This window comes from Kitasatospora sp. NPDC054939, assembly GCF_053610105.1.
Window position 1 is genome coordinate 1 of record NZ_JBSGXP010000071.1, and the last position, 40,508, is coordinate 40,508.

Annotated in this window: 42 protein-coding genes and 1 pseudogene; 22 read left to right on the top strand and 21 right to left on the bottom strand. The window is 71.6% G+C overall.

Translation table 11 applies throughout. From position 1 onward, the window contains the following. A pseudogene (locus tag ACWGB8_RS20815) lies at nucleotides 1-119 on the top strand (glyoxalase); the annotation flags it as partial. Between the two features lie 122 nt (nucleotides 120-241). Then, the gene (locus ACWGB8_RS20820) at nucleotides 242-676 is read left to right on the top strand and encodes a YdeI/OmpD-associated family protein (protein WP_452215011.1); all 435 of its coding nucleotides are present in this window, start codon (nucleotides 242-244) and stop codon (nucleotides 674-676) included. A gap of 570 nt (nucleotides 677-1,246) precedes the next feature. On the opposite strand, the gene ACWGB8_RS20825 is transcribed toward ACWGB8_RS20820, so the two are convergent. Further along, on the bottom strand, nucleotides 1,247-1,738 hold the full coding sequence (locus ACWGB8_RS20825) for a MarR family winged helix-turn-helix transcriptional regulator (protein WP_452215012.1): 492 nt from the start codon (nucleotides 1,736-1,738) through the stop codon (nucleotides 1,247-1,249). A gap of 62 nt (nucleotides 1,739-1,800) precedes the next feature. On the opposite strand from ACWGB8_RS20825, the gene ACWGB8_RS20830 reads away from it, so the two are divergent. After that, nucleotides 1,801-2,928: a questin oxidase family protein gene (locus ACWGB8_RS20830; protein WP_452215013.1), complete on the top strand. Its 1,128-nt coding sequence runs from the start codon at nucleotides 1,801-1,803 to the stop codon at nucleotides 2,926-2,928. A gap of 89 nt (nucleotides 2,929-3,017) precedes the next feature. Here ACWGB8_RS20830 and ACWGB8_RS20835 read toward each other — a convergent pair whose 3' ends face one another. Both ACWGB8_RS20835 and ACWGB8_RS20840 read right to left on the bottom strand, forming a co-directional pair. Then, nucleotides 3,018-3,362 (bottom strand): hypothetical protein, encoded by a 345-nt coding sequence (locus ACWGB8_RS20835; RefSeq protein WP_452215014.1) that lies wholly within the window; start codon nucleotides 3,360-3,362, stop codon nucleotides 3,018-3,020. Between the two features lie 84 nt (nucleotides 3,363-3,446). After that, nucleotides 3,447-3,620, bottom strand: coding sequence for a hypothetical protein (locus ACWGB8_RS20840; protein ID WP_452215015.1), 174 nt, complete (start codon nucleotides 3,618-3,620; stop codon nucleotides 3,447-3,449). A 537-nt stretch (nucleotides 3,621-4,157) separates the two neighbouring features. Between ACWGB8_RS20840 and ACWGB8_RS20845 the strand changes: the two genes are divergently transcribed. Beyond that, complete coding sequence (locus ACWGB8_RS20845) at nucleotides 4,158-4,919, top strand: YncE family protein (protein WP_452215016.1); 762 nt, start codon at nucleotides 4,158-4,160, stop codon at nucleotides 4,917-4,919. Between the two features lie 216 nt (nucleotides 4,920-5,135). On the opposite strand, the gene ACWGB8_RS20850 is transcribed toward ACWGB8_RS20845, so the two are convergent. Then, nucleotides 5,136-5,987, bottom strand: coding sequence for an NAD(P)H-binding protein (locus ACWGB8_RS20850; protein WP_452215017.1), 852 nt, complete (start codon nucleotides 5,985-5,987; stop codon nucleotides 5,136-5,138). Nucleotides 5,988-6,173: 186 nt separating this feature from the next. On the opposite strand from ACWGB8_RS20850, the gene ACWGB8_RS20855 reads away from it, so the two are divergent. Continuing rightward, nucleotides 6,174-7,040, top strand: a complete 867-nt coding sequence (locus ACWGB8_RS20855) for a GNAT family N-acetyltransferase (RefSeq protein ID WP_452215018.1) — start codon at nucleotides 6,174-6,176, stop codon at nucleotides 7,038-7,040. Between the two features lie 186 nt (nucleotides 7,041-7,226). Here the strand turns inward: ACWGB8_RS20855 and ACWGB8_RS20860 are convergent, their stop codons facing one another. Together ACWGB8_RS20860 and ACWGB8_RS20865 are read right to left on the bottom strand one after the other, a co-directional pair. After that, nucleotides 7,227-8,165 carry a MerR family transcriptional regulator gene (locus ACWGB8_RS20860; protein ID WP_452215019.1) on the bottom strand — a complete coding sequence of 313 codons (939 nt, stop codon included), beginning with the start codon at nucleotides 8,163-8,165 and terminating at the stop codon, nucleotides 7,227-7,229. A 187-nt stretch (nucleotides 8,166-8,352) separates the two neighbouring features. Further along, nucleotides 8,353-9,159 carry an EamA family transporter gene (locus tag ACWGB8_RS20865; RefSeq protein ID WP_452215020.1) on the bottom strand — a complete coding sequence of 269 codons (807 nt, stop codon included), beginning with the start codon at nucleotides 9,157-9,159 and terminating at the stop codon, nucleotides 8,353-8,355. A 200-nt stretch (nucleotides 9,160-9,359) separates the two neighbouring features. On the opposite strand from ACWGB8_RS20865, the gene ACWGB8_RS20870 reads away from it, so the two are divergent. The 3 genes from ACWGB8_RS20870 to ACWGB8_RS20880 all read left to right on the top strand — a co-directional run bounded on the left by ACWGB8_RS20870 (nucleotide 9,360) and on the right by ACWGB8_RS20880 (nucleotide 11,025). Then, nucleotides 9,360-10,271, top strand: a complete 912-nt coding sequence (locus ACWGB8_RS20870; protein ID WP_452215021.1) for a LysR family transcriptional regulator — start codon at nucleotides 9,360-9,362, stop codon at nucleotides 10,269-10,271. Nucleotides 10,272-10,544: 273 nt separating this feature from the next. Continuing rightward, nucleotides 10,545-10,778 carry a hypothetical protein gene (locus tag ACWGB8_RS20875; RefSeq protein ID WP_452215022.1) on the top strand — a complete coding sequence of 78 codons (234 nt, stop codon included), beginning with the start codon at nucleotides 10,545-10,547 and terminating at the stop codon, nucleotides 10,776-10,778. Continuing rightward, nucleotides 10,768-11,025 (top strand): hypothetical protein, encoded by a 258-nt coding sequence (locus ACWGB8_RS20880; protein ID WP_452215023.1) that lies wholly within the window; start codon nucleotides 10,768-10,770, stop codon nucleotides 11,023-11,025. The genes ACWGB8_RS20875 and ACWGB8_RS20880 overlap by 11 nt, the downstream gene beginning before the upstream one ends. A 139-nt stretch (nucleotides 11,026-11,164) precedes the next feature. Here ACWGB8_RS20880 and ACWGB8_RS20885 read toward each other — a convergent pair whose 3' ends face one another. After that, nucleotides 11,165-11,923 carry a DeoR/GlpR family DNA-binding transcription regulator gene (locus tag ACWGB8_RS20885; protein WP_452215024.1) on the bottom strand — a complete coding sequence of 253 codons (759 nt, stop codon included), beginning with the start codon at nucleotides 11,921-11,923 and terminating at the stop codon, nucleotides 11,165-11,167. A gap of 48 nt (nucleotides 11,924-11,971) precedes the next feature. Here ACWGB8_RS20885 and ACWGB8_RS20890 point away from each other — a divergent pair, with 48 nt between their 5' ends. Both ACWGB8_RS20890 and ACWGB8_RS20895 read left to right on the top strand, forming a co-directional pair. Beyond that, the gene (locus ACWGB8_RS20890; RefSeq protein ID WP_452215025.1) at nucleotides 11,972-12,355 is read left to right on the top strand and encodes a DUF4406 domain-containing protein; all 384 of its coding nucleotides are present in this window, start codon (nucleotides 11,972-11,974) and stop codon (nucleotides 12,353-12,355) included. Further along, complete coding sequence (locus ACWGB8_RS20895; RefSeq protein WP_452215026.1) at nucleotides 12,352-13,026, top strand: NUDIX domain-containing protein; 675 nt, start codon at nucleotides 12,352-12,354, stop codon at nucleotides 13,024-13,026. The genes ACWGB8_RS20890 and ACWGB8_RS20895 overlap by 4 nt, the downstream gene beginning before the upstream one ends. A 223-nt stretch (nucleotides 13,027-13,249) precedes the next feature. Here the strand turns inward: ACWGB8_RS20895 and ACWGB8_RS20900 are convergent, their stop codons facing one another. Together ACWGB8_RS20900 and ACWGB8_RS20905 are read right to left on the bottom strand one after the other, a co-directional pair. Then, nucleotides 13,250-13,870: a LysR substrate-binding domain-containing protein gene (locus tag ACWGB8_RS20900; protein WP_452215052.1), complete on the bottom strand. Its 621-nt coding sequence runs from the start codon at nucleotides 13,868-13,870 to the stop codon at nucleotides 13,250-13,252. Then, entirely contained in the window at nucleotides 13,840-14,004 is a 165-nt protein-coding gene (locus tag ACWGB8_RS20905; RefSeq protein ID WP_452215027.1) for a LysR substrate-binding domain-containing protein, read from the bottom strand. The genes ACWGB8_RS20900 and ACWGB8_RS20905 overlap by 31 nt, the downstream gene beginning before the upstream one ends. Between ACWGB8_RS20905 and ACWGB8_RS20910 the strand changes: the two genes are divergently transcribed. From ACWGB8_RS20910 to ACWGB8_RS20925, 4 genes are all read left to right on the top strand, one after another. Continuing rightward, nucleotides 13,951-15,360: a nitrilase family protein gene (locus ACWGB8_RS20910; protein ID WP_452215028.1), complete on the top strand. Its 1,410-nt coding sequence runs from the start codon at nucleotides 13,951-13,953 to the stop codon at nucleotides 15,358-15,360. The genes ACWGB8_RS20905 and ACWGB8_RS20910 overlap by 54 nt on opposite strands. A 244-nt stretch (nucleotides 15,361-15,604) precedes the next feature. After that, nucleotides 15,605-16,312, top strand: a complete 708-nt coding sequence (locus ACWGB8_RS20915; RefSeq protein ID WP_452215029.1) for a LysE family translocator — start codon at nucleotides 15,605-15,607, stop codon at nucleotides 16,310-16,312. Nucleotides 16,313-16,634: 322 nt separating this feature from the next. Then, a complete protein-coding gene (locus ACWGB8_RS20920) occupies nucleotides 16,635-17,306 on the top strand; it encodes a hypothetical protein (RefSeq protein ID WP_452215030.1) in 672 nt (223 codons plus the stop codon). A gap of 222 nt (nucleotides 17,307-17,528) precedes the next feature. Beyond that, nucleotides 17,529-18,176 (top strand): LysE family translocator, encoded by a 648-nt coding sequence (locus tag ACWGB8_RS20925; protein WP_452215031.1) that lies wholly within the window; start codon nucleotides 17,529-17,531, stop codon nucleotides 18,174-18,176. A gap of 776 nt (nucleotides 18,177-18,952) precedes the next feature. On the opposite strand, the gene ACWGB8_RS20930 is transcribed toward ACWGB8_RS20925, so the two are convergent. Further along, nucleotides 18,953-19,372 carry a hypothetical protein gene (locus ACWGB8_RS20930; RefSeq protein ID WP_452215032.1) on the bottom strand — a complete coding sequence of 140 codons (420 nt, stop codon included), beginning with the start codon at nucleotides 19,370-19,372 and terminating at the stop codon, nucleotides 18,953-18,955. Between the two features lie 619 nt (nucleotides 19,373-19,991). Here ACWGB8_RS20930 and ACWGB8_RS20935 point away from each other — a divergent pair. After that, on the top strand, nucleotides 19,992-21,398 hold the full coding sequence (locus ACWGB8_RS20935; protein WP_452215033.1) for a serine/threonine-protein kinase: 1,407 nt from the start codon (nucleotides 19,992-19,994) through the stop codon (nucleotides 21,396-21,398). Between the two features lie 172 nt (nucleotides 21,399-21,570). Here the strand turns inward: ACWGB8_RS20935 and ACWGB8_RS20940 are convergent, their stop codons facing one another. After that, complete coding sequence (locus tag ACWGB8_RS20940) at nucleotides 21,571-23,667, bottom strand: serine/threonine protein kinase (RefSeq protein ID WP_452215034.1); 2,097 nt, start codon at nucleotides 23,665-23,667, stop codon at nucleotides 21,571-21,573. A 1,494-nt stretch (nucleotides 23,668-25,161) separates the two neighbouring features. On the opposite strand from ACWGB8_RS20940, the gene ACWGB8_RS20945 reads away from it, so the two are divergent. The 3 genes from ACWGB8_RS20945 (at nucleotide 25,162) to ACWGB8_RS20955 (ending at nucleotide 28,421) form a co-directional block, all read left to right on the top strand. Next, nucleotides 25,162-25,701: a hypothetical protein gene (locus tag ACWGB8_RS20945; RefSeq protein WP_452215035.1), complete on the top strand. Its 540-nt coding sequence runs from the start codon at nucleotides 25,162-25,164 to the stop codon at nucleotides 25,699-25,701. Nucleotides 25,702-25,911: 210 nt separating this feature from the next. Beyond that, the gene (locus ACWGB8_RS20950) at nucleotides 25,912-26,463 is read left to right on the top strand and encodes an SMI1/KNR4 family protein (protein ID WP_452215036.1); all 552 of its coding nucleotides are present in this window, start codon (nucleotides 25,912-25,914) and stop codon (nucleotides 26,461-26,463) included. 791 nt (nucleotides 26,464-27,254) lie between these two features. Further along, nucleotides 27,255-28,421, top strand: coding sequence for a glycosyltransferase (locus ACWGB8_RS20955; protein WP_452215037.1), 1,167 nt, complete (start codon nucleotides 27,255-27,257; stop codon nucleotides 28,419-28,421). 482 nt (nucleotides 28,422-28,903) lie between these two features. Here the strand turns inward: ACWGB8_RS20955 and ACWGB8_RS20960 are convergent, their stop codons facing one another. Then, entirely contained in the window at nucleotides 28,904-29,083 is a 180-nt protein-coding gene (locus tag ACWGB8_RS20960; protein ID WP_452215038.1) for a hypothetical protein, read from the bottom strand. Nucleotides 29,084-29,812: 729 nt separating this feature from the next. Here ACWGB8_RS20960 and ACWGB8_RS20965 point away from each other — a divergent pair. Continuing rightward, nucleotides 29,813-30,964 (top strand): helix-turn-helix domain-containing protein, encoded by a 1,152-nt coding sequence (locus tag ACWGB8_RS20965; RefSeq protein WP_452215039.1) that lies wholly within the window; start codon nucleotides 29,813-29,815, stop codon nucleotides 30,962-30,964. Between the two features lie 23 nt (nucleotides 30,965-30,987). Here the strand turns inward: ACWGB8_RS20965 and ACWGB8_RS20970 are convergent, their stop codons facing one another. Then, a complete protein-coding gene (locus ACWGB8_RS20970) occupies nucleotides 30,988-31,440 on the bottom strand; it encodes a peptidoglycan-binding protein (RefSeq protein ID WP_452215040.1) in 453 nt (150 codons plus the stop codon). A gap of 342 nt (nucleotides 31,441-31,782) precedes the next feature. Further along, nucleotides 31,783-31,974: a hypothetical protein gene (locus ACWGB8_RS20975; protein WP_452215041.1), complete on the bottom strand. Its 192-nt coding sequence runs from the start codon at nucleotides 31,972-31,974 to the stop codon at nucleotides 31,783-31,785. A 1,276-nt stretch (nucleotides 31,975-33,250) separates the two neighbouring features. Between ACWGB8_RS20975 and ACWGB8_RS20980 the strand changes: the two genes are divergently transcribed. Further along, complete coding sequence (locus tag ACWGB8_RS20980; protein ID WP_452215042.1) at nucleotides 33,251-33,502, top strand: hypothetical protein; 252 nt, start codon at nucleotides 33,251-33,253, stop codon at nucleotides 33,500-33,502. Nucleotides 33,503-33,573: 71 nt separating this feature from the next. On the opposite strand, the gene ppk2 is transcribed toward ACWGB8_RS20980, so the two are convergent. Together ppk2 and ACWGB8_RS20990 are read right to left on the bottom strand one after the other, a co-directional pair. Then, entirely contained in the window at nucleotides 33,574-34,593 is a 1,020-nt protein-coding gene (gene ppk2 / locus ACWGB8_RS20985) for a polyphosphate kinase 2 (RefSeq protein WP_452215043.1), read from the bottom strand. 170 nt (nucleotides 34,594-34,763) lie between these two features. Next, nucleotides 34,764-35,192: a helix-turn-helix transcriptional regulator gene (locus ACWGB8_RS20990; RefSeq protein ID WP_452215044.1), complete on the bottom strand. Its 429-nt coding sequence runs from the start codon at nucleotides 35,190-35,192 to the stop codon at nucleotides 34,764-34,766. Nucleotides 35,193-35,318: 126 nt separating this feature from the next. Between ACWGB8_RS20990 and ACWGB8_RS20995 the strand changes: the two genes are divergently transcribed. Then, nucleotides 35,319-35,732: an STAS domain-containing protein gene (locus ACWGB8_RS20995; RefSeq protein ID WP_452215045.1), complete on the top strand. Its 414-nt coding sequence runs from the start codon at nucleotides 35,319-35,321 to the stop codon at nucleotides 35,730-35,732. Nucleotides 35,733-36,599: 867 nt separating this feature from the next. Then, nucleotides 36,600-37,493, top strand: coding sequence for an SDR family oxidoreductase (locus ACWGB8_RS21000; RefSeq protein ID WP_452215046.1), 894 nt, complete (start codon nucleotides 36,600-36,602; stop codon nucleotides 37,491-37,493). A gap of 230 nt (nucleotides 37,494-37,723) precedes the next feature. Here ACWGB8_RS21000 and ACWGB8_RS21005 read toward each other — a convergent pair whose 3' ends face one another. The 5 genes from ACWGB8_RS21005 to ACWGB8_RS21025 all read right to left on the bottom strand — a co-directional run bounded on the left by ACWGB8_RS21005 (nucleotide 37,724) and on the right by ACWGB8_RS21025 (nucleotide 40,105). Then, the gene (locus ACWGB8_RS21005) at nucleotides 37,724-38,008 is read right to left on the bottom strand and encodes a hypothetical protein (RefSeq protein WP_452215047.1); all 285 of its coding nucleotides are present in this window, start codon (nucleotides 38,006-38,008) and stop codon (nucleotides 37,724-37,726) included. A gap of 10 nt (nucleotides 38,009-38,018) precedes the next feature. After that, on the bottom strand, nucleotides 38,019-38,294 hold the full coding sequence (locus ACWGB8_RS21010) for a hypothetical protein (RefSeq protein ID WP_452215048.1): 276 nt from the start codon (nucleotides 38,292-38,294) through the stop codon (nucleotides 38,019-38,021). After that, nucleotides 38,287-38,703 carry a DUF6313 family protein gene (locus tag ACWGB8_RS21015; RefSeq protein ID WP_452215049.1) on the bottom strand — a complete coding sequence of 139 codons (417 nt, stop codon included), beginning with the start codon at nucleotides 38,701-38,703 and terminating at the stop codon, nucleotides 38,287-38,289. Before ACWGB8_RS21015 ends, ACWGB8_RS21010 begins: the two co-directional genes overlap by 8 nt. A 357-nt stretch (nucleotides 38,704-39,060) precedes the next feature. Beyond that, the gene (locus tag ACWGB8_RS21020) at nucleotides 39,061-39,276 is read right to left on the bottom strand and encodes a hypothetical protein (RefSeq protein ID WP_452215050.1); all 216 of its coding nucleotides are present in this window, start codon (nucleotides 39,274-39,276) and stop codon (nucleotides 39,061-39,063) included. A 322-nt stretch (nucleotides 39,277-39,598) separates the two neighbouring features. Continuing rightward, nucleotides 39,599-40,105 carry a hypothetical protein gene (locus ACWGB8_RS21025; RefSeq protein WP_452215051.1) on the bottom strand — a complete coding sequence of 169 codons (507 nt, stop codon included), beginning with the start codon at nucleotides 40,103-40,105 and terminating at the stop codon, nucleotides 39,599-39,601. Nucleotides 40,106-40,508 lie beyond the last annotated feature (403 nt).

Sequence of the window (40,508 nt, forward strand, 5' to 3'; positions counted from 1 at the left end):
TCCCCGCCGACGGCACCGGCTCGCACCGCATCGTCCTCACCGGCACCGCCGACACCTTCACCGACCCCGACGGCTACACCTGGGAGAGCGCCGCACAGCTCGCCCCCGCGCTGTCCTGACACCCGGCCCGGTCCTACCGGTCGCCCGGTGAACACTCGCCGATGTGGCAGCCCCTGGCCCGGATGTCCGGCCCGTACGTCGTCCGTAGTGAGGCGCCGACACAGCAAACAGGAGAAAGATCATGAAGTTCTGGACCCACGTCGAGCCACCCGAGCCCATGCGGGGTCTGGAGGTTCCGTCCGAGGTGATGGCAGCGCTCGGCGGGGGCGCCCGCCCGCCGGTGACGATCACGGTCAACGGGCATTCCTGGAAGAGCCGGGTCGCCATCATGCGAGGACGCCACTTGCTCGGCCTCAGCAACGCCAATCGGCAGGCCGCGGGTGTCGCGATCGGCGAGGAGGTCGAGGTCGAGCTGGTGCTCGACACCGAGCCGCGCGTCGTCGTCGAGCCCGCGGACTTCGTCCGAGCCCTGGACGAGGACCCCGTGGCCCGCGCCGCGTACGACGGTCTCACCCAGAGCCGCAAGCACGAGCACGTGCGCGCCATCGAGAGCGCGAAGAAGCCCGAGACGCGCCGGCGGCGCATCGAGAAGGCCATCGCCGCCCTGCGGGGCTGACCTCGAAGCCCAGTACTCCGGCGGCACGGCAATCGTCGTAGGGAGGTCTGGCCCTGTTCCCGGCCCGGCGAACCCCGGTCGGCTCAGCCCGGCCGGAGCTCCCCGTCCTGCCCTGCCCTCGGCGCCCAGGAGCACCACCCGGGCCGCGCCGGCCCGCGACATCCTGTGCCTGCCGGCGACGTCCTACACCTGCGCCGGATCGTGTCCCACTGTGCGAGCGGACGAGTCACGCAACCGGTGGTCAACGATCTTCCGCGCCCCATCGGGGACCGATTCCGACCGACCTCGTCCCGCGGGCACATCGGCCGCCCATTCCCCGTTGGTGGGGTGCCGCGTGCTGCCCGCGGCCGCCTCGGCCAGCACGGGCTCCCCGGTGACCGTCGGCCACCAGAGGATCAACCTCAACGTCGCCGTGGCCGCACCGGTGAGAGTGCCCAGGGCCGGGGGATCGGTCGGCGGGCACGGGAAGGCACCGCGCGGACCATGGCCATGTCCAGGTCGACGGAGCTGCGGATCTCGGCCTGTCCATGAGCGGCGGGCGATCGCGAGGTCCGATCGGGCAGGGCCCTACTACTCCTGGACCTCGTGGACCCAGGCAGTCAGGCCTGCCAGGAAGCCGGCGCGTTGGTCGGTGGTGAGCCCGTCCAGGGCGCGCAGCAGGGGTTCGGTGCGGCGGACGATGAAGGTTTCGAGGTGGGGGCGGTACTCGGCGGAGAGCGAGATCAGGACGCGGCGCCGGTTGGCCGGGTCCTGGGCCCGTTCGACGATCCCGGCCCGGTTGAGTGCGCCCACGAGTTCGCTGGCGGTGGGCAGGGAGACGTGCAGCCGCCGGGCGATCTCGCCGACGGCCAGTGGCGGTCCTGCCAGCAGTTGCGGCAGGACGGCGCCGTGGCGCGGCGTCAGTCCGTGGGCCTCCATGGCCGCGCGCAGCGGCTCGGGCATCAGGCCGCGCACCTCCGCGCCCCGGAAGTACGGCTCCAGCAGCGGCACGAGAGCGGCGACTTCGACCTCGGCGGGGGTGGGCTTCCGCGGCTGGGTTCCGGTGTTCTGGCTGTGCGGCATGCGGCGAGTGTATATGGTTCGGATATCCAAACTGTTTGGACATCAGAAGGGTTGGTTCCCGCATGCCCGCAACCAGCTACCGCGATGCACTCAACGACGCCCTGGAACGCCTGGACGACCTCGGCTACGAACGCGGCGAAGGCGTCGACCTCGCCAACCACGGGCCGATGGGCGCCGAAGCCCTCGCCCTGCTCGGCCAGGAGGATGAGGTCGCCCGGTGGGTCGGCCGCTACCGCCGGGCGATGGAGCACCACGAGCCCCCGGCCGCGCGGTTCGCCCTCGACCCGGCCGACGAATCGTCCTGGCGACCCGCCCTCGGCTCCTTCCACCGCGCCGGGGACTGGGAACGCCTCTTCACCCGCCAACTGGCCGAGGCCCACTGGCGGGAGGTGCTGGTCCGTTGGTGGCCACGGCTGCTCCCGGGCCTGTTCGCCGGCCTCACCCACGGCCTCATCCGCACCGCCCACGCCGTACGCGGCCTGGACGCCGCAGGCGCGAACCCGACCGCCCTCCAGCTGAACGAACTGGCCCGCGGCCTCGCCTACTGGGCCGCCCGCTACACCGAACTACCCGGGCGGCCCCGGCTGCACGGCCCGTACAGCCTGCGCGCCGCGGTCGCCGCCCTCCCCCGCACACCCCTGGACGGCCCGGCCGGGCCCCAGGCCGCCCGCCACCGCCTCGACACCCTCGCCGAACTGCCCGGCTACACCACATCGTTGCACTGGCTGACCCCGCACGACGCCCCCCGCCTGCTCAGCGACATGACGGCCCAGTTCGCGGACGTCTACCTCGGCCACCCCGAGGTCTACCCCGTCCCACTCATCCACGGCCTCACCGCACCCGCCGCCGCCCGCCTCCTCCTCCCGCACCTCCCGTACGAGCAGTACGAGCCCACGCTCGCCCGGCTCTGGCAGATCCACACGGCCTTCCTGCTCGCCTTCACCACCGACCGCCGAGACGAGGACACCGACGCCTGGCACCACGAACTGCCCGAACTACCCCCGCTCAACGAACTCGGCGCCCGCGCCGCCGAACACGGCGACGAACACGTCATCAAGTTCACCGAGGCATGCCTGCGCGAGTACGCACTGCGCCCCGACCCCCGCTACCCCGCCGCCGCATTCGCCGCGCAACGGCGGATCACCCGGCTGGACGACGGCGGCGGGGTGTCCGGAGCCTCCGGACGCTGAGTCCGGCACCGGCCCGCCCGCGTCGGCTGGAGCCCCGGACGGCGAGCCCGCGATCGTGACGCCCGGGAGGCCGTGTGGTCGCTCGCAGGTCAGCCCCGGGGTGTCAGGGCTGCGTCAGCCGGGGCGGGTGCCTGCGTCTTGACGCAGTACTCCTGCTTGCCCCAGATGCCGTCGCAGTACTGCCAGCGCTGCTGGTGCCACCCGGGTCCCAGAATCTGGCACCAGTCGTTGAAGCCGTGCGGGTGGCAGGCGAGCCACTGGCCCTCCTCGTCCTGGGCCGTGTCGGTGCGATGCGTGTCGGTGCGGCGCGGTGCGTGGCGGAGCGGGTCTGGGCCTGGGCGGGTGCCGTGAACAGGCCGGCCGCGAAGATCGCGGTGAGCAGAGTCGCGGTCGCGCGTCGTACGGTCATGGGTGGTCGTCTCCTGGTCGTTCATTGCCGCCGGTGGGGGCGGGACTCGCCCCGGCGCCGGGCGTGGCTCGCGTCCCGCCCGGCACCGGGGCGTTCATCCCTCGGTCTGTCACTCCGGCAGGGGCTTGACGATCGTGTGGGTGATGACCTGCCCCTGGATGGTCTTGAGTTCGAGCTTCTGTTGTCCGGCCGGCTGGGTGGCCTTGACGGTTGTCGGCTCGGTGGTGGTCTCGGCGGCTTCGGGCTCGTCCGCGCTGGTCTCGTCGGGCTGGTCGTCGGCCATGGACGGTCTCCTTCTGTCGTGTCCGGGTCGGGCTCAGTCGATCTTCCCAGCGGCGGCGTGGAGTAGTCGGTCGACTACCGGCCAGCGGGGGCGCGCGGTAGTGGCCGGGATGATTCGTCGAACAAGCATGGGCGGACGCCGTCCGGGTGCACGGTGTTTCAGCAGGGCCTGCCGGGACCAGGAGTCATCCGACCCGAGGAAGGCCGATGCCGGGAGGCCCTGGTTTGTCCACCATCGAAGCTCGTGCGAAGAAGAGCAGGACGTCGTCGACACCGTCACCGCCATCCTGCAGACCTGACCCGCAGCCGGCCGTCCGTGACATGACGCGCGGACCCGCGGCATACCGGTGGCGCTCGTCCTGACGGCCCACCACCAGCCCGGGGGCGGCCGCGGCCGCCGACGGACGCCGTCCTGCCCACCCCACGAACGACTCACGAGAGGGACAGCAGTGTGACTGGCTCTGCCACGTACCATTTCTATGCGGTTCAGGACGGTCCGGCCTCGTTCCGGGACGACGGGGATACGTTCGCACTGTCGGTGATCGACCCGGTGGCCGGTGAGCTGGTCGGTACCGTGCGGGTGCCGGGCCGGCGTCCCGGGAGGATGGTTGCGCATCCCGACGGCAGCCGCCTCTACATCCCGGTCGAGAGCGGCTACGGCGGCTTCGTGGTCCTCGACCCCCTCACCCTCGCTGTCACGGCCCGCTACGACGGCGGGGACCGGCCCCAGGACATCGCCCTGTCCACCGACGGCCAGCACCTGTACGTTGCCTTCGCCGAAGGCGAGGGCAGGGTCCTGCAGCCCGCAACTCTCAAGGAAACGGGGCGGTTCCCCGCCGGCGGGGGCAGGGTGAGTACGGCAGCCGACGGCACGCTCTGCGTCCTCGAAGACCCGATGACGTGTGTGCTGCTCCGTCCCGGAACAGACCCGAAGGAACGGCGGGAGATCAGGCTTCCCCACACCACGGGGAACGTGGTGGCGGGGGCGCCGACCGCCTGGCGGCCGCCGCACCCGCCGCCGGTGCGCTCCTATCCCGCCCGCTTCAAGCGGGGCGGCTTCGCCTACTGGTACAGGTCCGGGTACTTCATGCCCGGCAACTATCACCAGGCCGGCGCGGGCGTGCCGATCCCTGCCGCACCGGATGTCGTCAAGGGTCGCTACTGCAGGGACCGCAGCGGCACCCCGTGGAACCCCGTCATCTGGCCGGTTGGATCGTACAAGCACTTCTACAAGGTTCCCGAGTGGTCGCACGGCTCTGACGAGACCTATGTCGACGAGGACGACATCGAGTCCACCTAACCAGGGCCTGCCCCTCCGATCAGGTGACTGCTTGGCGGATCCTTCGGAGTGACGGCACGCCATATCCACGAGATGGCCTCCTGACCTGCACGGTTCAACCGCTCGGGGCTTCCCTGAGCAGGGGGCTCGGCCTCGGTGTCATGCGCGTGGACGACGGGGCCGAGATCCCGTGCTTCGGTCGGCTATGTCAACGTGCAACGTGCATGGACGTCCCGCTCAGCGGAAGTCCGCCGCGTGGTCCACCGCCCACTCCTGGAAGGATCGGGCCGGGGTGCCCGTGATGCGCTCCACTTCGTTGTTGACCGGCTCCGGGTTGTCGATCATCTCCGCCTGGGCCGGCAGCACGGCCTCCACCAGCTCGGCCGGGTAGCCTGCGGCCTTCATCTGCTCGGCGGCCTCGTCCAGCCCGATCTCCTCGAACCGCACCGGCCGCCCGATCGCCTCGCCGATCAGGGCCACCTGCTGGTCCTGGGTGATCAGTTCGGGGCCGGTGAGCAGGGGGCGGGCGCCGAGCAGGGCGTCGGTCGTCAGCGCCCGGACGGCGACCGCGGCAATGTCCGCCTCGTGGATCAGCGGACGGGCCAGCCGTGCCAGCGGTGCCCGTACCGCACCGGTGGTGCGGACCTCCTCCGCCCAGCCCAGCGTGTTGCTCGCGAACCCGGTGGGCCGCAGCGCCGTCCACTCCAGTCCCGATGCCTCGACCAGCCGCTCCAGCTCCGTGTGGAACATGGTGATCGCCTCGCCCGGCTTCTCCTTCCCGCTCCCGACCCCGGCGGACGACAGGTACACCACCCGTCGAGCGTGCTTCCCGATCGCGTCGATCACGTCCGACGCGCCCTCAGCGCCCAGGAACGGCCATACCAGGAAGACCGAATCGACGCCTTCCAGAGCCGCGCCCAGCGACGCGGGATCACCGAGATCGCCGCGCACCGCCTGCACACCCTCCGGGAGGTCCGACTCCCCTCGCACCAGCGCCCGCACGGTCACGCCTGCCGCGTGCAGTTGGGTCACCACCGCGCCGCCGACCTTGCCAGTCGCGCCGGTCACCAGAATCACGGGCTGTGTCATCGGAATCTCCTCGTCTCGCCGTTCGATGACACGACTCTCGTACATCAACCATGGTTCAAGTCAAGCGCCGGCCGGTGGGGGTGGCTGGAGTGACGAAGTTCGATCGGGCCGCACCAGGAGGGCTACCTGCGAGCCGAGCCGGTTAATGGGTTGCAGGCCTCCGTGATGGAGTGTCAGATCCTGGCTATGACGATTGTGCTGGGAACGCCGGCTGCAGGCGGGGTGCGCGAGGCCATGGGCGCACTGCGGGAGTGGCAGTACGACGGAGCGCCGATGCAGCTGCATCCGGGGGACATCGGCTGGAACTGTCGGTTCGGAACGGCTGAGACGGCCGCGGTGGTTCGGACCTGGAGCCGGGGCGGACGGATCCTCGCCGTCGGGATGCTGGACTCGCCGACGGTGCTGCGGATGACGGTCGCTCCCGACGCCTTCCAGGACGAGGACTTGGCGCGGCGGCTTGTTGAGGACATCTCGCTGCCTGAGCGCGGCGTGCTGCCGGAAGGCGCGGTGTCCGTCGAGGCACCGCTGGGCCTGCCGCTTCACGACCTGCTGGCCGAGGAGGGCTGGGGCGTCGACGAGCCGTGGACGCCGCTCTTCCGCGACCTCGCGGAAGCGGTGGAGGACCCCGGGGTGCGGATCAGGGCGATCGGCCCGGAGCAGGCGCAGGACTTCGCCGATGTTCTGCGGTCGGCGTTCAACACCTCGCGGCCTACGCGCGAGTACTGGCATGCGATGTCGGCCGGGCCGTTCCATGCCGACGCCCGCTGCCTGGGCGCCTACGACGACCAGGGCAACCCGGCGGCGGTGGTGACGGTCTGGTCGGCCGGCCCGGGCAAGCCGGGACTGGTCGAGCCGATGGGCGTCCACGAGGACCACCGCGGTCGCGGATACGGCCGGGCGATCACCGTCGCCGGGGCGGCCGCGCTGCGGGAGATGGGCTCGTCGAGCGTTCGGGTGTGCACGCCGAGCTCCAACGTCGGCGGCGTCGCCACGTACAAGGCGGCCGGGTTCGAGGCGAGGCCGGAGATCGGCGACCGGATCCGCAAGGCCTGACGCTGATACAGTCCGGGCCCTTCGTCCGGGGGGCCGCCGGGCGGAGCTGCCGGCAGCTTCGTTGCGGTGCAGGTGATTTGTCGCCGGTCGTGGCAGATGCGGGCGCGGTGTTGACGGTGGCAGCGCCATCGTGACCAGCCCAACGGTGTTCGCGGGCTGGTCACGGCCGAGGAGCAGAGTGGCCCGCTACCCCGGTATCCGGGCTCGCAGGGCCTGGACGAACCAGCCGAGCGCCCCTGCCAGGCTTTCCGGGGGAGACCAGCCGTTGATCACTGCGAGCAACCGAAGGTACCGCTCCCGGCGAGGGTCGTTCGCGGTCTCCAGCCGTGTCAACAGCCGACGCCGAAGATCAACGTCGTCGGCGCTGCCCAAAGCGTGCGCGTACTCGGCCATGACCGCCGCGACGACCGGATCGGCGTGGTGCGAGGCAGGGTCGATGCCGGCTGCCAGGGCGGGGCCGACGTGGTCGCGGACCGCTGCGGCAGGCCCGCGGTGCAGGCCCGCGGTGCCAGCCTGGGCACGATCGGCCACGTAGTGGTCGGCCAGGCGCCGCATGCCGGCGCGAAAGTCCGGATCCTGGGACAGCTCGGCCAACTCCACCCACGCCTCGACCTGCTCGGTCTCGGGGCTGTCGGGCAACTCGGGGGTCATCGACCGCATGATCCCCAGGAATTCGGGATGGGCGTCCAGGCCGCCGAAGGCGGTGTCGAGGAAATCGTCGATCAGACGTCGGCGTTCGTCTTCGGAGAGCTTGGCCAGCTTGTGCATGAGATCCATCTCCTCAGGGGTGGACCCGCGCCTGGCCACCGCCGTCAGCACCGCGCGCCGCAGGCGCAGGGTGCTGATCTGCACGGCCAGCGCTTCGGCGTGCGCTGCGGCGACCTCGGGAAGCGAGATCTCCCGGTCCACGACCTTCCGGATCGTGGACAGGTCCAGTCCCAGGTCGCGCAGCGTCCGCACGAGGTCCAAGCGTGCGACGGCTTCGATGCCGTAGAGGCGGTAGCCGGCCGGGCTGCGGTCGGTCGGCGGCACGATCCCGCAATCGGAGTAGAACCGAATGGCCTTGACCGTCAGTCCGGTCCGCCGGGCCAGATCACCGATCGAGTAGAGCGTGTCGCCGTCCATGCCCTCACCCTCTCGCCTCCCCCTACTGGAGACTCAAGCCGATGGATCCTGAGGGCCATCGCAAGGGAGTGATTCGAGTCACGTCAATGCCCTCGGAACGCAACACCCCGTGATTCAAGGGCAGCGAACGCGTTCTCTGCGTCCGTCTGTAGTGACTGCGGCGTGGGCGGGTCCGGCTGTCCGCCCTTCAGCTGCATTGCTCCCGGCGCGCCGCGCCGATGCCGGCGGCGACCACCAGCGCGGTGCCGCCGGCCTGGACGGCGGTCGGGGTCTGGGAGATGAGGATGAGCCCGGCAAGCAGGCTGACGGCCGGTTCGAGGCCGACCAGGGTGCCGTAGGTGGTCTTGCTGATCCGTTGAAGGGCCGTCATCTCCAGCAGGAAGGGCAGCAGCGGCATCAGGGCCGCGATGCCTGCCGCTGCGGCGACGACACCCCATTCGAGGTTGGCGACGGCCGAGGGTGCGCCGAACGGTGCGCTGACCGCAGCGGCGACGGTGAGCGAGACGGCCAGGCCGTGCTGGGCGGTGAAGCGGCTGCCAACGTGTGCCGTACCTATCACGTACAGCGCCCAGCAGGCGGCCGAGGCCAGCCCGAACAGGACACCGGAGCCGCTGATCGCGCCGGTCCACGGCGAGGTGAGCAGCAGGACGCCGATCGCGGCGAGCGCGAGCCAGCCGAGTTCGGAGCGGCGCTTGGAGGCTGCGACGGCGACGGTGAGCGGGCCGAGGAATTCGAGCGCGGTGGCGGTACCGAGCGGCACTCGTGCGGCCGCCTCGGAGAACGACAGCATCAGTGCGGCGCTCACGGCGCCGAGCAGCGCGGTGGCGACCAGGTCGCGCCGCGACGCGGCGCGCAGCGCGGGCCCGAGCGAGCGGCCGGTGCAGGCGAGCAGGATGACGGCGGCGAACGCGATCCGCAGCCAGGTGGTGCCGGCCGGGCCGATGGAGTCGAAGAGTTCGGTGGCGAGCGCGCTGCCGGTGTGCAGGAGGACCATGGCGGCGAGCACGAGTACGGGGCCGGGAACCCGCCGCCGGGTACCCGTCCGGAAAGACTTCACAGCTGTCCGGCGCCCGGCGTCGGCAGCGGTGGAGGTGGTGGTTGATACGGTCACACAGTCATCTGATCGCCCGCGGGCTGTTTCCGTCCACGGTCTATTGGTGGAGTGATCAGCCACCATCAGTGGACAATGTCGCCATGGAACCCTTCGGTCGGCTGCCCGACCTCACCCGGTTGCGCCTGCTGGTCGAGCTGGACCGGCTCGGCACGATGGCGGCCGTGGCCGACCGCACGGGGTACGGCACCTCGGCGATCTCCAAGCACCTGGCGGTGCTGGAGCAGGAAGTCGGCGTGCCGCTGCTGCGGCCGGTCGGCCGCCGGGTGCGGCTGACGCCCGCGGGTGCGCGGCTGGTGGAGCACGCGGCGGGGATCCTGGCGGCGGTGGCGGAAGCGACGGCCGAGCTGCGCGGCGGCACGGAGCCGGCCGGCCGGGTGCGACTGGCCAGCTTCTACACGGCGGTGGAGCCGGTGGTCCTGCCGGTGGTGGCTCGGATGAGTCGGCTCCATCCACAGGTGGAAATGGAGGTGTCCGAGCAGGAGCCGGAGCGGACCGTGGAGCTGCTGCGGTCCGGCGAGGCCGATCTCGGGGTGGTGTACGACTACAGTCTCGTGCCGCATCCGTGGCCGTCGGAGCTGAGCGCCCGGAAGTTCGAGGAGCAGCCGCTGTACCTGGTTGTACCGAGCAGCCACCCGGACTCGCAGCGGCCGGTCGCGCTGTCGGAGCTCGCCGCCTTCGCCGAAAGCGGCTGGATCGCCAACTCCCGCGGCACGGACGACGACGAGCTGGTGCACCGGGTGTGCGCGATGGCCGGTTTCGTCCCCCGGATTCCGCATCGGATCGACAGCCTGCACCTCGTGAACAGCCTGGTCGGTGCGGGCCTGGGGGTGGCGGTGCTGGCCGAGTCCTGCATCGAGCGCGACCGTACGGATGTGGCCTTCCGCCGCCTCGACCCGCTGACCGGCACCCGCCGCAGCTTCCTGATCACCCGCGCCGGCCAGTGGACCTGGCCCCCGATCGCCGCCGTCGCCGCCCTGATCCGCACCCGCTGACCGCAGCCCGCCCGGCGCAGCGGATGACTTCCGCCTTCACCCTTCCACTCGCGCGCACCCACCCACCTGCCCCGGGCCGCCCGGGCCGCCGGCCTCGGCCCGGCCCTCCCGTCCGCCGCCGGCATGGCGAGATTGCGAACTTCACCGGCTACGGTTTGCCTTCACCGCTACCGTGGAGCCACGGCCACGCCAAGGCCGTGCACCCCCGGGACGTTCGGTACCGCCCCGGGTCGTCACCGCGGTGCCCCCGTCAGGCACCCGAAGGAGCAGCCAATGAGCCACGACAGTGCGGCAACCGACCGCGAACCCGTCCCCGACCGGTCCGCCGAAGCCCTGCGCTCCTGGGCCCAGGCCGAGCGCACCCAGGCCGACGAGCTCGCCGGGCTCCTGGAGGACATCGCCGCCAACGGCCTGCCCCGCCCCGAGAACTGCCTGCCGTGGACCGACCTGCGCGACCAGCACCTCGCCGAGCTCGCCGACGGGCAGACTGCGCAGCGTGTCGCCTAGCCACGCCCCCCGACGGGCCGAAGTCCTCCTTCACCCGCCGGCCACCCGCCAGCTTGAGAAACTGACCGCCGCCGAGACGCACCGCCTCGACCGCGCTCTGGTCGCCATCTCGGTACGCCCCGACCTCGGCACGCTGCGCCCGGAAGCGCCGCTGCGCGACTACCGCGACGAGGTGGAGGGCGTGCGCGTGGTCTACTTCGCCACCGCCCTGCACACGATGGTGATCGCGGTCTACGTCGAAGCCTGACCGCCCTGCGGTCGTCCGTCCGGCCGCCGGTGGGTAGCGGCCGCCGGGCGGGCGGGGTGACGGCTGCGCCATGGTGGCGGCGGGATGGTGCTCCGGACTCGTGCCGGTCGGTCCGCGATGCCGTGTCGGCTCGTGGCTGTCAGTCGGCCGGCAGGACTTCCAGGCCGAGTGCTTTGAGTTGCTCGACGACTGCGTCGTGGGGGTCGGCGTCGGTGATCAGTCCGCTGACCTTCTCCCAGGGCAGGACGCGGAACCGTGAAGCGGTGCCGATCTTCTCGGAGGAGGCGAGGATGTAGGTGTCCGCGGCCCGTGCGGCCAGGGCGCGCTTCATCGCGGCCTCCTCCGCGTCAGCGGTGGTCAGTCCCGCTTCGGGGTGCACGCCGGTGACGCCGAGCAGGCAGAGGTCGGCGGAGATGTTCTGCGCGGCCTCGACCGCGGCGGCGCCGCAGGCGACCGCCGAATGCTTGAAGATCCGGCCTCCGAGCAGGAAGAGCTCCGCCTGCGGATGGTCGAGCAGGGCCGCGGCGATCGTCGGGCTGTGGGTGATGACGGTGCAGGCCAGGTCCTGGGGGAGTGCGTGGGCGACGGCGAGGGCGGTGGTGCCGCCGTCGAGGATCAGGGTGCCGCCGGGCCGTACCAGTGCGGCGGCCGCAGTGGCGACTTTCCGCTTGCCGTCCGGGGCCACGCTCTGGCGGGCGGCGTAGTCCACGACTGCCGGGGAGACGGGCAGCGCGCCGCCGTAGACCCGTTGGCAGAGTCCTTCGGCGGCAAGGTCGCGCAGGTCGCGTCGCACGCTGTCCTCGGAGATTCCCAGGTCGGCGGCGACGTCCTTGGCGACGATCTTGCCCTCGCGGGCCAGTAGGCCGAGGAGGTGGTCGCGCCGTTCGGCAGCCAGCATCCGTATTCTCTCCTGTTCTTTCACGTTTCTGCATGTATCGTAGCGCACATGCCCGACAAGCCCATGCTCATCCTCATCGCCGGCCCCTACCGCTCCGGCACCGACGGCGACCCGCAGGCCATGGCCGCCAACCTCGCCCGCCTCGAAACCGCCGCCTGGCCCGTCTTCGCCACCGGTCACCTGCCCGTGATCGGGGAGTGGATCGCCCTGCCCGTCCTGCGCTCGGCCGGCGCGGGCCCCACCGACCCGCTCGCCGACCAGGTCCTCTACCCGACCGCCGAGCGCCTGCTCGCGCACTGCGACGCCGTACTGCGCCTGCCCGGCGACTCCGCCGGAGCCGACCAGGACGTCGCCATCGCCCGGCGCCTCGGCCTGCCCGTCTACCACGACGTGGCCGAGATCCCCCGCCGCACCCCGCGGGAGGCGGCGTGAGCGGCCGCCCGGGCACCGACACCCCCGACCACCGCGGCCGCACCGGCCTCGACAGGGCCGGACGCGGCCTGGACCGCAACCCCGGAATCCGGGTCCGCGACGTCGAGCTCACCTCCCAGGGCTGGTACGTGCTGCGGCGCACCACCTTCGACTACCGCCGCCGCGACGGACGCTGGGAGACCCAGCAGCGCGAGACCTACGACCGCGGCAACGGCGCCGTGGTCCTGCCCTACGACACCGAACGCGGCTGCGTCCTGCTCACCCGCCAGTTCCGTTACCCGGCCTACGTCAACGACCACCCCGACGGCATGCTCGTCGAAGCCGCCGCAGGCCTGCTCGACGCGGACGACCCGCCCGCCGCCATCCGACGCGAGAGCGCCGAAGAGCTCGGCGTCACCCTCGGCCCGCTCACCCATGTCCTCGACGCCTACATGAGCCCCGGCTCCGTCACCGAACGCCTCCACTTCTTCGCCGCCCCCTACACGCCGGCCGACCGGACCGGGACCGGCGGCGGAGTTGAGGAGGACGGCGAGGACATCGAGGTCCTCGAACTGCCCTTCGCCCAGGCCCTCGCCATGATTCGCGACGGACGCATCGCCGACGGGAAGACCATCCTGCTCCTGCAATGGGCGGCCCTGGAGGGGCCGTTCGCCCCAGCGAGCGACCGCTGACAACGCCCCCACCCGCGGTGTTGCCCCGGCCGATCTGCAGCGCCGCATTGATCGGCCGAACGCCGGGGTGGGGGCCCGTCATGCCGCCCCGCCCGCACGCCGGTCGATTCTGACGGGCTGTCACATGCGCTGCCCAGGGAAAGGGCGTCTTCCGAGCCTCTGTCGTCCGACGACGCCGAACGCCCGGCAGCTGTGTTGCCGGGCGTGAAACCGAAGGGCGCAGTCAAGTAGGCGGCGACGGACTGGGCCGAGGAGCACCCGGCGGAGACATCAGCCGGGGCCCAGTTCTGATCCCCGGCCGGCGGCCCGCCCCTGCGACGCCGACTCCGTTGCGCTGACCGTCCGCGTGGACCAGGCCGAAGTCGTTGAGGTGGACCAGTAGCGCGTCAACCCAGGATGGACGTGCCGAGTCGGTCTTCCTCCGTTCCGAGCGCGCCGGCGGCGGACGATGGGGATCCCACACCACTCCGACCTGCCAGCGCGCGGCCGGGTGGTCGATCGGGGTGATCGCGACTTGGGCGGGTGCGATGCTGCGCACCCTTTCAGGCACCAACGCGGCCCCCACCCCGGCTGCCACCAGGGCAAGGACCGTCTGCAGGTCATTGGCGTGCTGGATCACCTCCGGACGAAGCTCGCACGCGGCCAGGTAGGCGTCCACCTGCCCGGCGAGGCCCGGTCCTTTCACCCGCGCCAGCTGAACCAGCCCGTACTCCTCCATTGCCGCGCCGACGTCCCTGGGATCGGTCGACGGTCGTCGACTCCTGTCAGGCGGGGATGCCAAGGCCAGGGTGTCACTGCTGAGTTCGAGCACCTTCAGGCCGTCCCGGCCGGCAGCCGGATGTATCCCGCGTCCAGTTCGCCTCGGCGTACCCGCTCCTCCTGCACGCTGGACGGCATGTCGTCCAGCGTGACTCCGATCCCGGGGTGGCGGCGGCGGAACTCAGCCACGTCACGTGGCGCGAGATCGATGCTGGACATTCCGAAGCCGATCGACAGGTGGCCGGTGTCACCATCGGCGATCCGGCGGGCCCGCAGCACCAGGGCGTCGACGCGGTCAACGATCTCTCGGGCGTCGGGGAGGAGAGCCCGGCCCAGCTCGGTCGGTTCGGCGCCGTGCCTGCCACGCGTGAACAACAGGCCACCGACCTGCGCCTCCAGGACCTGGATCTGCTTGGTCCAGGTTGGGTTATCGACAACACCTCGGCGGCGACACCGAAGGTCCGATGGCCGGCGAGGGTGACGAAGGCACGCAGCAAACGTACTTCCATTCCTGCAGTGTATGGCACGGCTCCAAGGATTCATTGGACGAATGGGATGGGAGGCGGTGTACTGAAATCCCACCGACCTTCGAAGGAGTTCGATGTCGCAATCCACTGTTGTGCGCACCGCGACCGTGCAGTTCGAGTCCCGGCCGGGCGACAAGGCGTTCAACTCTCGCGGGTGGAGCACTATGCGAGGGCCGCGGCTGCTGACCAGGTGCGGCTGGTTGCGCTGCCCGAGATGTGCCTCCTCGGCTACTGGCACCTGACCAAGCGCCCTGCGGCCTACCTGGAAGAGGTGGCCGAGGCGTGGGACGGTCCGTCGGTGAGCGCGGTCGCCCGGCTCGCGTGCGATCTGGGGTTGGGAATCGGCGTCGGCTTCCTGGAGCGCGCGGAGGACGGTCAGCTATTCAATTCGTATACGATCTGCCTGCCTGACGGGGCCATTCATGTCCATCGAAAGCTGCACGCATTCGAGCACGAGGCGATCGCCAGCGGGGACCGCTACACGGTATTCGACACTCCGTGGGGCGTGCGGGTCGGTGTGCTGATCTGCTGGGACAACAATCTCGTCGAGAATGTACGGGCCACTGCCCTGCTGGGCGCGCAGGTACTGGTCGCGCCGCACCAGACCGGCGGGACCGACTCCCGCAGCCCGCACGGCATGAAGCCGATCCCGATGGAGCTGTGGGAGAACCGGCAGCAGGATCCGGAGTCGATCGAGGCCGCGTTCCGCGGGCCGCACGGTCGCGGATGGCTCATGAGGTGGTTGCCGGCGCGGGCCCACGACAACGGAGTGTTCGTGGTGTTCAGCAACGGTGTAGGGCGCGACGACAACGAGGTCCGGACCGGCAACGCGATGATCATCGACCCGTACGGCCGCGTGCTGAGCGAAACCTGGGCGGCGGCTGACGCCATGGTCACCGCCGACCTCGACCTCGGTCTGCTGCCGATGTCCACAGGACAGCGCTGGCTCCGCGGGCGGAGGCCGGAGCTCTACGGCGTGCTCCTCGAACGGCGCGGCGACGAGCGGGACCCCCGCACTGTCCGCTTCTCCACGTCCGTCGGCGAGTAGGGCCCACAGCGGCCCAGGAGTGGTTCAGTGCCGGGCACTTGCCGCAACAGCGGGGTGGGCCGCGCGCCGGACAAGGACAGCCGGGGCGAGTTCCTGGACACCGCGCCGGGGCGAGATCAGTCACGATCAGTCATGCGACCGACCCGCATCGCTGCGTACCTGCTCGCGGGCTTCGGTTGCGCTGCTGGAGCGTGGTAATTCGGCGTGCGCGGTCACGACGGCTTGCGGTACGGCCTCGGAGGGTATGACGCGCTGGAGCGCGGTTGCCAGGAAGCGCCTACACCCACTGCCCGGGTCTTCGGGAACGGAAGTCGATTCGGTCGGCCGCGGCGCGAAGTTCGGCCCGGACACGTTCGGCGTCCCGGTCGCGGACACCTGCGGTGCCGATCTGAGAGGCGCGCGGGCTGGTTTGACGTCGGTGATTGCGCAGGTGCTTCCTGGTCCAGACACCCTGCTCGTGGTGCGCAGCGGCTTGCGCGGGAGGCGGCAGGCGATTGCCGTGGGCCTGGGGACCGCAGTTGCAGCGTTCGGGTGGGGGCTCGCAGCGGCCGTCGGGGTCGCAGCCCTTCTGCAACACTCTGCCGCCGCCTTTACCGCGGTCAAGCTTGCAGGCGCCGCCTATCTGATATTCCTGGGAGTGCGAACGTTCTGGCGGACCCGGCAAGGGCAAGTCTCTACTACGCCTACAGGCACGCAGGGTCACGACAGCGCCTGGCGCGCGGCACGAACCGGACTGGTGGCAGGCCTTCTCAACCCGAAGACGGGCCGCTTCTACGTCGCCGTCCTGCCGCAGATCATTCCCGGAAACGAGACTGTCCTCGCTTCCACCCTGCTGTTCGCCACAGTCGATGCGTTGGTCGTAGCCTCTACTTCGTCCTCCTCGCCTGGTTCGCCGCCCTGCTCGCCAACTGGCTGCGCCGCCCCCGCACCCTTCGGTTCATGGAACGCATAACGGCGACGGCGTTGGTGGGGCTCGGGGTCCGCACCGCCTTGGAGCCATAGCGTCTCCGCGGCTCGGGAGGCTGTGGAGCGCCCCCGCGGAACCCGAACCTGATGAGCAGCGGTCTCCTCGCGCCCGCTCCACCCCGTGCCAGGCGGGCTGCGCGAGCTGCCCGGCCATCAGCTGCGTCGGCGCTGCCCTACCGAACTCCGCACGCCGGCCCCGTCGCCCCCAACAGCCGATTCTGACGGACCGAACGGCGGTCGGGCGCCGTGGACTGTCAGTCCCGGTCGGCAGGATGCGGGTGACACCGCAGCCCGCACCGAGGAGTACCGTGACCGCCGCCACCGAGCCGACCCACCACCCCGTCTTCCCCTCCCTCTGGTGCGCCACCGACCTCGGTCCGCACCGTCCGTGTGATGGCACCTACGAGTGGTACGACCCCGACACGCTGCCACCGCTGGACCCGGCCCGTTTCGACGGCAGGTTCGGGTGGCTCGGCGGCACGGGTCCGGCGGTACCGGAGCTCGCCGGGCACCTCGACGCCGTGGCCGCCGAGCTGGCGGGTGCCGGGATCGCGCTGCCCGCCGCCTTCACCGCCTTCCAGACCGGTGCCGCCAGCCACCGGGCCCTGGACGCGGTGTCGGCCACGGCCTGCTGGACGGACGTCTCCTCGCCGATAGCGAGCCCGGGGGAGCCCGACGCCTTCCTGGTCCGCTTCCTGCGCGACCAGCAGGACTGCGTGCACTGGTACCTCTACCTCCGCCCCAGCGGCGAGGCCTTCGTGGTGGCCTCCCCGCTGGACCTCGCGCCCGAGCCCGAGCGGGACGAACCGGGCATGCCGCTGGACTGGTTGGGGGTCATCGCCCGGTGCGCTTCCTCGTTCGAGGAGTTCGCGTACCGCTTCTGGGTGGAGAACCGCCTCTGGTACGTGCTGAACGGCTACGGCGAGGAGAGTATGGACGATGAGCTCGCGGGGTACCTCGCGCACTACGAGCGGGCCTGACCCCGACGGCAACGAGCCCGACGACCGGGAGCAAGGCCTACTCGGCGAGGTACGTCGCCAGGTGCGCAGCCGGACGGCGGGGCTGACCCGGAGAACATCGAGCAGGCCCTGCACCGGGCCCGGGACGACGAGCGCCCCCGTCGATGCCGGGGACGAGACCGCCTCCGCCACCGAGGCTGGGCTCTAGCGGCCCGCGTATCGCCTGAGCTACCGTGACCGGGCATGGGAGCCGCTACCGCGTTCTGGTCCTTCGCCGTGGTTGTGGGCGTGCTGATCCTGACTCCCGGTCTTGATACCGCGCTGATCCTCCGTACGGCCGCCCTGGGAGGGCGACGTGAGGCGTGGGGCGTCGTGCTCGGCATCCAGACGGGAACACTGTTCTGGGGAACGGCGAGCGCCCTCGGCATCACGGCCCTGCTCACCGCCTCCCGCGCCGCCTACGACGTTCTGCGCCTGGCAGGCGCCGCCTACCTGCTGTGGTTGGGCGCGCTGATGCTGTGGAGGAGCCTGCGCAGGCACCGCGGTGCGGTGGAGCCCCGCCCCGCCGCCGACGAGCGGACGACCGCGGTCGCCGGGCTGGCTGCGGGCTGGCGGCGGGGGGTGCTGGCAAACGTGCTCAATCCGAAGATGGGCGTGTTCTACATCGCCGTCCTGCCGCAGTTCATTCCGGCCGGCGCACCGCACCTGGCCATGGGCGTGGCCCTGACCTGCCTGCACATCGCAGAATGCCTGGTCTGGTCGGTAGTCCTGGTGGCCTTCGCCCACGTCCTACGCGCCTGGCTGCGTCGACCCGTGACGCAGCGGGTGCTCGACAGGATCACCGGAACGGTCGTCATCGGCTTCGGGGTGAAGCTCGCCACCGGGGACTGATCCCGCCGAGCGGGGGGCGACTTCCTCGGCGACGGCCTGTGGCCTGCCCATCCTGGCGTCCAGGAACTTCAGCGCGACGGCCGTCCCGTCGGCGGGACCGAGGAGTACGACGTCCAGCGCGGTACCTGGACCGCCCTGATCGACGGCAGCATCGTCGCCGCCGCCACCGGCGAACCCCTGTGCCGCCCCGGCCCCGACACCGCCCTCGCCCTGTTGAGCCGGGCCGTGGGGGAGCCCCTCACCCGCAGGTGGGGAGGGCGGGTCGCGGTGCTTCGGGCGGTGGGGCCCGGTGCTGCCGTGGTGTTGACTGCGGGTCGGTCGGGTCAGCCCTGGTAGCCGGCCGGCCGGAAGTGCCAGACCTGGTTGTTTCCGGCGACACCCCCTGCGCCGGCCCGGACCTGCCACCACGCCCGGAGGGCTGGATCCGGCCGTGCACAGCAGCCGTCCCGCGCCCGCCGACCGGGGCGTGGGCCGCCCGATCCCCGACCTCCCGCCGGTGCGCGGCGCGCTGTGGCTGCGCTGGTCCGGCCGCGACGGCATCCGCACCCTCCACCACGGCGCCGGCCTCGTCAGAGGCTGGACGCCCCCGCCGTGCCGGACCAGCCAGGCAAGGGCGGCCGCCAGTTCCCGCTCCCGACTGCCGGAGGCACCGCGCGATCCCGTCAGCGCGGCTCCCGCCTCAGGCTGCGGTGCCATCGGTCGTACGGTTCACAAGCATGACCCGTCGCATGCGGTGGCGGTTCACGAGACGATCGCCGCGTTCGTCCTCGCTCGGACTACGAGCCCTTGGGGACGCCCGGGTACCACTCGCTCCAGCCGCCCCACGGGGTGAGGGTCCGGGACCAGGTCACGTTGTTGCTGTCGAGGGAACTGATGGTGAAGTTGAAGTCGCCCTGGTGGTTGAGGACCTTCACCTGCCGGACGAAGGGGCCGCCGCCCAGGGAGCCCCATGCTCCGTTGTCGTCGTTGATCCACACCGCGTGGTCCAGGCCGATTACGAAGCGGACCTCGCCCTTCGACGTCTTCATGATGGTCTCGCCCGAGCCGTAGGCGAACCCGCAGTAGAAGAGCCCGCCACGGTTGGAGCAGGTCTTCCCGACGACGACCGGCTTGTCCGAGGCCCCAGCGGCGGGGGCGGCGACCAGTACGGCGGTTAGTGCCGATGCGACTGCGACCGCACTGCGGATCTTGTTCATGGTTCTCTCTCCTGGCAGGGCTGTGCGCCGGAATTGGTGATCCGGCCGCGAACCACCCTGTCGCCCGTGTTGACGCCGGGTCAATATATTGCCGCAACAACGGCGCGAGCCTGGGGCATGCACTGCCCGATCGTGCAGGCCGGCCTTGTTCACGCGATCTCGTGCACGAAGCCACGGCTTTGACCCCGAGTGCCCGGGTGTCGTGGGAGGTGGAGGCGCTGGAGCCGGCCGAGTTGCGCCGGCGGTTGAAGGGCGCGGCCAGGCCGGACGCGGCCGCGTCGGTGCGGGATGGTCCGCTCGGCGATGGCCGGCACGGCCCGGGACGGGACGCTACGGTGCCCGGCACGCGATGGCGGTGAACGGGACCGTGCTCGCCTTCGGCCTGGTCGTCACCGACGCCGGACCGCGCGGCTCCGCGCTGCTCGCGCTCCGCATGCTCAGCGGGCAGTCGGCGGGCACGGGTGACGGAGCGTGCCGGGCCGGCTGGGGGTGTGGCGGTGTGGGCCCCGCGCCTCGGGCCGGTCGGCGCCGGGGTGCGACGGGCCGGCCGGGGCGATGGGGGTCCGTCTCCTGCGCAAACCGGTGAACTCGTGGGCCGTTCAGTCCTATTCTTCTGGTCGTGGCAGCGATCCCGGGTGAAGTGGTGGGCGGCCGGTACCGGCTGGTTGAAGCGGTCGGTCAAGGGGGCATGGGGCGTGTATGGCGCGGTGACGATCAGGTACTGGAACGCATGGTCGCCATCAAGGAGGTCGTGTTGCCCCAGGGCGTGGTCGGAGAGGAACGGCGCCGCCTGTTGCTCAGGGTGATGCGCGAGGCCCGGGCCGCTGCTCGCCTCAACCATCCGGAAATCGTCACGGTCCATGACGTTGTGGAGTACGAGGCCGCGCCGATGATCGTGATGGAATTCGTGTCCGGTCGTTCCCTGGGCGCCGTGATCCGCGAGAACGGACCTCTGCCGGAAGCCCGCGTGGCCGCCATTGGGGTAGCCGTGGCCGGTTCCCTGGCTGCGGCGCACGAGGCCGGGATCGTCCACCGCGATCTGAAGCCGGACAACATCCTCATCTCCGGGGACCGTGTCGTCGTCACCGATTTCGGGATCGCCGGCATGGCCGACGCAACGGCACTGACCAGCTACGGTGCGGTCATGGGCACGCCGCAGTTCATGTCGCCGGAGCAGATCGAGGGCGGGCACGTCGGCGAGGCCTCCGACCTGTGGTCGTTGGGAGCGACGCTGTACACGGCTGTTGAGGGTGAACCTCCCTTCAGCGGTCCGACACTCACCTCTCTCCTTGCGGCGATCCTCACCAAGGATCCGCGCCCGGCGGAGAAGGCCGGCCGGTTGTCTCCCACCTTGACGGCGCTACTGGAGAAGGACCCCATGCGGCGCGCCACCGTCCGCGAGGCGGCGGGCTTGTTGCGTCCCGACAGCTCGGCGGCACACCGTGCACTGCTCGCGCAGGTGGCCACGGCTTCGCAGACAACAGAGCTCGCCGGCCGGCAACAGGACGGGAGCGGGGCAGCGCAGGAGGCTGTTCGGCGCCACCGTGAGCGGCCCGCGGAACATGTGACGACACCCGAGCCAGTCTGGCGCAACGTGCTGGAACGAGTCCTGCCTCCTGCGCTTCTGCTCGCGCTGTTCACGGTCAGCCTGTTCATGCCGGCCTACGGGAGCATGACCGTCGGGGAGACGTTCGCCGTCGGCAGGGGCGCCCTCCGGCACGTTCTTGCGGTGACCGGGCTCATAACGATGATGGTCACCTCGGCGGTGCTCGGCCCGGGCTCACGGGTATCAGTGCGTCTGGCCGGATACGCGGGAGCGCTGCTCACCACCGTTTCCCTCGTGTTGCTGAGCCAGTCCAATCCTCCGTACTTCGACTGGGACGACGAGCGGCCCCGCCAGATCCTTTCCGGAATGTGGCTCTTCTACCTGGCTACCGCCCTGACCATCGCCACCCTCGTCCACCGCGATGTGCGTACGCGCACCCGTGGGAGAACAGCACGCCCCGGCTCGGCGAGTCCGGCTTGATCTGCTCCGGTGGTCCTTGCCGCCACGTGCCATGACCGGCGCTGCGGCCGTGGAGTCAGGCGGGCATCTGTCGGAGCACATGATCAGACGAAGGCCGGTTCTACGTACGGCAGTTACCGATATGAGTGATCAAGTTCGGCAGCCCGTTCGAGGCCGGCGCTTAAAGATCAAGCTAGGGGATGCGCCAGATCTGCTCCTTGGCGCCGGGAGTGCAGCCCCCGAAGGTCAGTTGACGGCCGGGGCCGTTGTCCGTCAGACAACTCCCGGGATTGTACGGAGGCTTGATGAGGTAGGTGCCGGAACCGACGTCGGTCAGCCGCCAGGTCTTGGCGTAGAAGGACTGGGCGAGCTCGACGGCCGCACCGCCGGGCATCGTGCCGAGCGGGGGATGGTTCACGCTGCACGCATGGAAGGACGCGTCCTTCCCGGAGTCCTTGCGCACCCAGCCGAACTGCGTATGACCTCCCATCACCACGTGGACGCCGCTGGACGTGCTGTCCGTGGCCAGACCGACCGCCAGACCGCTGCCGACGTTGGTGATGGCGCCCCAGCCGGCCCCGCCACAGCCCTGGGGCACGGTGGGCGCCGGTGGGGGCGTGGAGGCCGGTGTCGACGCGGAGGTGGTGCCGGGACTGGTGCCCCCGGCCGCTGCGCCCCCGCCACCGGCCCCGGGCCCTCCGGGCACTCCTCCGTTCGCCTGCCCGCCGCCGGCCGAACCCCCGCCGGCCGAACCCCCACTCGCCGAACCTCCGCCGGCCGAACCCCCGCCGGCCGAACCGCCTCCCACGGCTGCGCCCGCACCGCCGCTCTGTCCGCCGGGGACCGGCACCGGAGCACCTGCACCGCCGGCGGCCGGCGCGTTCTCCCCGGTTGCCGGCGCCGTCACCGGGGGCGGCGTGGACGACGGGGCGGCGGGCGCGCCCGATCCGGACGCCGCACCCGCGCTCTGGGTGGCAGTCGGGAGGAGGGACGCGTCCGCGGACCCGGTCGCGAGCGGCGTGCCGTTGGACGCGTCCGCGCGGGCCTGCCAGGGCAGGATGTCGAGCCGGTCGACGGTCACCACACCGGTCACGAACATCACCGGCACGACGACGGCCACGATCGTCCGCCGCCGTGTGTCCCTCGGGTGCGACGGATTCGTCGTGGCGCCGGACGTGCCGGACGTGTCGGACTCCGCACCTGCGCCGGATGCGCCGGCCGCCGGTTCGGCCTTCGGCTCGGGCTTCGGTTCGGCCCTCGGTCCGGCCTTCGGCTCGGGCGTGACGGGCAGACCGGGCGGGACCACCGGCGGTGCGGCGCCACCGGCCGCCTTTCCTGGCCGCCGGCCTCCCAGCACCACCGTAGGGCCTCCGTCGGCGGCGTCACCCAGCTCCGCCCGCGCGCCGGCCACCGCGGCCGCCATCGCGGCGGCGTCCGCGAACCGGTCCTCGGGCTTCTTGGCGAGCGCCTTGAGGACCAGCGAGCGCACCGCCTGCGGCAGCTCCTCCGGCAGCTCCGGCACCGGCTCCCGGACGTGCTTGAGCATGATCTCCAAGGCCGTCTCGGCGGCGAACGGGACTTCCCCGACGAGCAGTTCGTAGCAGACCACGCCGATCGAGTAGAGGTCGCAGGACGGCGTGGCGTCCCGCCCCTCGCACCGCTCGGGAGCCAGGTACAGCGACGTACCCATCACCGCGTTGGAGGCGGTGAGCCTGGCACCGGCCGGGCTCCGGGCGATCCCGAAGTCGGTGACGGTCAGGTGGCCGTCCTCGGCGAGCATCAGGTTGGACGGCTTGATGTCCCGGTGCACGATGTCCCGCCGGTGGGCGGCGTCCACCGCGTCGAGCATCTGGGCGACGATGTCGAGCGTCCGGCCCACCGGCAGCGTCCCCAGCTCCGCGAGCACCTGGTCCAGCGGCCGGCCGCCGAGCAGCTCCATCACGATGTAGGCGAGCCGCCCGGTGGAGTCCTCGTCCTCGCCGTAGTCGTAGACGTCCACCACACCGCGGTGGTTGAGCGCGGCGAGGGTCTTCGCCTCACTCCGGAAGCGGGCGGCGAACACCGCGTCGGAGAGCAGCGCCGGCAACACGATCTTGACCGCTACTCGCCGTTCCAGCACCTGGTCCTCGGCCTGCCAGACCTCGCCCATCGCGCCGCTGCCCAGCCGTTCGGCCAGGACGTACCTGCCCCCCAGGACCGTCCCCTGACCCCACATCTCGTATCCCCCATGCGGCGCCCGCCGCGCCGTCGCGGCGAGACGCATCCCGTTGTTGATCTGATCGAACGTCATTCAGCCCGAAGAGCAGCAAATCAGGGCCAGTCTGCCGGTGATTCGCGTCCGGTGTAAGGCTTTTCCTCAAGCGCCTCCGTTCGGCCTCGCGGAGCGGCCCGGCGCGGGCACCGGTCCTGGGCAAGGCCCGGGTCGTCTTCGACCGCAAAGGCCTGGACAGCTCGATCGAACGCGACCGCAGGTGGATCACCGAGCGCGCCGAGCAGGCCCGCGCGTTCTCCCGGCGACTGAGCCGCAGCACCAGGACCACGAAGGCGCGCCGGCGCGCGAGACGGGCCGGTGGTCCGGTCGCGCACCGTACGGGCATGCCGCCGACGCGGCAGCAGGCGCCCTGAGCATCCTGATGCGCCGCCTTGCCGGTCGGCTGTGGGTCGCCGACCACAACGGCTCCTCCTGGCAAGGAGCGCAGACCATCCCGGGAGCCACCCCTGGGACGCACCGGCCGCCTGCTTCAACAACAAGCTGTACACGATGTACCTGCGCCGACCCCGACCCCGGACGCAGGCCCGAGCAGCAAGAACCGCCCGCGCGCCCGCCGGAACACCGCCCGCCGCCTGTCGGAAGGCAGGCGCCCGGAGTCAGCCGCATCACACGGCGACGCCGACGATCCCGGCAATGCCGAATGGATGAACCCGACGAAGCCGGCCAGCCCCTGGCGGTGGCCGCCTGGCTCGAAGGACTGGAGCAGCCGGCCGCGGCTCCGGCGGAATTTCGCACGTTAGGAAGACTCGAAATACTGATGGGGCGGATAACCAAATCGTATGGCCGACAGACTGTTCTCGTGTCTCCGCAGCCGCTTTGAGAAGTCCGGGGATTTCGGTTCCGTGGCTCCCGGATCAGGTCGGTCGGCATCCATCTGATGCCTGGTCAAGAATGGTGATGCGGCAGCCGCCCGAGCCGTTCGCGACGTCGCCGGATCTGGCGGTCGAGGTCCAGCCGGTCCGAGGCTTATGCGTCCCCAACTCTTCCTCATGGGTGGACACTTGAAAGCTCCCCGGAAATCGCTGATCGACCGCTCCGAGCACCGGTCCGTGGATCCCTTCCCATCGGACGGTGCGACGCGCATTGCCAGGGATGTCCCGGCCCTTGAACGAATCGACCTGGCTGGATCAAGGACCGGAACAACAATCCGATCCGTTCACCCGGCCCTTGTGTCACCACCCCGCCCGGATTCCGCAGGCGAATTTCCGGTGCACGAGCATTGACAGCGTCGCTGCGTCGGCGTTGTAGTTCACTTTCATCACCCCGCCCCGATTCCGCCGGTACCGGTGTACCTCCGTACCGGCCCGCCCGAGCGGCGGAAGAGTCACATCAGGCCGACCTGCGCTGCCCCCCACCCGGGCGCAGCAGGGGCCTGGATACCTCTTACTGCCCAGCCCACTACCCGCAGGTGCCCCGCCCCCGCTCCACCCCACCCCCGGCTCGGCCACCCCCCGGTTGAGCGCCGTGCTTCCAGCAGGGCCGATCGGCACCCCATCACCTCAGGAGAAGACCATGGACGACTCTTCCCGTCCCCTGTCCGAGATCAGCCGCCGCAGGGTGGTTCAGCTGCTGGGCGCCGGCGCGGTGGTGGCTGTCGCCGCCGGCAATGCCATGACCGGCACCGCGGTGGCGCACTCGCACGCCTCGTTGGGACTGGTTGCGGCGGTGCTGGATGACATCGACGTGCATACGAACGCCCAGGGGCTGAAGGCGGGTCCGCCGCCGCCGCGGCACCCCGACGGGCGGGAACAACGACGGCCGGCCGGGGCAACCGTGGCCATCCGGGCCGCGACCGCCGCCGTGCCGCAACCGGCGCCCCGGTACCGGTCGGCCCGGGCCCGGATCGGCGCGTTCGTCTGCCGCACCTGCAACAGAACCGGTGTGCGGCTGGTGGTGATCGACGAGATCCACCGCCCCAACCCCGCACCAGCTACGCGGCCTGGGTGTGCTGCCCAGCGGCCCGACCGCCTCCGCCGGGCGGCCCGGGACCTCGCCACCACCCATGGCCGGGGCTGCCACGACACCGGTTTCGGCGCCCGCATCCCTCTCTGACGGCCCACCAGCACACGAGGTCGGTCAGAACCCCGACCATGCACACCACGCCGAACCGAGTCACGACCACGACCGGGGCCGGGGAGCACCGGGCCAGGAACAGTCGGATCCACAGGTACGGCACCGCCGCCGGTTCGCGGAACCGCAGCGCATGCCGGAGCCGGTACCCCCGATCCTTGATCTGTTGGATGCATCGGAGACGATGCGGCCGTGAACGACTTCGAAGAGTTGATCAACCGAGTTGTGGCTGCGTCGGCAGCGAGTGACCTGCCCCAATCTCCGGTTTCCGCCGCCGAGCTGGCCGAGGCCGAGCGGAAGCTGGGCTTTCGCCTGCACCCCCTGCTCGCCGCGCTCTACCAGAGGGTCGGCAACGGCGGCTTCGGTCCCTCGGACTCCGTTCTGCCGCTCTCTGGTGGGCCGAACGCGGACTGGGAGACTTCGGTCGTGCAGGGGTACTTGGACAGGATCCCTCCGGAAGGATCGGACACCTGGTGGTCGTGGCCCGAAGGGGTCGTGCCGGTGCTGGACTGGGGCTGCGCGATGTTCGCGTGCGTGGACTGTCGCAGCGACGACGGAACCGTCTTGCTCTTCGAGCCCAACGCGATCAGCGGCCAGGACGTGTCCGGGGCGTGGTTCGTCGACGCAGGCAGCCTCGCCGAGTGGCTTGGGGCGTGGCTTGACGGCCGAGGCTGGTACGAAGCAGACGTCGTCAACGGAGGTTTCCCCCGGGCCCGCTGGGCGGACGCGGCCTCGCGGCTGTAGTCGGCTCGGGTCAGGGGCGGGTGAGGGTCCGGATCCTCGGAAGCCGGAACGAGGCCCGGCCACATGGACCTTTGAGGGCTGGTGTCGAGCCCGCACGCGGTCAGTGGCCCCGGTCGTCGAGGATGCCGGGGTCGGACGGGGCGGCATGGACCACGAGGAGGTCGGGCTCCTCCGGTTGCTCCAGTACCACGATCAGGTTCACCATCCCACCCTGCGGTGGCCGGCCCCGGGGCGCAGCCGGGTGCGAGCCGTCCGGGCGCGGACAGGGGTGGGGGAGCTGTGGGGCGGCGAAGGCCGGGCATCGTCCGTGCCCGGCCCGTCGTCGGCTCGGGGCTGCGTCCGGAGGACTCGGTGGAGGCCTGTTCCCGCCGTGCGTCCAGTCCTCCGGGCCGCGGACTCATTCCTCGATGGTGGCTCCGACAGGGCTCTTGCCATCACTTCGAGCGTGCTCCCGACCGGGTGGTGGGCCAAGGTTGAGGAGTGAGCTGTGCCCCGCGACGTGGACGATCGGCACGTCCAGCAGGTTCATGAACCCCACCGGCAGGCGGGCCCCAGGGCCTGTCACCGCCGCCGCGCTGTCCGACCGGGGCCGGGTGAGGCGCCGGAAAGAGGAACCACCCCACTCTTTCCATGATCAATCTATAGCGTCCACGGGGGCTTGCGGCAAGGCCCCGGTCATGGCGCAGAATCATCGACCTGACCCGGCGGCCGGATTCGCCGGATTCCACAGGAATGAGAAGCCCTTGCGCGTGTTGTTGTCGACATACGGTGCCCGTGGCAGCGTGGAGCCGATGGTGGGGCTCGCGGTGCGGCTGCGGGAGCTCGGTACGCAGGTGCGGGTGTGCGCGCCGCCGGACCAGGAGTTCGTGGAGCTGCTGGCCGGTGCGGGCGTGCCGATGGTGGCGGCCGGGGAGCCGGTACGGCCGGTGGTGACCACCGTGGTGCCGGGCTCCGCAGCGGGACTGGCCCAGCGGGTGGCGGACTTGATGGCGGCCCAGTTCGAGACGGTCGCCGCGGCGGCCGAGGGGTGTGACGTCCTGGTGGCGACCGGCCCGCTGCCGGCCTCGGCGGGCGCACGGTCGGTGGCGGAGAAGCTGGGCATCCGGTTCGCGTACGTGAGCCACTCGCCTGTGAGTCTGCCGTCCCCGCACCAGCCGCCGCCCGCCCGGCGCGGCCACCCGCTGCCGCCCGGGGTCCGCGACAACCGGGAACTGTGGGAGATCGACGCCCAAACCGCCAACGGGATGTTCGGCGAACTGCTCAACTCCCGGCGCGCGGCGATCGGTCTGCCGCCGGTGGACAACGTCCGTGACTACGCCTTCACCGACGCCCCCTTCCTGGCGACGGACCCGGTCCTGAGCCCGTGGCCGCCGACGGACCTCGGTGTCGTCCAGACCGGTACCTGGTTCCGGCCGGACGAGCGGCCGCTCCCGCCCGGGCTGTCGGCCTACCTGGACGCCGGCGAGGCACCGGTGTTCGTGGGCTTCGGCAGCATGCCGATGACCACCTCGCCGGATGTGGCCCGGGTGGCGGTGGAGGCGGTCCGTGCGCAGGGGCGCCGCGTCCTGCTCTCCCGCGGCTGGGCGGAGCTGGATCTGACCGACGGTCAGGACGACTGCTTCGCCGTGGGCGAGGCCGATCACGCGGCGCTGTTTCCCCGGGTCGCCGCCGTCGTGCACCACGGCAGCGCGGGCAGCACGGCGACGGCCGCCCGGGCCGGTGTTCCGCAGGTGGTGGTGCCGCAGGGCGCGGACCACCCGTACTGGGCCGAGCGTGTCACGGAGTTGGGCATCGGCGTGGCACACGACGGCCCGACCCCGACCACGGCGTCCCTGGCCGCCGCGCTGGGCGTGGCCCTGGCCCCCGAGACCCGCGCCCGGGCGAAGGCCGTGGCCGGCACCGTCCGTACCGACGGCACGACGGTGGCCGCGAAGCTCCTGCTCGACCCGGAGAGCTGAGCCGGCCCACGCCGCCAGGCACCCGTGTCATCCCCGTACCCGTCAGCAGCGACACCCCCACCCTGAGGACCTGCCCGCTCGGGCCGGACTCGCGCTGAAGGCGTAGCACCAGGCAGCCGCGTCCACCGGCTCGACACCGAGGACGCTCGGACCCCCGGTTCCCGTCCCCCCGGGGACCGACGGCAGGGCCGGGGAGTGCCGGCGTCCCGGTTCCCGTCCCCCCGAGCCCCGCGACCACCCGCCCCGGCAGGGTGCAGCACTCCCTGCCCGGCGGCCGCGGGGTCAGGGGGAGTGGATCGGCCGTGCTGGAATGTGTTTTCGGCAGATTCTTCCTGGACACCTCACGGTGTCTCGTCGCCGAGTTCCTCGCCGTAGTGCCAGTGCCATCGCCCCCAGGGGATGTCCCAGGTGGGTGTGCCGGCGCTGGGGCGGGGGACGACGGGCAGCGGTCCGGGGGCTGTTTCGATGAGGTGGATCAGTGTTCAGCCGGCGCCGTAGCAGTCATCGGGTCCGAAGCAGGCAGCCAGGGCGTGGGCTTCCTCGGCGGTGACAGGTTCGGTGATCGCGGCCAGTTGCCGGCTGCGTCTGTCGAACTCTTCTTCGGTGGAGTCCCAGTCGGGCAGCGGGCCGTCGGCGACAAAGACCTGGACTTCGGTTCTCATGATGCACCGCAGTGTTCCACGACGGTCTGCCAGAGCCGCGGTCAGGGCCGACTGAAGGGAGGGCGTCTGCAGAGGCGGGGATCCGCGAACGCCCTGATCGACCCGCTGTCCCGCACTCGCAGATAGCGGAGACCACCAGTACTGCTGCAGCACGCCGGCTCGCCGGACGTCGCCGGCCTGCGGACGGCCGGGCTCGATGGGTTGTACTTGGCTGGTCAAGCTCTGCATGCCGTGGCTCTACTCGTCTCCGCACTTCTGATCACCCGCTTGTGATTGCGCCGGTGTGGCATCAACACCTTTCTGAATGACGGCGGTTCGAGCTGGAGGCGAAGGGAGACGAGTACACCTCCGGGCTGCGCGAGGTGGTGGAGGCGCGGGCGGCCGGAATGCCGGCCCCGCACGCCCCAGGTGCTCCCGGTCGGCGGGGCGGGGGTCTACCGGCCGTCGGACACGCCGTTCCACCCGTTCCACCTCACCGACTCCGGATCGTTCGCGAGCGTCGACCACGGGGTGAAGTTCGGCCACCCGGGTGACGTTCCGATCAAGGGGGACTGGAACGGGGACGGCACCGACTCGTCCCATGCTTCTCTCCGGGTTCTCGTGGGCAGGACGTTGTGCGGCGACATGAGGCCCACGCCGAAGACGGGCCGCACGGGAACACATCTGGCACGTTGGCACGCCGGGACGCCTCTCGCGTCTGCGGGGTGCTCTCACCACCTGGGGGGCGTTGTGAAACGATTCGAAGAGGCCGAGCGGTTCGCGTCCCGGCTGCGCGCGTTGCGCCGGAGGGCCGACTACAGCTACGAGGTCCTCGCCCAAAAGACCGGCATCAGCCGCTCGACCCTTCACCGCTACTGCACGGGCACGTCCGTTCCCCAGGACTACGGCCCCGCCCACCGCATCGCCCTGGTCTGCGGAGCCTCCCCGGCCGAGCTGCGCGAACTGCACCGGCTCTGGGCCCTGGCGGACGCGGCGCGGGCCGGGAACGGCCTCGGGGAGGGCGTGGAGTCCATCGAGACCACGGAGGCCGCGAGCTCCATCGAGGCCACGGAGGAGGTCGCGGAGGTCGGGGGCACGAAGGCCGCCCCCGTCGAACCACCGGACCCCGCCCCTGGCCCGGATCCTGGACCCGCCCCTGGCCCTGGCCCCGCCCCTGGCCCTGGCCCCCGGACCGGTGGCTCACCGGCCCCGGTCCGGAGCCGGGTTCGGCGGCGCCTGGTCGTGATGGGCACGGCCGCCGCCCTTGTACTCGCCCTCGTGGCCTGGGGAGTCTCCGCCCTGTCCACAGGGGCGGGTACGAGGGCGGCGCCGGGCGGGCGGGCGCTGTTCTCGCAGACGTGCGGGCCCGTGATCAGCATGGGTCAGCACGACGAGTGCGTACGCGAGGTGCAGGCGCTGCTCGACAAACGGGGCGCCCGCATCAAGGTGGACGGCTCGTTCGGTCCTGAGACGCTGCGCCGGGTGACGGCGTTCCAGGTGCTTGCGGGCCTCGTACCGAACGGAGTCGTGGGGGATCCGACGAAGAAGGCTCTCCACGAGTCGTCGGTCCGGATGGACACCTGGTCGCCGGAGCAGGTCCGCCGGCGGGTGCGCGAGGTGTTCCCGGAGGTCCCGGATGACGCCGTGGCCATCGCCGACTGCCAGTCCTTCCTGGATCCCCTGCACATCCTGCCGAACACCAACGGCACCAGGAACTGGGGGGTGTTCCAGATCTCGGACGCGCGCCTGGGCGAACTGGGCGGGACACCTGCCCGGGCGCTGGACCCCGAATGGAACATCCAGGCCGCCCGGAAGCTGTGGAGCCGCGAACTCGGCTTCGGCGACTGGCCCCACTGCGAGCGGGCCCTGAAGCCGAGCGCGCCTGCCTCGCCTCCCCCGTGAACGGCGAGGCAGGCGCGTACGGATCAGCCGAGGACGTTGGCGAACCGCGCGAACGCGGCCCTGGTGCCGTCCCCGGCGATGCCGTCGATCGCACCGGTGTAGCCGTAGTACTTCTTCAGGAACCGCTGCAGCGCCTTGATCGTGTCGGGGCCGGGGATCCCGTCCATCGGGTCGGTGTAGCCCCAGTGCGCCGTCAGGAAGTGCTGCATCGCTTTCCAGCTGTTGGTGCCCAGCATTCCGTCGATGGCGTCCCGGTAGCCCCAGTTGTTGGCCAGCCAGCGCTGGACGTTCTTGGCCTGCGTGCTGCTCAGGCCCAGGTTGTTCGTCGCGAGCACGCCGGCTTCGGCGCTCACCACCGGCTGGGCCGCCGGCGCGGACGCCGCGAAGGCGGTACCGGCACCCGCGAGCGTTCCGATCGCCAACCCGACCACCGCGGCGGCACTGACGATCGACCTCGTCACAACGTTCGGTCGCATGCTTTTCCCTTCATTCCTTCGTTCCTTCGGTCCTTCGGTCCGGCAAGGACGGGAGCGACGCTGTCAGGGTGCCGGTAATGCCCGCAATGCAAGGCGGCCGGGTGGGACGGCGGGACGCGTCCCACCCGGATGACCTGGGAGTCTCGCCCGCCTGCCGGGACGGGAATGGGACAGGGGAACAACGAAGACCCCACAGGGGGAGGGGCTTCACCGCCCGCACTGCCTCGATGAGGCCGCAGTGCCTGGCGGGCAGGCCGAGCGAGCTTCTTCGCAGGGTGGCTTCGCTCACCCATGCGGCTGTACCCGGATCGCCGTCGTCTTCGCCGGCTGCGGAGGCTGTCATCAGGTGCCGCGCCGCGAGTCGATGCTCTCCTCGCGCATCTGCACCTGGCAGCACGTCACCCGCCTCACGCCCGAGGAGGTCCAGGCCGTCCTCGAAGCGGGTTGGACGTCCGGCCCGGCGGAGGGCTCCCGCCCGAAGGACGCGTTCGATGCGGCGCCGCCGGGGGTGCCGGAGGTCCACCCGCTCGCCATGGCGAGCGTCTTCCCTCCGCAGGATGTCGAAATCGGGGCCCCGCCGGAGTTCCGCGCCGTCGCGGGGGCCGGCCAGGCCGGCCGGAACCGCAGGGCGGGCCGTGCCGGCGTGCTGGAATGTCCTGACCGTGGCCCCTACGCGTCACCACTCCGGGTGAGTCCGTTGCCGGACGGCTCCATCAGGGGGGCCGGGACCGGCGAGTGGCGGCGGCCGCTCTGACCGTGGAAATTCAGCTCGGCAACGTCGCCGCCCGCCGTCGGCGCACCATCCAAGTCGTCCCCGACCAGGACTGACCAAGACCTCCGGCGACACGGCCCAAGACCCCGGACAACCGGCGCCTGGCCGCCGCGATGCCGACGCCGCACCACACCCCGCCGCCGCCCGCGCAGCCTCCGACCGCCGCGCCGACCCGCCCGGTGCGCCGGACAGCTGTCAGCGGAAGCCGCCCACGCCCGGCGGGGGTCCCGGCCACCCCGGATAGGGCGGAGGCGGCTGCGGAGGGGGGAAGTGGTTCGGCTCGTATTGCCAGCCCGTGTCGGCCGGACGGTTGTCCTGACCGCCGCCGCCGGTGCTGGCGATGGACCAGAGCAAGACCACCACGAATATCGCTACAACGACGTGTCGCACGATCCGCCCCTCCTGTCGGCCGCCCCATCGGCCCACGACGTACGCGCCTGAGCTCCCCTTCGGCGGCCTTCCTGCCCTCATGATGCCTCGCCGCGCGCACTGCTACACGCCAACCAGCTTGCAATCATGGAGAGTTGACCTAGATCGCCTGTACCGTCCCTGCCGTGCCGGGCTCCTCGGGCGGCCACGTGCCCACCAGCCGACTACACAGCGGCGCAGCCGGCCGGGGCCGGCGGGGCGACCCGAGGCGAGCCACGCTGCGCGCCCGCCACCACGACGACGCCGGACTGCCCCGCCTTCCCGGCCTTGACCTGTGGTTCGGTCGGGAGCACGCTCGAAGTGGTCGCAGGCAAGCGCTTGGTTCGGAGCCGCCGCCATCGAGGGACGAGTCTCCGGGAGCGGAGGACGGGCACGGTGGGGCCAGGACTCCGTCAGGTCCTCCCATCGGAGTCCGGAGACGACGATGGGCCGGACGCGATCGGCATCCGGCCTTCGCCGTCCCACGCCCCCCTTACCCGGGCCGCGCCCGGACGGCCCGTCCCCGGCTGCGCCCGCCGACCGTTTCACCGACGCCCGGACGCTGCCCAGGCAGCCTCTGGCGCCCCGAGCACTGAAGAGGATCCGCGAAATTGTTCTGGCCGAGTCTTCGTGAATGATCGCCAGGCAGGCCGCAAGGGCTGTGATCAGCTCGGCACCCCCACCCACGTCGCCCGCGCCGCCCACCTCCTCGCAGCCGGCCGCCGCTGGGACCTGCCCGTCCGCGCCTGCGAAGTCCTCGCCCCCCGCGGCACCCGCCTGTCACCCGCACTCCAGGACATGCTCGCCGACGGCGCCCTACGCCCCGACACCGCGCTGCGCCTGGCCGCTTTCGAGGCCGCCGAGTTCATCCGGCGGGAATGAGTTCCCGGGAGGCGGGCGGGGGGAAGGGACGGACGACACCGGCACGATCCGGGTGGGGATCACGGCGGAGGTCAGGACTCGTGCGTGGCGGGCTTGCCGGCCGTGTCGTCGGTGGCGGGCTCCGGTGGGCGGGGGTGGAGGCCGGGGCCGAGGGGTGGGCCGGCCAGGGGGGTGGGGGAGAGGTCGGCGGGTTGTTCGCCGGCCTCCAGGAGCGTGTCGGCGGAGCCGACGATGAGGGTGTCCGGGACACCGACGGCCGCCTCGTCCTTGCGGTCGTAGTCGATGCGCCACAGCAGGCTGCGCATGGCTTCGAGCCGGGCGCGTCGTTTGTCGTTGCTCTTGACCACGGTCCAGGGGGCGGGGCGGGTGTCGGTGGCGCGGAACATCTCGACCTTCGCGCTGGTGTAGGCGTCCCACAGGTCCAGGGAGGCGAGGTCGACGGGGGACAGCTTCCACTGCCGTACCGGATCGACCTGCCGGATCGCGAAGCGGGTGCGTTGTTCGGCGCGGGAGACGGAGAACCAGAACTTCACCAGCAGGATCCCGTCCTCGACGAGCATGGCCTCGAAGACGGGGCACTGGCGCAGGAACAGCTCGTACTGGCCGGGGGTGCAGAAGCCCATGACCTTCTCGACGCCGGCGCGGTTGTACCAGGAGCGGTCGAAGAAGACGATCTCGCCGCGTGCCGGGAGGTGGGGGACGTAGCGCTGGAAGTACCACTGCGCGGCCTCGCGCTCGGTCGGCTTGGCCAGGGCGACGATCCGCGCGCCGCGGGGGTTGAGCCGCTCGGTGAACCGCTGGATCGTGCCCCCCTTGCCCGCCGCGTCGCGGCCCTCGCAGATCACCACCAGTCGCGCGCCGGTCTCCGTCACCCAGCGCTGCAGCTTGAGCAGCTCGATCTGCAGGATCCGCTTGGTCCGCTCGTACTGCGCACGCCCGATCTTGCGCTCGTAGGGGTAGTTCTCCCGCCAGGTGCGGATCGGCGCGCCGCGGGAGTCCAGCAGCACGGGTTGCTCCGGGCGCCGGGCGTCCACGCTCAGCCCCGCCAGCAGATCCTCGGCCTCCGGCCGCGGCACTTCCTGCTCGTCCACGCCGCGCGCCTACCCAGGCAGGCTCCGCACAGCCGCGACCGGCAGCAGTTGGGCCGGCAGGACTGGCGATCATGACCGACCGCCCCCGGCTGCGTTGCGCCGACCGGGCCGACCACTGCGGCGCGCGGTCGCGGAACCGGCCCCACCGGCCCCACCGGCCCCACCGGCGCCTACGGCGCAGCGGCGCCGTCCGTGCGGGCCTGGGAGCGGGGGCCGGGTCCCGCCTGCCTGTCGATGGCCTGCAGGTCGAGGCGCTCCGTGTCGGTGAGATCGGTGTCCGCGTCGAGGGTGATGGTCGGGTCGGTGAGGAGGGTGAGGAGGGCCTCGACGGGCAGGGCGTCCTCGGCGGGGTGGCGCAGGTGGGTGTGGGGGGCGATGCGGTAGCGGTTGCGGCGTCCGTCGCGGGTGTGGGTGAGGTAGCCGTCGCGTTCCAGGTCGCCGACGACGGCCTGGACGGCGCGCTCGGTCAGCCGGCACACGGCGGCGATGTCCCGCAGGCGGCTTCCGGGATCGCGGGCGATGGCGGCCAGCACCCGCGCGTGGTTGGTCAGGAACGTCCAGTTCGTCCTGCGCGCGGCCGGGGGATCGGTGTGTGCCATACCAGACATCGTAGGATCCATCGTTCCGGTCCTGCCATGGATGAATCACTATTCGTGTATCAGTTGACGTGAAAACCGGATCGGGACCACCCTGGAAGGGCACCCCCGCCGAGCAGGAGTACCCACATGCCCGCCGATCCCTCCGCCGACGGCCACCGTGAACCCGCGGCCGGCGCCCACCCGCCCGTGCGCACCCGCATGCGCCTGGCCGACACCCTGGTCCTCGACATGGCCACCGGCCCCGACCGCACCCGCGCCGCCCTCCACGGCGAGATCTCCCTCGACAACACGGACACCCTCCACGACACACTCGACAAAGCCCTCCACACCTCCGGCACCGGACTCGACCTCGACCTCTCAGCCCTCAGCTTCTGCGACAGCACCGGCCTCAACATCCTGCTGCGCCTGCGCCTGGCGGCCCTGGCGGAGGGCCGCACGCTGGTGGTGGTGGCGATGAGCAGCCAGGTACGGCGCCTGTTCGACATCACCGAGACCACCGAGTTGTTCACCCCGCCTGTTCGCGTGAGCCGAAACCCGTGACCACCCTCTCCGACCCACCGCGATCCCCGCCTGCGACCACGGTCCTGGCCGTCGGCCTCCACCTGCACGGCGCCGGATCCAGCTGCTGCTGCTGCGCCCGCCGGCCGGGCGGACGGCTGTCGGCGCGCCCCTCGGCCGCGTCGACGAAGGCCCGATCGTCGCTGCTGTCGGCACCGGCACCCCGCCGACGGGTGCGGTGGGCCGGCTCCACCCGCCCCTCACCGTGTCCGTGCACCGCTCGGCCGACCGGCCTCCGGTCTTCGCCGCACTCGTCGGCGCCACCTTCACGCACCCGGGACCGCCGTTCCCGCGCCCGGCCGCTCACCCGTCATCGCTCCGGGATCCGTACGACGCCGATCACGACATCAAGGAGTCAGCCCGCATGCGAACGCCACCGGACGGCGGACAGCACCGGCCCAGCGACACGGCCGGGAGCGCATGCCGAGCCGGCGCCTCCAGGGGAGCGGGGCAGCGGTGAACGCAGGGTGCGCGCGGCGGGGCTTCGGTGCTCGACGCCGGGAGAGTCGAGGACGGCGTTGACGGCGAGGACGCGTGTCCGCTCCCGTGCGCCCCGTTCCGGGCCGGCATGGTCGGGCCTGTGGCTTCCGCAGGGCAGCGCGATGCCTGGGCGGGGCTCCACGCTCTTGTGGCCTTCCCCTTCCCTCAGCAGAACGATCGCGTCCATGGGCAGTGCTCGCAGGTGTGACGGCGGCCGGTGGTCGGTCGCAGTGGTACTCGGCGGGCGATCGGCGCGCGGGCGCGCCGGGCGAACCACCCGCGTGCCGCAGCCCGCGCGCGAACGGACCGGCGCGCGGCCAGACTCGCCCCCGTGAACCACCCCGGCCCACCCGAGGGAGACCGCCTACCGTGAACGACCAGCACACCCCGCAGGACCCGACCGAGCAGCATCCCCAGCCGCCGTTCCCCGAACAGTCCCAGCCGCACCCGGGCAGCGGGGAGGAGATGGAGCCCCGCCCGGACCACGGCGAGAGGAGCTACCGTGGCACCGGCCGCCTGAACGGCCGCACCGCACTGATCACCGGCGCCGACTCCGGCATCGGGCGGGCCGTCGCCCTCGCCTTCGCCCGTGAGGGCGCCGACATCGCCTTCTGCCACCTGCCCGCCGAACAGGGCGATGCCGAGGAGACCGTCCGCCTCGTCACCGACGCGGGCCGGCGCGCCCTCGCCGTGGCCGGCGACCTGTGCGACGAGGACTTCTGCGCCGACCTGGTGGCCCGCAGCACCGAGACGTTCGGCGGCCTCGACGTCCTGGTCAACAACGCCGCCTACCAGATGTCCCAGCCCGAGGGCCTGGCCGCGATCACCAGCGAGCAGTTCGACCGGGTGATGAGGACCAACCTGTACGGCATGTTCTGGCTCACCCGCGCCGCCCTGCCCCACCTGCGCGAAGGCGCCTCGATCATCAACACCGCCTCCGTCCAGGCGTACAAGCCCAGCCCGCACCTGCTGGACTACGCGATGACCAAGGCCGCGATCGTCGCGTTCACCCAGGGCCTTGCCATGCAGCTCGCCCCCGAGGGCATCCGGGTCAACGCCGTCGCCCCCGGGCCGGTGTGGACGCCGCTGATCCCGGCCACCATGGACGCGGAGAAGGTCGCGCACTTCGGCGAGCAGTCACCGCTGGGCCGCGCCGCCCAGCCCGCCGAGATGGCACCGGCCTACGTCTTCCTCGCCTCCCAGGAGTCCTCCTACATCACCGCGGAGATCGTCAACGCCACCGGCGGCACACCCCTGCCCTGACGGGAAGGCCGGCATCCGCGGGCTGGCGCGTCGCCCGATGCGTGCCGCCGAAGAACGAGGGGAGGGAACCGACCGGGTCGGCCCCGGCGGTGCGCCACTTCCTCCACCAGGGGAGGCTGGTCTGCCCCGCTGGGGAGGCACCCAACCCCGCCCTCGACCCCGGCCGGGACTACTGGCCGGGCGTTGCGTCGCCTTCAACGGGCTGTTCGGCCCGGCTGCGGCGGTGTGGGTCAGTGGCTGAGCGGTGGTTCGGTCGGAGGTGGGGGCACCGGTGCGGGGTCGAAGCTGAAGGCGAGTGCCGGACGACGGGCGGCGCGGTGTGCCAGACCGACCTGGGCGGCGAGGCCTGGGTGGCGTTTGATGATGTCGGTGATCACCTGCTGCGATGCTGGCCCTTTGAGGGAGGCGTCGGCGACATCCTTGGCGAAGGCCTCCGCGTCTTGGCGGCTGACTTCCTTCGGCAGCTGGGCCAGCAGAGCGTCCTTGATGATCCTCCGAGTGATTGCGTCCTTCATGTCGGACTCCTCAGCACGACGGGTTCGGTCCACTGTACGGGGCTCCGCATCCCCCCAGCTCGGCGATCGGCCACAGCACCCACTGGGCCTTCTCCTCCGCCCACTGCTCGCGTTTGCTCAACGGGATGACGTCCACGTCGCGGGCGTGGTTCAGCATCTCTCGGACCTGGCGCTTCCAGCACCCGTCGGCGGCTTCCTTGCGGCCCTGGTGGGCGGCCCCGATGAACTCGCAAGCGAAGAGCGCGTCCTGCCCGCCCCGCAGCAGCAGGCCTTCGAGGCTAGTCACTGTTCTCACCCCGTTCATTGCTGTTCCCGGCGGCCTCGTCCTCCGCGGTTCCTCTGCGGGAGCGGGGCTGGGGCCGGGAGCGTTCGGCTGCCCGCTGGGCAGCCCGTTCGGCGATCTCCTCCATGCTCTGCTGGCGGCGTCGGCCGACCCTCGTCGATACGGACGCCCCGGCGAGCGCACCGATGAGCGCGGGCACGATCAGCCAGCCGCACACGGACAGCGGCCACACGAGGTAGGGGTAGTCCAGGTTCCGCGGCGACAGCCTGCCCACGAGGATGTCCCATGCGTTCGACCAGCCGAGGAAGAAGCAGGTCTGCAGGAAGAGGGCGACGAGGGCGCCCACGATCCACTTGCCGGTGGTGGCCACCCAGTGGGGAATGCCGCCCAGGGCGTCTCGGTCTAACACCACACCTCCCCCGGGGAGTCCCGGGGCACCGCGCAACGAGCCCTCTCTTCGACGGTAGGCCGGGGGCCGTGCGCCCGCCATCCGCCTTCCCCGCCAGGCACGGGATTCAGGGTTGCCGGACACCTGGAGCTGTCGGCCTCCCGCAGGCAGGAATTCCGGCCCCAAGAAGCCCAGAGCTCCAGTCGGCTGCGCGGCGCGATTTCCCATGGGAAATCGGTGACGGTGACAGCCTCTACGGCGCGGGGCGGGCCGCTGCCTTGAGCTTCAACCCGGCCTTCGATTGTTGCGGCGGTTTCATAGATCGCCCCCGGTGGTCCTCCGAGACGGGCGCAAAGCAAGCCGCCCCTCGGGCCTGCGGCTCTACCAGCCGTCCATCGCGCGGACGTCCCCGGACAGGGCGTAGCGGCGGCAGGCCAGCAGCTCGTCGGTGGTGGTGCCGATGTCGTTGGCGATGCGGCCCAGGTTGTCGGTGGCCTGGCGGTCAGAAATGTAGGCCGGGGAGACCTCGAGGGCGAGGACGCCGATGCGGTGCTGGGCGGCGCGGCCGGGCAGTGGCCGATCCTGCGCGGCCGCCACTCCAGGCCGCGGCCGAGCGTGCCGATCGCCTGCTGCCAGTCGGTCAGCTGGAGCAGCAGGCCGCGCACCAGGGCGTCGACGGCGGCCGCCGGGTCGGTGTCGAACGCTCGGGCCTCGGCGGTGGCCTCCGCCAGGACGTCTTCGTCCAGGTCCTCGAAGGCCTCGCGCCACGCAGCGGCCCGCTTCTCGTAGGCGGCCAGGGCGGCGTGCAGCCCGGCGTTGAGGGCGGCGGGTGACCACGGCAGCGGGGTGCGGGGTGGGCGGACGGCGGTGGACAGCACCCGCCCGGCCCCCAGGGCGAGCCCACGCCGAGTGGCGCTGCTCATCCGGCGGCCGGTACCTCGGCAGCCCGGCTGGCGTCAGTGGCGGCCTCGAGCTCGGCGGCCAGCACCTCAAGCTCGTGGGCGAGGTCGCCGAGTACGCAGGACGGGAAGGCGGCGGCGATTGAGCAGACGGTGATCAGCGGCATCCGCTCGCCGGGGTGCAGCTTCGGCAGGGTGCCGGTGGTGTGCGAGGCGCCGAGCACCACGTCCTCCGCCAGGGTGTAGCGCAGCTCCTCGGCCAGCAGGCCGTCGCTGCCCGGGATGATCTCGCGGCTGCTCGCCCGGACGATCGCCTCGGCCACCCGCTCCAGCAGCCGGCCGTGCTCCTCCTCGCCCTGGCGGCTGACCAGCTCGCGCACCCACGCGGCCGCCGCCTCCCCCGCGCCGGCCACCCGGTGCAGCGCCGCCAGCTCGGCCGCGCGCTGCACCTGGTCCTCGCCGTCGAGGGCCTCGGTCTCGTGGGTGTCGGAGTGCAGCGGCAGCGCGGACAGCGCAGAGGTCGTCATACCGGTGCAACCGACGCGGAGCCCGGGCGGTCACGGGTGCAGCAAGGGTCGCCTTGCGGCACGAAGTGCAGCGCTGCGCAGCGCGTCCGCTCTCGCTGCGCAGTGCCCGGTGCGCTGTGCGGGTGCCGGGACAACCTGCTCCTGCGCGGTTGCGTCGTGCGGGACAATCTGCAGGACAAACGAACAGCCGCGCCTCCGACCCCGGCCGGGACTACTGGCCGGCAATTGCGTCCATCTCCTCACCCTTGACCGGGGGCTGGGCCGGGAGGACGCTCGAAGTGGTGGTGTGGCGCTGTGACGGCGCCCCCACCAGGGTGAGGCCTCCGGGGATGGAGGAACCGGGTGGGTTCGTGCTGGTCCCCGCCGGGTCCTTCGAGAGGGCCCCGGAGACGACGACAGGCCG

Coding starts and splice junctions, on each gene's coding strand:
- ACWGB8_RS20820 (WP_452215011.1), top strand. CDS start 242: ATGAAGTTCTGGACCCACGTCGAGCCACCCGAGCCCATGCGGGGTCTG.
- ACWGB8_RS20825 (WP_452215012.1), bottom strand. CDS start 1,738: ATGCCGCACAGCCAGAACACCGGAACCCAGCCGCGGAAGCCCACCCCC.
- ACWGB8_RS20830 (WP_452215013.1), top strand. CDS start 1,801: ATGCCCGCAACCAGCTACCGCGATGCACTCAACGACGCCCTGGAACGC.
- ACWGB8_RS20835 (WP_452215014.1), bottom strand. CDS start 3,362: ATGAACGACCAGGAGACGACCACCCATGACCGTACGACGCGCGACCGC.
- ACWGB8_RS20840 (WP_452215015.1), bottom strand. CDS start 3,620: ATGGCCGACGACCAGCCCGACGAGACCAGCGCGGACGAGCCCGAAGCC.
- ACWGB8_RS20850 (WP_452215017.1), bottom strand. CDS start 5,987: ATGACACAGCCCGTGATTCTGGTGACCGGCGCGACTGGCAAGGTCGGC.
- ACWGB8_RS20855 (WP_452215018.1), top strand. CDS start 6,174: ATGACGATTGTGCTGGGAACGCCGGCTGCAGGCGGGGTGCGCGAGGCC.
- ACWGB8_RS20860 (WP_452215019.1), bottom strand. CDS start 8,165: ATGGACGGCGACACGCTCTACTCGATCGGTGATCTGGCCCGGCGGACC.
- ACWGB8_RS20865 (WP_452215020.1), bottom strand. CDS start 9,159: ATGGTCCTCCTGCACACCGGCAGCGCGCTCGCCACCGAACTCTTCGAC.
- ACWGB8_RS20870 (WP_452215021.1), top strand. CDS start 9,360: ATGGAACCCTTCGGTCGGCTGCCCGACCTCACCCGGTTGCGCCTGCTG.
- ACWGB8_RS20875 (WP_452215022.1), top strand. CDS start 10,545: ATGAGCCACGACAGTGCGGCAACCGACCGCGAACCCGTCCCCGACCGG.
- ACWGB8_RS20885 (WP_452215024.1), bottom strand. CDS start 11,923: ATGCTGGCTGCCGAACGGCGCGACCACCTCCTCGGCCTACTGGCCCGC.
- ACWGB8_RS20890 (WP_452215025.1), top strand. CDS start 11,972: ATGCCCGACAAGCCCATGCTCATCCTCATCGCCGGCCCCTACCGCTCC.
- ACWGB8_RS20905 (WP_452215027.1), bottom strand. CDS start 14,004: ATGTCCAGCATCGATCTCGCGCCACGTGACGTGGCTGAGTTCCGCCGC.
- ACWGB8_RS20915 (WP_452215029.1), top strand. CDS start 15,605: ATGACGCGCTGGAGCGCGGTTGCCAGGAAGCGCCTACACCCACTGCCC.
- ACWGB8_RS20925 (WP_452215031.1), top strand. CDS start 17,529: ATGGGAGCCGCTACCGCGTTCTGGTCCTTCGCCGTGGTTGTGGGCGTG.
- ACWGB8_RS20930 (WP_452215032.1), bottom strand. CDS start 19,372: ATGAACAAGATCCGCAGTGCGGTCGCAGTCGCATCGGCACTAACCGCC.
- ACWGB8_RS20940 (WP_452215034.1), bottom strand. CDS start 23,667: ATGACGTTCGATCAGATCAACAACGGGATGCGTCTCGCCGCGACGGCG.
- ACWGB8_RS20945 (WP_452215035.1), top strand. CDS start 25,162: ATGGACGACTCTTCCCGTCCCCTGTCCGAGATCAGCCGCCGCAGGGTG.
- ACWGB8_RS20955 (WP_452215037.1), top strand. CDS start 27,255: ATGGTGGGGCTCGCGGTGCGGCTGCGGGAGCTCGGTACGCAGGTGCGG.
- ACWGB8_RS20960 (WP_452215038.1), bottom strand. CDS start 29,083: ATGAGAACCGAAGTCCAGGTCTTTGTCGCCGACGGCCCGCTGCCCGAC.
- ACWGB8_RS20970 (WP_452215040.1), bottom strand. CDS start 31,440: ATGCGACCGAACGTTGTGACGAGGTCGATCGTCAGTGCCGCCGCGGTG.
- ACWGB8_RS20975 (WP_452215041.1), bottom strand. CDS start 31,974: ATGGCGAGCGGGTGGACCTCCGGCACCCCCGGCGGCGCCGCATCGAAC.
- ACWGB8_RS20990 (WP_452215044.1), bottom strand. CDS start 35,192: ATGGCACACACCGATCCCCCGGCCGCGCGCAGGACGAACTGGACGTTC.
- ACWGB8_RS20995 (WP_452215045.1), top strand. CDS start 35,319: ATGCCCGCCGATCCCTCCGCCGACGGCCACCGTGAACCCGCGGCCGGC.
- ACWGB8_RS21005 (WP_452215047.1), bottom strand. CDS start 38,008: ATGAAGGACGCAATCACTCGGAGGATCATCAAGGACGCTCTGCTGGCC.
- ACWGB8_RS21025 (WP_452215051.1), bottom strand. CDS start 40,105: ATGACGACCTCTGCGCTGTCCGCGCTGCCGCTGCACTCCGACACCCAC.